This window comes from Virgisporangium aurantiacum, assembly GCF_016863635.1.
Classification (GTDB): domain Bacteria; phylum Actinomycetota; class Actinomycetes; order Mycobacteriales; family Micromonosporaceae; genus Virgisporangium; species Virgisporangium aurantiacum.
In genome coordinates, this window is record NZ_BOPG01000088.1 from 1 (window position 1) to 46,650 (window position 46,650).

The following is a 46,650-nucleotide window of genomic DNA, read 5'->3' on the forward strand; positions in this document are numbered from 1 at the left end:
TGCCGGTACGCGGGAACCGGGTGGCCGCTAGTCGTTCGTAGACGCTAGTGACGACATCCAGCGACTTTCCCTGCTCGCCGTCCGGGACGATGATCACCTGTGGCTGGCCCAGGGCGTGCCGCACCTCCGCGAAACGGTCGAGCAACGGCTGGCTGGTCAGCAGCGCCACCGGCGTTCCCGCCGGACGGATCGCGCTCCAATACTCACTATTCGCGAGCAGTCCGATACCGTTGTCGAGTTTGCATGCCCGGCCAGCCGTGTTGATGATGGTCGTTTCAGCGACGCGGTGCTGGCTTCCAATGACCACCACAGGTCCACCCTCCGTGTTACGGCCAATTTCGGAACTCCGGTGCGGTGCTAACGAACCCAGGACTTGCGCGATTGTTCGTCACTCTAGGCGGTGGCTTCCTCATGTTCCAGTGATGGACGCACGTTGCGCGCCGCGTGGAAGGGAAGACCTTCAGCGCCGTCCAGAAGCACCCGTAGCGACCTGAAGGGGACGAAACGAAGATCCGCGACCAGACGCTGTGTACGACGGTTTAGCGGCACCGGCACTCCGGCAAGCCTGCCGAGCAAGACCACCTCACCGTTGAGGAAGTCCACCTCACTGGTCGTTCCGCGGGCAAAGCTCTGCCATGTCGAGAAACGGCTGGGGACATGTCCGGGAACCGGCAGGATTTCTAATTGGACTCCACGGTAGTCGAGAGCGCAATGCGGTGTCAGCGGGATCTCGGCGGCATGAAGGGCAGCGATCGCTTCCTCGCGCAAGAGCATCTTTGCTCGGCCACGAAGATCCTCAGGGCCGCTAAGAAGGTCGAGGGCATTCGCAACGCTCCCCAACAATTTCGCCGCTTTGTGGCGCCGCTCGTCCATCACTGAAAACGCCTCAAACCCAGCATTTCCGAGGTCTCGCGCGATACTGTCTTGGACGTCGTCACGGCCGCCCGGATGGCGACCGAGCCAGATGACCCCAGCGACTGGCGGAAGCGACGGAGAAACAACCTCGCCAGGTGTGAGGAAGCTGGCCGCGACCGCGATCGTGGCGCCGTAGACGTTGTCGAAGCGCCGCAACGCCGTGCCCTCGGCGGCGAGCCCGTTCTGGAAGGTCACCATGGGCAGATCGGCACCGACACCGACCGGCTCGCTGGCGCAGTGAACTGGTTTCCAGGCCCACTCCGCCAGGACGGGCTCGACGTCCTGCGTCTTGACGGTCAGGAACAGCACATCCGACGGCGACAGTTCTACCTCACTCGCCGTCTCTGCCACCGTCATGCCGATCGTGCGCACGCCGTCGGGCCGCCGGACAACGAGCCCTCGGCTACGGATCAGGCGAGCGTGCTCGCCTCGAGCCACCAGCACGACATCATGGCCGGTCTCCACGAGATGGGCGGCCACCACTCCCCCAACCGCCCCGGCCCCGATCACCACATAACGACGAGGGCTATCAGGTTGAAAGCTCATGAAGCGAATCTACGAGGACGAAGCCGCAAAGCGGATTGACTGAAGTTGACTCGAAAACGGGCGTGTATTGATCAACGTTCTGCTGAAACGCCTCGTCGAGGTTTGGATTGGTTACCACAGCAAAATCCGGCCGACGACGAGGGCCACGCCGTTGATGCGCCTTGCGTCCTGCGCACGTGTATACCAACGTGTCAGACAAGCGGTGCCACCAGCTCCTGGACTGCACCGGCAGTGGCAGGTCGCTACCCGTCCGGAGCAACGCCCGACCACGACGCGACCGGCGCCGCCGGGTCGCCAGTTGTTCTACGGTCCGGCGAGGCGACCGCCGCCAGCACCGTCACCACGACGAGCGCGGCGGCGAGGCGGCGAGCGTCTCCGCCCCCGGGTCGCCGGCGATCCTGCGCACGAGTACCGGCTGAGCCCCGGACCGGGCGAGCTCATCTTCGGCTACGCGAACCTCACCGAACGCGCCATCGCCGACGGGATCGATGCCCTCGCCGACGCGGTCGCGGAGATCCGTACCCGCCTTCCCGGCCGGTGAGCCTCATCGGCGGACCCACCGGCCGGGGCCGGTCAGGCGAGCGCCGCGGCCCTGAGAATCGGGACGCACCGCGCGACGATCCTGACCCGGTCGGCGTCCGTGCCGTTGCCACCCGGCACGTGTAGGTGCCCGGCGGGCACCGTCGACGGCAGGGTGGCACGGAGCTTGGTGACGCGGTAGGCGATCTCGTTGGACAGGAAACCGCCGCCACCGCCCCACACCGACGTGGATCCGGACGTGGGCCCGGTGTCGCTCCTCACCGGAGCCTGGCCCGCTCCGCGGATCTCCCAGACGCTCCGGTCCACGGCGGTGAAGGCACGTTGTCGATCACGTCGACCTTCAGGCTGCTGGCGGTGAACTGCGGACCGGCCGCGATGACCAGCGGCGGCTCCGGGGCGTCGAGCGTGCCGGGCGGGTCACTGCCCTCGTTGTCCGGGAAATCCGGCCCGGTCGACCGGTTGCGGCCGTTGAAGACCTCCAACTCGAAGTCGCCACGGGTGTTGTTGACGCCCTCGCTGACCCAGGCAACAAGGGACGTCGACACGTCCGGTGGAGTCAGGCCGCTCGCAAGGTGGCTCTTTTTGTGTCCGCCGGCGTTGGCTGTCGTCGACGGTTTAACGGGTCATGATGGTGGCCTCGTTCCGAGGACCCTCAGGCCGGGTCCACACGTTGTGTACGTGTATCCCGATGATCGGGTGCCATCGTCGGCTGGATCAGGCACGTCTCACGGGCCTACCGGCTGGTGGCGTCGATCGAGCCAGTACGCCATCACATGGCAGAGCCAGCCAATATCTACCGGCTTGGTCAGATAGTCCGTCGCACCGGCTCTTAGGCTGCGATCGCGATCCTCCGGCAGTGCCCGGGCCGTGAAAAATATGATCGGCAGGTCGGCGAAGTCCCCACGGCGCCGGATCTCCCGTGTCGCTTGGTATCCGTCCATCTCCGGCATCATGGCGTCCATCAGAACGAGCTCGATGTCGGCGTACTCGGTCAACAGTCTCACGCCTGCAGCGCCGTTGTCGGCGTACATAAGGATCATGCCGAGCGATTCGAGGACGTTGACCAGAGCGTATACGTTACGGACATCGTCATCGACGACGAGGATCGTGACACCGGCGAGCCGTTCCGCGACCGTGGGGTCCACGCCCAGTCGCCAGCGTGGGTCGTAGGGCACGTCAGCGGCAGGTGCGCCGTCGGTGTGTGCCGTGTGTTCGTCACCCAGGACCGGTGCAGCCGTCACGTCCCGTCTTGGCTCAGTTCCGGTCGGACTGACTTCACCCGGGCTGTCGTGCCCGGTCCAATCGGTCGAGGCGTCGGGCAGATGGAGGGTGAAGGCCGAGCCGCTATCCACCGCGTCGGCGGTGACTGTGCCGCCGAGCACGGCGGCCAGCGCGCGCCCGAACGCCACCGCGGCGACGTTGGCCTGCGGGCTCATTGCGCTGGCAACCGTGACGGTGAACACGCGGTCCGCGTCCGTCAGCGTTGGGATGTCGAGGTGCGAGCCGGCTTGTGCAACGCCGACCCGTACGGTGACCGTGCCAGCGGTGGTCGCCGAGATCGCGCTGGATATCAGGTTGTTCAGAATGAGGCGCAGCACGTGTGGGTCAGCAACCACGTGTTGCGGCGCGTTCTGCGCCAGCTCCATAGCGATCGCCGTTCCCTTGGCCTCGGCCATCGGAAGAAATCTCCGCGTGGTGTCGACTCGGACGTCCGCCCACGCGATCTGGCGATGTTGAAGGTTCACTTGACCCACCACGATCCTCAGCAGATCCGTGAGGTCGTCGACCATTGCCAGCGCGTCCATCGCCGCGGATCGGATGACTCGGGCGAACTCGGCCTGTTTGGCGGTGAGACGACCGTCGCCGTCGTCCGCGAGCAGCCGTGCCAACAGGGAGATCGAGAGCAGCGGCGTACGCACGTCCGATAGTGCGTCTTCGGAGATACCCGTCCAATTCCAACCGTCCGGGGACGGGGCCGGCTTGTCTTTTGTGGCTGCGCCGGCAGGAACGGCCGGCCCCACCGGGGACGGGGCCGGCTTGTCTGTTGTGGCTGCGCGGGCAGGAACGGCCGGCCCCACGTAGGTCTCCGGCAGAAATAGGGTGAACGTCGATCCGCGTCCGGGCGTGGATGCCACTGTGATGGTTCCGCCAAGTAGCGCGGCGAGGTCACGGCTGATCGACAGGCCGAGTCCTGTGCCGCCGTACTTGCGGCTGGTCGTGCCATCAGCCTGTCGAAACGCGTCGAACACCAGCGACAGTTTGTCTTCAGCGATTCCGATCCCGGTGTCGGTCACGGCGAAAGCCAGAACCCGGCTGGAGTTGACGAGCGACGGCGCATCGAAGTGGGCACCCGCTGGCGCGAGGCCGATCTTCAAACCAACGGCACCGGTACCGGTGAATTTGACGGCATTCGCCATGAGGTTGCGCAGCACCTGCTGCACCCGTTGCGTGTCCGTCACGATCACCTGTGGTACATCCGCATCCACCGTAACCGAGAAGTTCAGCGCCTTCAGTTCGGACTGTGGCCTGAACGCTTGCTCTACGTACGCGCTGAGGTCAGCCAGCGAAGCCTCGCTGGGCTGCACGTCCATCCGGCCGGCAGCGATCTTTGACAGATCCAGGATGTCGTCGATCAGCGCGAGCAGATCCGAACCCGCGTTGTGGATGGTGCGAGCGAACTCGACGTGCTTGTCGGCCAACTTGTCCAACGGTTCGGCCAGTAGCCGCGACAGGAGCAGCATCGAGTTCAGCGGTGTACGCAGCTCATGACTCGTGTTAGCGAGGAATTCGTCCTTGTACCTGGATGCAAGGATCAGCTGCTGGGTCTGTTGCTCCAGCGCGCGGTTGGCCTTCTGCAGGCGATCGGTGAGCTCTCGCGCCTCTCGTAGGGCGACCTCGGACTGCAGCCGTGCGGCCTCCAGTTCGTCGATGCGGTTCTGCACTGCGGATCTGCTTCGGGCGATGAGCTGGATGACTGTTCCGGGCACGTCGGCACCCCGCTCGCCGAGCCACCGCTGGGCCTCCTCGACCCTGGTGTCGGAGAGTAGGTCGCCGTCCGCAGCTCGTTCCTCCATCGTTGCCAGCCAACGCTGGAACTCGGCATCCTCATCGACCCAGTCGCCGAACCGACGCCACCCGCGGATCAGCGCTTCATGTGCGAGCTCGGCCGTGCCAGGGCCATCGGGACCGAGTACGACGAGTCGGTAGTCCGGGCGGGCCAGCTGCTCGGCGATAGCCCAATCCGGTCCGATGTGCTCTTTGCGCGCGACGACCCGTACGGCGGCCGCCGCGCCACTGCGGCTTCGAACCATGCTCAGCAGGACCCGGCGCACCCGGGACGGATCGGTTCGCTCAGTGAGATCGCTGAAGACTCGCTCCGCGTGTCGATTCAGAGCGCCCGCAACTCCACCGAGAGAATGGTAGCTGTCAAAGCTCAGGCGTCGCTCGTCCTGCAGCGCCCACAGCTCCGTGAGTGTGAACTCCAACAGCGGCAGCCCACCATGGCCCTGGCTGGCGTTGCGAGCGATGGTCTCGGCGAGACCGGCGGCGTACGACACACCGCTGAGGGTGGCCGGCTCCACGATCACCCGGGTCATGGCGAGTGTGTCGAGGGGAGACAGGTTGAGCTGTCGATCCTGCAAGCGCGGGCCGACACCGGCCAGCTCCAGTAGACCGGGCAGGAAGTCCACCCGCAGGGTGCATATCAACCGCACATCGCTGTCACCGGTCTCGGCCGAATCGGGGAGGATCTTGTCGAGGAAGGCCTGGTGCTCGTCAGCGACGTCGAGCAGCAGCGCTTCCTCCAACTGGTCCGCCGCGAACGCAACCCGGCGGCCCAGCAGCACCGCGAGCTGTGTACCGACGCGCCATAGTCCGTCTGTACGGAGTCGATCAGCCATCTCCGACAGATCCCGCAGAGAGTACCCGCCGTTCGGCCGTTCCAGCTCCAGGACCGCTCTGGCCAACGAGTCGAACGGGCTCGGACCCGGACGAAACGACGCGACCGCCCAGCCGTCGGCGCGCAGGGTCGGCACCAGACCGGCACCGACGAGTGACGACTTGCCGACTCCGGAGGCGCCGACAACCGCGACCAGCGGATGCCGGTTGGTCATGCGACGCAACCGGTGGACCTCCTCCTCGCGGCCGACAAACAGCCCGGCTTCGGCATCAGCCGGCGTGAACGCCTGCAGACCGCGATAGGGACACGGCGGTAACGTCGTCCGGGCAAGTACGTCCGGCCACGCTGCGGCCATGTGTGCCATCGGGACCGCGTAGGCATCTCTTGCCACGGCTGCCCGGCTGGCGACGGCGAGCATGCCGACGACCGCATCACCATGACCGTCGGCGACCACAGCGGGCGCTCCGCTGTAGCCAGGCTGTGCCCGCAGCGCGGACTCGGCGGCAACATCGAGCTGCAGCAACCCTCCACCGACGACGCCGCGGAACCGGCAGGTGCTCCAACCGCCGTTCTGAACGCGTGGCGGCTCGCCCGGATATCCGAAGACGTGGATCATGCCTTCGGGGACCCGCTCGTCAAGCATCCGGGCTGGACCGGCTCCCGGCGGAAGGATGTCACCACCGACGATGATCAGACCGGCGACGTCTCTGCCGGGCTGCGTTCCCACGGCGGGTGGATCCCACGCTACGATCTTGCAGCTGCGAAGCGGTGCACCTTCCGAATCGCCCAGCAAGGGAAAGTCGATCTGCACCCGGGCGGAATCCGATGGCGGCTCGCGGGCCGCCTTGTCTCGGCGTAGCGCCACGTTGACCACGTGGGCGCAGGTAACGACGTGGTGGTCACCGACTACGAAGCCCAGACCCGCTGGCGTGTCCGTGCCCGCTCCGCGGACACGGATCAGAAAACCTTCACGCTGCGTTGACGGCATCCGGCTCGGCTCGCTTCCACAGCAAGCGGATGGTGAAGTTCACCTCTGTTGTGCCTTTGGCGATGATGACTCCCGATTCGCCGCCGATCTTGAGGCCAAAGCCGATCTCCGCCTCCGACGGGCTCACATGACGCACCAGCTCGGTCACCTTGGCAAGGGCTGGCCGGACCTGCGACAGCGCCTGTTCGAGTGACATACGCGCCCGCGCCGTGGTGCCGTCACCACTGGCCAGCTCAAGATCAGAAGCAATGTTGTCGTCAACCTCGAAGACCGCAACCCCTTCCTGATCGTCCTCCACCGCCATCACCAAGAGCCGATCCAAAGCTGCTCCCTACTCCGATTGGTGCCCACGCCGTTCCTCGATGCGCCGGCGCCGGAAGCACAATGTACCCAAGACTGAGCCGACCGTGACGAGGCCCACGGTCCTGTCGGGAGTCGGCCCGCTGGCCGTTGGGATCCCGCCCAGCCATGGCGCGGCGGCACCAGGGAGGGATCTCAATGGCCGTGGATCGCGATGCAGATCACCGGCCACGGCAGCAGGCCGGCCGATGGCGCTGAGGCCAGGGCTCTATCACGTGTGCCCCGCGGGTCCTTCAACCGGGCCGCAGCGAGCCAATCGCGTCGATGCCATAGCTGGGACGGTACTGTAGCGACGTAGGGATTTCTCCCCGATCATTATGGTATTCGCCAGCTGGACTGATACCTATTTGGAGTTGGGCCGGAAATTCCCGGGTCGCCAAAGCCCGGTAGATAGCCCGACGCGTATCCATCCTGCCTCCTCCTGCTGGCCGATTGCTTGGTAGATGTCAATTGCCCGCTCCCAGTCCCGCCGTGCCGCCTCGGTCTGGCCGGCGCCATCCAAAGCCGCAGCCACAATCGTCAGGAAAACGCCTGTCCCATCCGGTCCCCGATATCGGTGCCGATCGCGATCGACTCGTTGCCATACCGGATCGCGTCGTCGAACCTACGCAGTTTGAGGCACGCCATGGCGAGCCGGCCGAGCGTAATGCCCTCGCCAAGGGGCAACCCGGCGTGCCGAAAGATTTCGATCGCCTGTCGTGCGTGATCAGCCGCGACAGCGGGATTTCCTCGCATCAGATCCACGAACGACAGCACCTCGAGGGCGTGACCCTCCGCCTTCCGGTCTCCGGTGTGACGGGCGAGGGCCGCCGCCTGGTTGAGATGGTCGATCGCCTCCTCCAGCCGGTCAACCCTGCAGTACACGGCTCCAAGGTCGGAGAGATGGAGAGCCTCCAGCCGGTCGAGGTCCGGAAAATGTCGACACCGCGTTCGAAGTAGGCCATCGCCTCGTCAAGCCGACCGCGATAATTCTCGACAGCGCCCAGATGGTGCAGCATGACCGCCTCTCCCAGGCGATTGCCCGCCTGGCGCGTGGCGGTCAGGCCGATGTTTGCCATCGTGCCGAATGCGTCGAATACCATGTACAGCTGAAAGAATGCACGCGTTGCCTCGACCATGCCCGCGGTCGTCGAGTGCTCGCCAAGTTGAGCGGCCTGACGCGTCGCCGCCACCAGATTTTCGATTTCGACCTCAAACCGGGCCAGTGCCTCGGTATGGGTCGAGAAGAGCTCACTGAACTTGGGAACCGGCGACGGTCGAGCGGTGAGGCGGCGAGGTCGGTTGAGGATCTGAGCGGCCTCACCAGCCGAATGGAGATACCACTCCAGCGATCGACGTTTCGCGGTGAGCCGGCTTCACTTGTCTCATCATGTTCGGCTTGTTCGGCAGCGTAGTCTCGGAGAAGGTCGTGGAACCGGTAGCGACCCGAAGCGGCTTCCCCCAGCAGGTGGGTGTTGGTTCAGCACTTCTAATATTCGCCTGGCCTTGGGGACCGACAAGCCGACGAGTACCACGCGTCCGAGCAGCACAACCGGCTCGCCGACGACGCGACCAAGCGCGCGGTCCTGCGCGCCCACCGATGTACGTGTTCGCCGTCACTTGGGATGACGTGCAGCGGTGGTGCGGCAACGACGTGAAGGCCGACCCGGTCTGGCCGCCGTACCAGGAGAACGCCAAACGCGCCGGGCGCCAGCTCTACCAGCAGATCGGCGGGACGGATCCCGACGACCTCAACACCTACGTCTGGACGAACCCGATCGACACCCTGCTGGCCTATCTTGCCAACCCCGACGCCGACGTGTGGCGCCGTCGCGCCGTCGGCGCTCTGGCCGGGATGCTGACGCGTCCGGCCACGAAGACAACGGCCGCCTCCCACAACGTCGGCGCCGCCATCTCCGCCGCGCTATACGGAGCAGCGTTGCCCACCGCCACCACTGGCGGCATCACCGTCGTACGCGCTCCCGACACCAACGGCTGCCCGCTGACCCTGATCGTCGACGCCCGTGATGCGCGGCAACCGACTTGGTCGGCACTCGCCGTCATCGACGACCGGCCCGAGTCGGTACGCGACGACGATCCAGACCACCAGCGGCGCTGGGCGGCCTGGCTGTACTGGGGCAACCTCGTCCAGTTCCTCGACGCCGCCGGCGGCGACGGTGCGCAACTGGCCCTGTCGACCGTGGACACGTTGGAACCGGCCGAACTGGCGGTCAGCGAGGGTACCGGTCTCGTCCTCGCTCGGCGGGCCCAAGACCTCGATGCCGAGACCGCAACCTGGCTCGGTCTCGTCCGCGAGGCAGAACCCGAACCCGAGGTCGCCGATACCGGCGTGGTGGACAAGAGCGAAGCCGACGAGCGGTGGAGCGAGGTGCTGTCGCTGCTGTTCCCCGGCGAATCCGCCCTTGAGTCACTGGTCCGGGCCATGATCGCCCACGGAATCCCGCTACCGGAACAGGGCTACGAACTCGGCGACGCCGGTTGGCAGGCAGAACTGGCATGGCCCAGCAGACGCATCGCCGTTCTCCTCGGCGATGCGTTCGACCAGGAAGCTGAAGACCGCGACCGGGCGTACGCTGCTGCGGGCTGGGACGCCCGCACCGCCCGGCAGTGGAGCATCGACGAACTCGTCGAAAAGATCACCGCATCCGCCGAGACCTCCGGAGCGAGCCGCTGATGACTGGGCAGGGCGCAACGCTGCGCATCCTGGAACGTGCCGACAAAGAGATCATGAAGCTCTCCCGTTCGGACCGCGGTGCGGTCTGGGAGTTCGTCTCCAAGTTCCGCACCAACCGGCACAACCCCGGGCTGCAGTTCAAGCAGCTCAAGGGCGACCCGCGGCTGTACTCGGCGCGCGTGGGCACGAGCCACCGGGCGTTGCTGCTACACGCCGGCGACAGCGACTACCTGCTCGTGTCGGTCAAGCACCGCAAGGACGTCTACGAGGACCTCGACCGCTACGAATACCAGATCAACCGGGTCACCGGCGGCATCGAAGTCTTCGACCTCACCCCGGTCGGCGACAGCATCGTCGGCCGCCTCCTCGGCACCGGCGACAAACCCGTCGAACACGTCAGCCAGCCAGCCCTGTTCGCGAAGGTCACCGACGAGGACCTGCTCAACCTCGGCGTCGCCGAGCCACTCCTCCCGGCGATCCGACGGACACGCACCGAGGACGAACTTCAGGCGTTCATGGACGAGGTACCACAGCTCACCGCCGAGGTGCTGCTGCAGATCTACAGCGGTGCCACAGTGGACGACGTACGCCAACAGGTCACCGCACCCGTCGTCGCCGAGGACAAGGTAGACCCCGACGACTACCTGACCGCCGTCAACCGACCCGCCACCCCGGTCACCACCGACGACGAAGCCCTCCAGGCCATGCTCGACGAACCGTTTGCCAGGTGGCAGGTCTACCTGCATCCCACCCAGCGCAAACTGGTCGAGCGGGCGTACAGCGGACCGACCCGGGTCAGCGGCGGCCCCGGCACAGGCAAGACAATCGTCGCCCTGCACCGCGTCGCCCACCTGGTCAACAAACTCCCCGCCGGCACCGACCGGCCGATCCTGCTGACCACCTTCAACCGCAACCTCGCCGCAGACCTGCGGGCACGGCTACTAACCCTCGGCGGCGAACAGGTCGCATCCCGCGTCGACATCGTCACCATCGACAAACTCGCCGCCCTAGTCGTTCGCGAGGCCGGCCTCGGTGCAGGGCGCCGACACATCGACGACAACCGCGCCGCCCAGGAATGGCGCGACATGCTGTTCGAACTCGATCTGCCGCAATGGGACCCCGAATTCCTCAACGCCGAATGGGGACAGGTCATCCTCGGCCAGGTACTCACCTCCCGCGTCGACTACTTCCAGGCCCGCCGCGTCGGCCGCGGCCGGACACTGACCCGCGCCGACCGCGACCAGATATGGCAACTTGCCGAACGGTTCACCCTCCGCCTGGAGGAGAAGGGCGTGTGGACCTGGCGTCAGATCGCCGCCGCCGCTGCCCGCGCCGAAATGGACCGCGGCGAGCAACGCACATCGGCTGGGACCAACGGACACCGGTACCGTCATGTCGTCGTCGACGAGGCGCAGGACTTCAACCCCGCCCACTGGAAGATGCTGCGCGCAATGGTCGCACCGGCAAGCGACGACATGTTCATCGTCGGCGACACGCACCAACGCATCTACGACAACTACGCATCGCTGGGAAGCCTCGGCATCAACATCCGAGGCCGGTCCTCACGCCTGACCCGCTGCTACCGCACCACTTGCCAGATCCTGGTCGTCGGACTCGAACTCCTCACCGGCGAAACCTACGACGACCTCGACGGCGGCGAAGACACTTTGGCCGGGTACCGGTCCCTGCTGCGAGGTCCGTACGCCGGCAGCACGACTTCCACGTACCCTCGGTCGCCGAGACCATGATGCGGCGCGTCGGCGGGGCCGCCCTCGCTGGGCCGGGTCGGACAGTGTCCGGCAAGCCGATGACAGGAGGCGGCATGGGCGGGGACGCGCTGTACACGGTGCTGTGGTCCGAACGCGTCGTGCGGTGGCCCAAGCTCAGCGACGACCGGCCGGCGGCGCAGTGGCTCACCGAGCAGCTCACGGCGGGCGGCCTGCCGATCGGCGGCGATCCGGCCGGCGGGTCCGTCGCGACCACGTGGTTCGGGCTGCCGGCCACGGCCCGGGTCCTCGACGAGGACCTTGCGGACCCCTGGCTGGACTACCTGGTCTACCGGGTGCTGGTGATCGAGGTCGACAAGGCCACCGCGCTGGCCCGCGCGAAGACCGCGAAGGAAGGGCGGCAGTTCCAGTGGCGGGCCGCCATGGCGCTCCGTGACCTGTGTGACACCCTCGACCCGCCGCTGGCGTTCGTCCGCCGCGACCCGGTCGACGACATCGCGACGTTTGTCAAAGACCTGTGGCCGGCGTTGATCCGCCGTGGGAATGCCGTGGAGCTCTCGACGCTCGACTTTCCGCTGTGGTACGTGCAGAACCGGTTCGCCGACGAGATTCCGCCGGTGCTCGGAATGAAGAACCTCTCGCGCGTGCTGCCGTCCCAGCGCGGCGTGTTCATGCTGACCGGCCAGCTCATCGACGACTGGATGTTGGGCTCGATCGACGACTGGATGCCCATCATCGACGACACCTACTACGACCCGTAACGGCAGCAGCCGTCCGGGCACTATCGTGCTCCGTCCACTCCAAATCTGCTGGAGCGGACGGAACACTCGCGTTGGGGAGATCGGGACCTAACCTCCCACGGTTTGCCCCGGTCTCGACCCCACAGCGCGGCCAAGGACCCGACGGACACCGACAGCGCCACCTGCCACCCTGAAAAGATCAATCCCACTGCGACGGCTAGGTGTCGCAACCCTCTCATCGGAATTGATCCACTCCTGGTCAATGCGCACCCCTCGAATCAGCTTCGCTGAGAACTGGCATGACGACTCGGGACGGATGCTGGCGTGTCGAGGTGGGCGGCACCGGCGCAGTCGTCGTCTGGTACCAGCTCATCGGCCCCGACATCGACCGGTGGCTACCGTCCACGCCGGCGCTCGTCTCCGAACTTGAACAACACGCCGTCCATCTGGCTGACCTAGGCGAAGCAGACCCCTCGGCACGATGACATGCACGGCCGCCTAAAAGGCTGGCGACACGCTGACCCCGGCGCCCTCTTCTGCGCTGAGTCAGTGGATCGCGCTCACGCGCCTAGTGCATCAATCGCCGCCGTGATGATCGATCTAGCAGCGGGCCCGTACACCGCGATTTCCGCCAGCTCGGCGTATACCTGTGCGTACATCTCGATCTCGCGGGGTTGAGTGATAGTGAGGTGACCCGAGACCAGCTCGACGGCCACCTGCACATCGTCGAATATCCAGAAGCCTTCTACGGTCCAGGCTGCGTCCCGGTCGGGTCGCGCCGGAACGATGCCAAGGCTGACGGTCGGGAGCGCCGCAGTCACGATGAGATGGGCAAGTTGGGCGGCCATGACCTCGATGCCGCCGATGCCGCTGCGAAGGGCGGACTCCTCGATCAGTACAGCAAAGCGGTGGTCGCCTTCATGCAGGTAGCGCTGCCGGTCCATGCGGACGGCCACCGCTTCGCTGATGTCGTCTGGCAGGCTGCGCCTGCGGCCAATCGCGGTCAGGATCGCGGTGGTGTAGGCCGGGGTCTGGATGATTCCGGGCACAAGGGCCGGGGAGTAGACGCGGAAACTGCGGGTCCGCTCGTACAGCGGGCGGCGTGACTCCTGGGCCTGGCGAAGGCCGGTGCGCTCCATGCGTCGCCACTCGATCCACATGCCCTCGACGGCCCGGAGGGACGCGATGAGGTCGGATGCCTGGTTGCGGGCGTTGCAATGGACGCACCAAGCTTGGATGTCTTCGGCCGACGGAGATGTTGTTCCGTGCTCGATTCGCGAGATCTTCGCTGGATGGCGTCCCATCAGTTGGCCAAGGGCACGGGCGGTGAGACCGGCGTCGAGGCGAATCTCCCGAAGCCGCCCGCCGAGGGCTTGACGGGCGGCTTGTGCGCTGGAGGAAGGGCTGGACACTGTTGATGGGTTTCAGTCGAGCCGGTACTGGTTATGGGGTGTGGCCCGTTCCCAGATGGCGGCGAAGGCGGTGGCGAGGCGGTGCGCCAGTGCGGAGTCGTCGCGTCTTTCCTCGTTGACCCAGTCGCCGTTGCCATCGAAGTGGTTGAAAACGACCACTGAGTCGTCGAACGCCCAGAAGTCGCAGCCCGGTACAAGCAGGTCGGCGGCTCGGCGGCGGGACAACCACCGCACCTGTTCGCCTGCGGCGAGGTTGAGGCCTGGCGTGAGGTCATGCTCGAAGCGGATGTAGTCAGTTACGGGCTCGGCTACGATCCGCGCCCGGTGCACCGAGACCCCCCGTGCCGTCGTGGCAGAGATCAGGTCGAACCAGGTGCGGTAGCGCTCGGCCGGATCGAACCGCCGGCCTTCACGCCAATCCCGCCAACTCGGATCTTCTGGCGTGTAGCTGTCGCGCAACTCAAGATGGATCGCTGACCGCGTGGCCGCGCGAAACAGCTCGTACGTTGCCGGTTCAGTCACCCGCTCACCTCGCGCAGGAATGGCGCCATCCGCCGCGGGATCTTCAGCACCGTCTCGTGGTCGGGAATCGGGCCTGTCGCTCGGATCTCGCTTAGGGTTGCCTCGTCGGTGATGCGCCAGCCCTGTATGACTATGCAGTCGTCCTCCTCATCGACCCAGATTGTGGGCGACCCGGTGTCCGGGGTGTTCGGATCGACACCGATAAATCGCAGGGCCATAACCGTCTCCTTCACATGATGGTCGGTTGGTCGATCTTCAGCTAGGAACCGCAACAATCGCAACATGCGTGCGCGAAGTTGCGCGATGCGTTGTCCATGATGCTAGGCGATGGGATCGGGCCGTCGGCCGCAAGCCCTGGGGAGGGAGCGGGAGAAGGAACATTCCAGATCTTGGCTAGTACACGATTCCCAAGTGCGCAACGGCACGCCCGTCTGGCGCAATCTCGCGCAACACCGTGTTCGATTCAAGTCTCTTGCGCAACCTGTTGCACGTCTGTTGAGGGCATCGACTGCCGGCAAATAGCGTCACTTACACGCGGTGCTCGTCCCGTTGCGCTGGCCGGACGCTATCTGGCTGAGTCGTTGTGGCGGGCGCCACGTCCCAATCGACGCTTGGAGGTCCGGATGCGCGGGTTGGCAGCGAGGCAGCCAACGGCGGCGGAGGGCAGACTACGAGCGCGGGTGGCGCGATGAGCAGCGGACCGGAGGCGGGAAGCCCCAAAGGTGAAGACTGGATAGCCGTCTTGGAACTGCTAGATCGTCTGTATCCCGATCAGGCATGGAAGCCCAAGCGACGGCGCCAGCCGCTGACGCCGACCACGGAACGGCCGGTCCCGAATGAGAACTGACCCGTACGGTCCGCCGAAGCTCGACATGTCGGTCCCGCACCCGGCCCGCCGGTACAACTACTGGCTTGGCGGCAAGGACAACTACGCCGCCGACCGGAAGTCCGGCGACGCGATCGCCGAGGCGTACCCTTCGGTTGCGTCGGCTGCGATCGCGAATCGCGAGTTCCTGAAGCGGGCCACCGGATTCCTCGCCGCCGAGTGCGGTGTTCGGCAGTTCCTTGACATCGGGACCGGCCTTCCGACCGCCGACAACACACACGAGGTTGCGCAAAGCATCGCGCCGGAGTCGCGGATCGTGTACGTCGACAACGACCCACTCGTGATGGTTCACGCCCGCGCGTTGCTCACGAGCAGCCCGGAAGGCAAGACCGCCTACATCGAGAATGACCTGCGGAACCCGAAGGCCATCCTGACGAGCCCGGAACTGTTCGCCACGCTGGACCTGAGCCAGCCGGTTGCGGTGATGCTGGTCGCGATCCTGCACTTCCTCAGCGACGACGAACAGCCCCAGGAAATCGTCCGCGAGCTGATGGATGCCATGCCTGTTGGTAGCTACCTCGCGATGAGTCATGCAACCTACGACCCCCTCGACGCGCCCACGAGAGCCCGGCTGAGAAGGATTGTCCGCCGCAACAAGGATGACCCGTTCCGAGACCGCCGCCGTCGCCACGTTGCCGCTCTACTAGCCGGCTTGGATCTGGTCGAGCCCGGCCTGGTGCCGGTTGCTGATTGGCGTCCCGATCCGGACAGCGTGCCGGTTGCGTTTGCAGACGCGGCTGTCTACGCGGCGTTGGCCCGCAAGACCTGACGATCTGACGCACTCCGACGCCGGAGCCCAGCGATGGGCGGGCCCGGTCGATGAGTGCTGCCCGCCGAACGATTCGGTCGGGCTCGACCCCTCTTCGCATTGGAGTGAGATGTCTCAGAGCACATATGCGCTCGACAACGACCAGAAGGGTGCTGGAACGACGCTGAGCTGGTTGGCGCAGGTCATCGACCCGCATAGCTGGGGGGTCGTTGAGCCCTTGATCCCGGTCGGCGGACGCTATCTGGAACTCGGCGCCGGTACGGGGTCGATCGCCAAGCGGGCAGCCGACAAGGTCGGCGCAGCAGGGCTGGCCGTCGCCACCGACATCAACACCAAACACATCCAGCCGCACGAGTTCCTCAACGTTGTCACGCACGACCTGCAAACCGACCCCATCTCCGACCTCGACCCGGAGCTGTGGAATGCCATCCGCGCGAGGTGTCTGTTTGCCCACCTCGGCAAGCGCGACACGCTCGTCGCACCGCTCGCGGACGCGTTGAAGCCGGGCGGCCACCTGGTCATCGAGGACTGGGGTGCAACTGGGGGCGGCTTTGTTCTGCGCTCGCCGTACAAGCGGACCGAGGTGCTGTTTCAGCAATACCAGGCCGCGCTGATGGCATACCTGCGCAGTGCCGGCAACGACGGGACCTGGATCCAGCGTGCCCACAAACTCATGGTCGAAGCCGGCCTTGAGGTCACCACCTTCACGAGCGCGAAGAGCTGGAACGGCAGGAGTCCGGGCTGCAAGCTCCCGATCAGCATGTCGATCCAGATCGAAGAACACCTCGTCGAGCACGGCATGGGCCGCGACGACATCTACGAACTCCGTGATCACCTCAACGACCCCGACGTCGTGCTCATGGGCAATCTGACCTGGTCGTTCGTCGGTCGCAAGCCGGTCGAGGGCTGAGCGATGCCGTGCTCTGTTAAGCCCCCCATCCTCACGCGGCGCGGAGTTCTCGCCGCTGGCGCGGCTGGCGCGGTCACCACCCTGGTTGGCTGCGGGGCAGACAAGCCCCGTCCGAGGACTGGGGGGAAGGTCGACACGGTCACCTACGTGACCGGGTTCAACATCACCGGGCAGGACTCGTTCATCTTCGTCGCGATCGAGCAGGGCTGGTTCCGCGAGGCCAGCATCGAGGTCAAGGTCGTGGCCGGCGCCGGAACCCAGAAGAACCTGACCGCGTTGACGTCCGGCGCCGCACAGTTCGCCGTCATCGACGTGACCGGCGGCATCATCGAAACGATGCAGGGCAGCCGCCCGAAGTTCAAACTATTCGCCGCGCTCTACCAGCAGAGCGTGTCGTGCATCGTCGCCTTTCCCGGGACGAACATTCGGCAGCCGACCGACCTCGCCGGGAAGACCATCGGCGGCACACAGGGAGGCGTCAACGTCAGCCTGTTCCCCGGCTACGCCCGCAACGCCGGCCTCGACGCCAGCGCGGTGAAGTGGCAGTGGCTGGAGCCGGCGGGGGTACGGCCCGCCTTCCTCGCTGGCAAGGTCGACGCGTCGACGGAGATCGTGATCGGCCTGCCCGCGGTCGAGGCCGCAGCACGACAGGCCGGCAGACTCGGCCCGGGACAGTCGCTGACCGTCCTGCCCTACTCCGACGTCCTGCGGGACTTGTTCGGCAACGCCTTGGGCGCAACAGACAAGTTGGTCGCGGACAACCCGGAGTTGGTGATCTGCTTCCGCGACGCGGCACTGCGGGGGATGGCGTGGACGATCGATCACCCGGCCGAGGCTGGCCAGATCATGGCCAAGCACAACAAGGCATACAAGCCCGACGTCGCGGAGGCGGAGGTACGGCAGACCATCTCCTATGTCCGGGGTGGCGAGGAGCGCATCGGCTTCATCGACAAGACCCGGATGACGAGATCGATCGCGCTGATTCAGGGCCTCGGCCTCGTCCAGCCCGGTGTAACCGCTGAGCAGATCGTCGACTTCAACCTCGCCCCGGGGAGGTGACGACCATGAGCCACACCATGAGCCACACCATGAGCCACACCAGGCGTCAGGCGTGGTGACTGCCGCCCGGATGGGGCTACTTTCGGTCATGCCGGTGTACGTCTGCTACGTGATCACAGAAGTAGTGCGGATGTTCGCGTGGATGCAAGGTCGGCCGGTCCCCCCGCTGACGCGTCACATCATCGCGGAGGTTCGGCCGTTCTTCCTTGGCCTGGTGGTGTCCCGGCTCGCCCTGGGCGCCCTCCTACCCGGACCGTTTGACCTGTACCTGCTTCTCAGCGCCGGTGCCGGCTGTCCTTCTGGTGGCTGGTCCGGCTGATCCGCACCGACGATCACGACGACCGATGGAAACGCCGACGTCGCCGCATCGCCGAACGACTGGGCACGTCCGTACACGGCTGACCGTCGCCCCGATGACCGGCGGGCAGAGCTTCCCCCTGAGCAGGTCGACCGGGCCGTGACCTGCTCGCCGGCCCGCCCTGGTCCCCAGAACTCCCAGGGCGGGCCGGCACCACGAGAAGGGCAATCCCTCAGCAGTGACCACCGACGCCTACGTGCAAAGCCCACCGAGCGACCAAATCTTGTCCGTGTCCCGCGCTGCGGAGTATTTGCGCGTGACTGCCACCGCACGACCGCCAGGACTCAACGTCGAGGGCATCGCCCGGCTTACTCGGCGGAACAAGATGTCGACCTACCACTACACCCGCACCATGCAGTACGAAGGCCTGCTTCAACGGTGGGAACCCGGCACCTACACCCCTGGCTTAGCCATCATCGATCTCGCCTGGTACCTGTCGAGGCAGCTCACCGCGATGAACAAGCTCATGTCGGCCGAGGAAATCGCGAACGCGATGCATAGACCCATCCGGGAGATCCTGCCGTACCTGGCCGTGGCCGCCGACATCAACCGCTTCTCGGCCCCAGGAACCGGCGGTTCGGCTGCCAGCAAGACGGTCGAGACGACCGTTCCTAGACAGTGAGCAACACAAGGACATGGGCCCCTTGACAATCCCGTGCCAGGCGCAAATGCCGAACCCATCGGGGTGCCGAGCGCCGGCCCGCACCTCGAAGCCGACTATGGAGGACGACACCCCGCAATGTCCGAGTACGTGCGCACCATCGACGGCCGGCTACAGACCGCGGTCCACCACTACCTCCACCCCGACCTGCCCCGACGGGTCACCATCATCGGCACGCACCACTTCGGCGTACCCGCCTACTGGACTGACATCCGGGCCCGCATCGACCGGTTGGTGGCAGGGGGTGCGGTCGTCCACTGCGAAGGCTCCATGCTGGTGCCTGACGCGTCGGACGTCACCGAGGATGAGCGGCGCCTCCTGACCGAGCTACGTCGTTGCCGCGTGTTGGAGCAGCAGCGGGTGAGTCAGGTGTTTGGCTGGGTCCACCAACGCGATGGCCTCGGCTATCCGCCCCATTGGCAGGTCATCGACCTGTCCCACCTGGAGATTCTGCGGCGCCTCGGGCCGGACATGATCGGCAAGTTCATCGGGCCTCTGCGCAGGATGGTCGACTGGCCCGATGATGACCGCTGTGGACCTGCCCGATACCGGTTCCTGATCGCGGTGCGGGTACGGATCACCGGCAACGACCGGGCCATCACCCGACGCGGCCCCGCCGACACGGTCCTTGTCGACGACCGCCAGCGGCTCGCGCTGGACGCCGTGGCCGGCACCGGCCGCGACACTGTCCTGGTCTGGGGCGCATCCCACCTGGCCGGTCTCGGCACGGCCCTGCGCAGCAGGGGTTTTGTCCGCTGCGGCGACACCGAATGGCACACCGTGCTCGACCTGCCCCCGATCTGGCCGGCGTTCCGGCAACTCCTCCCTGGCGGCTCCACCCGCAGCCGAAAGGGTCGTGGCGCGGAATGACGGAGGTGAAGGATGTGGGCGGCGTGAATGTCCCGGCGCGACCAACGGCACCGACAGCACGGACGGCACGGTTGGCCGGCGCGACGGACGCGGGGCCGGCGGCGGCCGGAGTTTGGCCGGGCGCGGAAGGTAACGAGCGAGGTGCGACGACCGTCGACTCTCCGACTGCCGTGCCGATGCTCAGGGCGAGACGCGCGCTCGCGTTCCTCCTGGTGATGGCCCTCGCCCTCGGCGCAGCCGCCGCGTTCGTTGCGCTGCACGTCGATCCGCCGTACGTCGATCCGCCGCACGTCGGCCCCCACCACGTCGGTTCGCATCGCGTGGAGGTGTCCCGCATCGGCCCATACAGCTTCGCAGTGACGGCGAGGCGACCGGCGGGTGCGGCAGCGGGGCGGGACTGCCCGGCCGGGTGGTTGTGTCTGTATGCCGGACCGGACTTCGGTTATCCACGGGCGCACCTGCGCCCGTGCGGGTCCGTGGAACTTGCCCCGTACGGCTGGTCACACCGGGTCCGGTCGGTGCACAGCAACCTGACCGACCCCGCCGATCTGGCGCCGCCGTTCGACAAGGTGTGGTTCTACATGCACCCCGCCCCGGGTGAGGCGGTCAGCATCCGGCACCTCCTCGCCTCCGTCGACGGTATCTGGACCAGCATCTCCGACAGTTCGTACCTTCCGTTCGCCGAGTACCTGCGCTACGACTGCGAACGCCGGAAACGCCTTCAGCCCCCTGTCGGCGCGGTCAGGGGGCCGGTGTGAAGCCCGACCGTTGCCCGACCGAGGGACGCGACGTCGCCCGGCCGCATCCGTTGGTGGTCGTGACGGGGTGGACGGCGTCGGGGAAGTCCACCCTCGCCGCACGCTTTGCCGACAACGGCCTTGGCCGGGTGACGGGCTCATCGGTCCTGCTGACCTTGTTGGGGGACAGCGGACGAGCCAAGGCGAGTCGGCTGCGGTCCTGGCTATCTGATCCTCCACCACACCCCGCGGCGGGCCCGGCGTTTGGTCCGACAGCGCGGGCGCGGCGTGGTGGGACGGCTGACCGCCTCGCCGACCTGGCCGTGCTGCGGGTGGCGGCCGGACGGTCGGGCGGCTATGTGGTGGATTCGGCGGGATCGGTACCGCTGCTGTTGTCGCCGTTCAACGACGCCTTGCTCATTCGGTTGGAGGCGACAGCGACGGTTCGCGCGGCTCGGATCCGGCACCTGCTCGGCGGCCGGGTGACGGCCGAGGACGGGATGCGGATCGTCGAGCGCAAAGACGCCGCCACGGCCGCCGCCAGCCACGCGTCGTGGGGTCTGGACCTGCGTGATCCGATTCATCGTCGCCGCTACGACCTGGTACTGGCCTGCCCCGACGTGGACGTGTGCGCCGACCCGCAGCGATGCATCACCGTCACGTACCAGATAGCGGATGCGGCGTTTCGCGTCTACAGCCGCTATCTCACCGAAGCCGGCGACGACGCCGGCAACAAGGCTGACAACAAGGCTGACAGCAAGGCTGGCTATGAGGCCGACCAAATCGCGACTAATCGAGCCGCGACCAGGCGAGCCGCGGCCAATCGAGCTGCGACCAACCGAGCCGTAGCCGATCTCGGCGCGGTCGTGGCCGAATGCCAACCGTGGATCAGCGGCATCTCACCGTTGCTGACCTCGCCATTGCTGACTTCGCCCGGCGAGGTTTCGGCGCACCGGTGGCGGGACCGGCTGGCCATCACCGAACGCGCCACCCTCGACCGGCCCGGACCACCACACGAAAGGGCCAGGCAGAACGTTCCCGATCAGGCAGATCGAAATCAGAGAACGCTGCACGGGATGGGAGGACCATGCTGACCGTGGCCGACATCGTGGCGAACCTCGGGTTCGTCCTTGCCATCGATCACTGCGCTCGGGGATGTCTGCACTGCCCCGCCTTCGGCGACCGGACCCCGGTCCAGCGCGCGCCGTTGGCGGACCTGGCGCGGCGGGTCGCGAGTGTGGCCGCCGCCCGCCGGTCCCTCACACCGCACGACGCCCCGACCGTCGACCATCCCATTGACCGTCCGGTTGGAACCCGGGTTGGGCGCCTGATCGACCGCAGGGTGGTGCACTGCTGGCGGATCAGCGATCCGCTGGACTACGCCACCCGGCTGCCGTCGGGTGGGGTCGCGACGTGCGTGGACGTGGCCCGGCTCTGGCGCGAACACCTGGGACAGGGCCTGTATGTGGTGACCAACGGCAGCGAAGGCGCCCCGGCGGCCGGTCGGGCGTTGGCTGATCTGGTCGCCGCCCCGGATCTTGTGTCGCAGATGAAACTGACGGTCACGCATGCCGACCGGTCCTGGGACTCTCCCCGGTACGTCGCCGACATGGCGCGGGATGTGGCGGTGCTGGCTCCGCTGTGGGACCTGCGGGCGACCCGCGCCGAAGACGAGAACGGCCGCCGGTTCCGGATCAACGTCAAGACGACCGCCGCCCGGCGGGCCGAGGTCCGCACACTCGTCGTCGCTGTGCTGGTCCGGGCAGGCCTGTCCCGTTCGGCCGCGCAGGCTGCCTGCGACGACGGCAGCATGGTGCGGTTCAAGCCGATCTATGACCTCGGCAACGCGACCGGAGCACCGTCCCCCGTCGACGGCGCGGTCAACATCGGCACCGGCGGCCAGCGGTACAAGCCCACGACCACCACCCGAAAGCGAATCCAGTACGGCATCCGGCCCGACGGGCGGCTGTTCGTCGTGGACATGTTCGCCTTCACCGAACACGATCTCGGCACCCCCGACACGCCGGTGTTCTGGCCGACCGAGGCCGACCTGGACATGGTGCTGTCCACTGATCCGACAGCCGGTCAGACAGCCGGCCTGCCGGTCGGACCGGCCACCGATCCACACGCGGATCCGGAGGCCTACGCCCATGCGTGATCACCCGGCGGCGGCACGCACCTCCCCGCCTGTGATTGAGTCGCCGTCGCGATGGTGGCGCGTTGACCCGCCGATGTGGGAGCGGCTGTGGCCGACGCTGCTCGGTACCGACCGGCCCGACCCGGCCGCCGTCGCGCGCATCCTTGTCGGCGACGTCTACCAGCCGGACAGTTTCACCGTCGCCGAGCGGCTGGCCGGGCCGGCGTGGCTCGACCCGGCAGAACGCGACGGCGAGGCCTGGCTGGCCGGTCTCGTCGCCCGGCGGCTGCCACCGGCGGCCCGAACGCTGGTCGACGGCCACGGTCAGCTCGGTGACCTGGCGGCGCACGTCCTCGGCGAGGTCCGGCGCGTGCTCGACTACCGCCACGGTGACGCACCAGTCGCCGAGTCGTTGTGGAACCAGGAGGTGCCCTACCTGGTGGACCGCGTCATCGGCTGGTGCCTGTTCGGCGACGCGAACGTCTCCAACGACATCGCCAAGGGGTTCAACCGGGACGGGCTGAGGTTCCTCACCCGGTTCCTCCACCGAGTCGGGCACCGGCTCGACCGGCTCGACTCCGCCCAACTGTTCCGCATGGCCGTCGCCGCCGGGCTGCTCGGACTCGACCGCAAGGGCGGCCCGGCACCATTCCGGCCCATCTTCCTTCCACGCGGCAACCCCACGACCGAGAGGTACCAGTCGCAACTCACCTGGATTTGGAACGCAATACGTAACCACGCCGACGCCATCGAACCCGTCGACCATCTCGACGCCCTCCTCGACATGGCGGCGACCGGCCCGGTCCGGATGGTGTGGTGGCTCGACGACCTCATCGAGACCGGATTCGACCTGATCACGATCCAGCAACTCATGACCGTCAACCCCCGATTGCACGTCACGGTCGTGCCCAAGAACGGCCGCTACGACAACGACGCCAGCACATCCGACGTCGTGCGGCTGCTGACGCTGGCCCCGTTCGCCCAACTCGGCACCGAGATCGGCGACGGCCGGCTCGTGGTCAGCGACCGCGGGCCACGCATGGCCACCGCCAACCCGACCAAACTCCACCCCTGGCTCATCGAGGCCATCCGCTCGTGCGACGTGATGGTGTGCAAAGGCGGCCGGATCCACGAAATGTTCGCCGGAAACGTCAACACGCCGATGTTCACCGCCTACGTCGCGGTCCGCCCGTTCACCGAATCCCAATGCGGCCTCGACGCCACAGACGCGCCGCTGGTCATCTTCGGCGCCGAGGTCGGCGAGTGGCCGTGGTGGGGATTCCACGGCCGCGCCGACCGCCGAATCACCCTCGCCTCCGAACGCACCATCCCAGCATGTCACACCACCGTGGCCGAACACGACCACCGCAAGCGGACCGCCGACCCCCTCGCCCTCGGCGACGACCTGGCCCACCTCGTCGGCATCTGGCCCCACGTCGCCGCCCGATACGGCCACGCCGCCCGCGCCGAACTACGACTCGTCCACGACCGGCTCCGACCCCACACCCCTGTCCTTCCCCCCGCTACCCGGCACCTGCTGCCGGCCGCCGCCGAGATCATCGGCAGCGGCCGGCACACCCATGGAACAGACACCGATGGAGAGCCAGCGCATGTCCGATGAACCCACGACCACCAGCGACACGAACACTGGCGACACGTTCACCCACCTCGTCGAACTCGTCGCTGCGCTGGACCGGCGGTTCCCGAGCCACAACGGGCCATTCGAGCGGGTCTCCCGGTTGGCCGAAGAAGCCGGCGAACTCGCCGCCGCCGTCAACCACGCCGAAGGCATGGGCGTCAAGAACGACAAACACGGCACACCCGACCTGACCAACCTCGTCAAGGAAGTCGAAGACGTGCTCCGCTCGGCGATCGGCATCGCGCACCACTACGGCGTCATCGACCCGCTCCGCGCCTCGATCGCCGAACACCACGCCCGATACCGGGCCAACGGGTACATCCCTTCCCAATGACTGCCGCTCGGAGCCTCATCGTGGTGCGGCACGGTCGCGCCCGCTGCAACGACACCGGCAGCATCGCCGGACCAACCTGCGCCGGCCTCACCGACACTGGCCGCACGCAGGCAACCGCGACCGCGCACCGTCTCGCCGGTGACAACGTGACGGAAGTCCACGCCAGCACCACCCCGCGTGCGCTGGAAACGGCACACCGGATCGCCGCCGTTCTGGACCTGCCGGTCATCCGTCAGCCAGGACTACGGGTGCCCGACCCCGGGGCAGCCGAAGGACTCCGCTGGCCGGATGCTCGGCGCCGATGGCCACCCGACCCGCTCAACCCCACCCGCCCGACCGCACCCGATAGCGAACCCTGGCTCGCCTACCTCGGCCGGGCCACCGCGACCCTCGCCGAGCTGGTCGACGCAAACGACTCCGGCACGCTGCTAATCGTCGGCCACAGCGAAACCCTGACCGCACTCATGCACCTGCTCCTCGGCGTCGCCACCCTCGACCGACTCAAGATCGACCTCGACCACTGCGCCATCACCCGCTGGCAGACCACCACGGAATGGCCCGGCATCCGACATCTACAGCAGCGGTGGACGCTGCTCCACCACAACGACACCAGCCACATCATGACGCAACCAACTACCGCCGATTGATCTCCTGTCGGTTCGCTCACTCGGTCGCAGAAGATGCGTCGCCGTCGAGCACATGCCCGCTGACAGTCCGCATGCGGGCCGCCGCCCCCTCATCAACATCAGAAAGACACCTTTCGATGACCATCGACCTCAAAATCTCCCTGTTCAACTTCCGCAACGGCGGACTACGCCCGAACAGCGGCTACGACTTCCGACCGCTGACCGAGACGTACGCACCGGCACCAGCACCAGACCTCATCGCCCTCTGCGAAGCCAAATTCTGGTTCGCGCGTGGACGCACGCCGTTCCTGACAGCGGTACAAACGCTCAGCGCGGCCACCGGGCGGACCTACGTCGGGGAGTTGTTTAGCGGAGCCCTGGCCACCGCGCTGGTGTACGACCCGAACGTATTCGACCTCGAAGCCGGCGAAGAGGTCGACTTCGCCGACAAACAGAACCTCGCCCGGCTCCGACACCGCAACGACGACAGCCCGCTGCAGATCCTCGTCGAACACTGGCCGTTCTGGGACGGCCACGCCCGGGTGGCCCGAGCGAAACTGCTCGCCACCTACGGCCCCAGCAACATTCCCACGATCATCGCCGGGGACCTCAACTCCACCGCGTCCGGACCACACCTGCCCACCGCCGACTGGCCCCGGCTCCCGGCAACGGTCCGCGACCACAAAGCCCAGCAGGACCCAGACGGCAGCTGGCACCCCGACACCCGCGCCGTCGACCGGCTCATCGGCCGCTGGAACACCACCACCGACAGCCGGGCCGATGGAGCCGGCTTCCACCACGTCGCCGAACTCGACCCCGACGCCCCCAACCCGCTTCCGCCCACCGTCAACGCCGGCGGCTCCGGCCTACACATCGACTACATCCTCATCAACGACGCCTGCCAACACGCCTGGCCCGTCAAGCCAGGCAGCTACAACATCCACATCCCCGACCCCGCCCGCCCAACGCCTTCCGATCACCGCCGCGTCGACGTCACCCTTCGACGAGCAACGCCCTGATCCGACAGGCTGTCGGCCGGTCAGGTGATGCCGCCGGCACCACCCCCACCTGACGACGCGCCCTGGCCGCCCGCGACAAGGGCAACGGCCTCATCGACGCATACGCAGCCGCGTCACAGCTCGGCGCGACCACCGCGACACGCTGACGGCGCCGAGTCCCGACGCACCAATGGCGCTGCCGCACACGCGACCGCACCATGACGACCCAGTGACAGCGACCTGCACATGGCCATTCAGAGACGCAGCGCTGAACCGACGCCCCAGCGGGCCGCTTCACCTCACCACCCGCGCCGGGGGCGTCGTGGGACTACACCTTTTGCGCCACTCCGCAGAAGACGCCGAGGTCAACCGGTTCGTCGTCCGGATCCGGCCGCCACCGTGGTGTCGAGACCACCCCTGGCTCCACCAACTGCAGGCCGTCGAGGAAACGGGCAATCTGCTCGGGACTGCGCAGCGTGTACGGGTCGCCGGCCTCGCCGCGCACCTCCGCTGCCTCAACGCCGGCCTGGTTGGTGTTCGCGCCGTCGTTCACCACCACGTAGCTGCCCGGAGAGAGCGCGTCGACCAGCCGTTTGACGATCGCGGACGCCTCATTTGTGTCCGCCACATTGCCCAAGATCCCCAGCAGCAAACGCCTTCTGCTCGTCGTACTTCTGCCCAGTTTGTAGGCAGTGGTGCAGTATTCCGATCAGACGGTTGAACAGGTTACGTTGAGCGGCGGTGTGCCGTTCGTTGGTCTGGCGGCGGCGGTCGTAGTGGGCGCGGGCGCCGGGTGAGGCGTTGAGCGCGCAGAACGCCCAGACGTATCCGACAGCGGCGAGGCGCTGGTTCTTGACCCTGCGGGTCATCACATGGCGGCTCTTGCCGGAGGCTCGAGTTACCGGGGCTGCGCCGGAGTAGGCCTTCAGCGATCTTGCGTCGGCGAAGCGGGACCGGTCGTCGCCGATCTCAGCCAGGATTCGGGCGCCGGTCAACGCGGCCAGGCCGGGCAGGCTGGTGATGATCGCGGCGTCGGGGACATCCACGAAGCATTCCTATGGGGGTCATTAGCGGTTTGCGTGGCGCCGGTCGTTAGGGATGCCGTAGGCGCCGATCTGCCAGGTGCGGCGGATCCACCAGCAGGCGAGGGAGACGATCCAGATGGTGGCGAGTGTTTTGGCGGTGTTGTAGCTGGCGATGAGCATCATGATGACGGTCAGTGGGATGGCTGAGATGATCTGGGTACGGCGTCGTTCGGCGATGAGGTAAGCGGTTGCTAGGCCGAGGAGTAGTCCGCTGCATCGGAAGATTGCCGACTGCCAGGTCGCCATGAAGTCCGGTGGGTAGGTCTTGTTGGCGGCCAGGGTGATGGCGGCCATGGCGATGGTGGCGAGAACGATGGGTGGGTGGGGCACGGTCAGGGCCAGCCCCCATCCGATCTCTGGTTCGGGCGCGCCGCGGAAAATGAGGTACGCCGCGATGGCGACGATGGCTGCCATCGGTATGGCGGCGACCAGTGTCGACTGGATCAGTCGCAGGACAAAGGGACCATTGTGGTAGGCCGCGCCGATGCCTGCGTAGAGGGCGGCGACAGCGACTCCGATTCCGGCTCCGGATAGGAGTCCGGCAGCTACGGGCAGGCCGGCGGGTGGTTGGCGCCCGGCAGGTATCTGGTCGGGTCTCAGGACTGGGCCGTAGTTAGCGCCGACGGCGGCGCTGGCGATGACAGCGAGGACGGCTGCCATAGCGAGTTGGCCGTCGTTGATTCCCAAATACCGGTCGGCGTCGGGCGCCCAGGTCGAATTCTCGACGTATCCGGACATGACGGCGTGGAAGGCCAGCAGCATCGATGCGAGCGCTGGGATGAGCGGTGCGAAGAGTTGCGACCAAGACGGGACTGCCGTTGTCGGCTTCGGTCCTGTGGGTGCCATGGTGGAGCGGATGTTGGCCAGGATGCCCTGTGGCTGGCTGGCGTTTGGAGCGGGTGAGGGTTCGTAGCGGCCGGCGTTGGTCGCGGCGCACGCGGCGGCGAGCGCGGGGCCAGGTAACGCGTGGGTTGCTAGGCCGGTCCCGGCTTGGATCCGGTCGGCGGTTCCGGGGATGGCGGCGGTTCCGCCGATCAGGAGGAGCCCGCAGCCGGTCTCAGCGGGTACCTCCGCGGCCTGGACCGCCTGGCAGATCAACTTCGTCGCGGTGTCGATGACCGGCGCGGCGGCGGCTTGGACCTGGGCCGAGGTGATGACCATCATCGCGCCGGTCGCCGGCACACCGCTCTGTGGCACGCCACCCGGTGACATGCCGGGTGTGTTGCTGTCCACCGGTGCTGGTATCAGCACCGCCGGCGTGCTGGCGGTGGCCTCTTTCGCCGCTCGCACCGTCATGCGGACCGCCCATGCAGCTGCGACCGGCCGGGCCCTGGAAGTTCTGGCCGTACGGTGCGGGTTCGAATCCGAGATCTCGTCCACGGGAGTGGGGTCGTGCCAGGCATCTGTTGGGGTGGCGCCTGCCGGCATCTGGGCAGAAGCACCTGATGGGGTCGGCGAATCGACGCCAGAGCTGGCTGTTGAGTTTGCCTCCGGTGGCGCCCCCGGGGCTGTTGACGCGGTGGCTGTTGACGCGGTGGCTGTTGACGCGGTGGCCAACTGGATGGCGAGGACTTCGTCGATGCGGTCGCCGCCGGCATCCCCGTCAATTTCGGCGAGCACCTCGTAGCCGGTGACCGTGCGCCGCACGACGCTGGCTGCGGCACGCGCACCGAGGTCGCATACCACGATCCAGCGGGCCACCGGCACATCGATAGCCTGTCCGTGGGCGGCGACAGCTTCGGCTGCGGGCCTGAGAACCGGTTCGCGGACTCCGGCGTATTGGGCGGCTTCGCGCAGCAGCGCCCGCCGCGGCGGTCCCCACCCGGGCGGAACCACCAGCACGACTTCGGGCAGCGGCCCGCCGCACCGCCGCTCGGTCTCGTCGAGTACCCGTCGCACGACGGCACCGACCAGATGCACGCCGGGGACCGTCCCGTCGCCGAGGGGGACGGCGGCGGTGCTGATTCGGCCGGCCGGGTCGGGCAGGTAGCCGGCCGGATCGGCCATCGCTGCTGCCAGCGCTTGCGCACCGGTCAGCACCGGGCCGGTGCCGCGGCGGTACACCCCGCTGCGCAGCCACGGCTGCCCGTCAAAGGTCAGCGGCTGCCAGAGCCCGTCGGTGCGGCATACCACCGCCACCGTGGTCGCCGATCCCACATCGATACCGACCCGCGTCCACGCAGCGTTCACCGCAGTCATTGCTGTTACGCCTCCGATATCTCACGCCACAGGCTTGGGACCGGATGGCCCGGGCCCGCCACCTCCGCCAGATCCGCCAGGTCCGTCAACGAACAGCGGCCCGTTACCGCTGCATTCTGCGCTGGTCCGTACGCATTCTGCGCTGTACCGTGTCGCCTTCGTTGACCGCTTTCGCTCCGCTGGCTACCGAAAGGGCGCTCAGGCCGTCGGTCACCCGGGCGGCAAGGTCGCACGCGTGGTTCAGGTTGTCGCCCCCCGGGTTTGCCCTGTCCACCGAGGGCGCCTCGGCCGACGCCGATCCTGGGTCAGCGACTGCGGCTACGGCGATCCAGGCAGCGGCGACGCCGCCGCACAGACACGCGGCGGCGGTGACAAGGGCAACGACGAGGACCAGTAGCGCCACCACGGTGGATCCCCGCTCGGCATAGAGAATTCCTGCCGCGGTGACCGGTAGCGGTGCCGCGGCGAGCAGGACCACAGCGACAAACCACCAGCGACCTCGACGAATCCATACCGACATCCCGCCTCCCCGCACACTCGGTCCCTGGACGCACCGATGCCTGCCTCCAGCGCAGCCCCTGAGCGTGTTCTGCCTTGCTGGATCGACGCTGTCCCCTACTCCCGCGGCGTGGTCACTCTCGCGCGGAGCTGGACGCGCCTGGCGTCGAGCCCTTTCGGCCGCATCACCCTGGCTCACAATAACGGGGCAGGCGACGCACAGATTGTCCGTTCTTTCGATGACTGCAAACCAAGGTCGACCCAACCTTGCGGGTTCAACCGGTGACCACCAGCCATTGACCATGGTACGAATGATGATCGTGGATATGTACTGGTCGCGGGTCGCGGTCGGTATCGGCGCGTACCGGGCGGTGGCCGTCGCTGCCCGCGTCGACGGGTCCTGGCAACCGGTCTCCCTTGACGGGCAGCCGTGGCTGCCCGCCGGTGTCTACCAATCCGGGGACGGCCAGGTCCTGACCGGGGCGAAGGCACAGCAGGCGGCCGCCACCGACCCGGCCAGCTACATACCCGATCCGATCCGGCGGATCGGCGCCGCCGCGATTCCCCTCGGCGGCCGACCGACACCCGGCGTCCGTCTGGTCGCCGCCGTTCTACGGCGCGTTCTCGACGAAACGCAGCAGCTATACGCGCGACCGCTGCCTGAGGTGATCGTGGTCGTCCCGCCCGGGTGGGGACCACCCCGACGGGCGCTCCTGCGACGGGCCGCCCACGACGCTGCTCGACAGGTCGGGCTCGAGGAGCCCGGCCTGATCTCGGCCGCCGAAGCTGTTACCGCCCGCGGAGAGGGCATTGATGTGCCGGTGGCGCGCTGGGCCGTGGTGTGTGATCTCGGCACCCGTGCCACCGTCACCGTGATCAGTCGAAACGCCACGGGCTACGAGATTCTGGCCGAGCTCGACGCCGACGCCGGCGGTGACCGAATCGACACGGTTCTCGCCACCCAGCTCACTTCCGAGCTCGGGAGCCACCCGCAAAGTCATCCCCAGGCGGATCCCAAGGCCACGAGTGGGCCCGCATCCCAAGCCAGCACGTCTCACGACCGCGTCGTCACCAACCGGCCCGTCGACAACCGGTCCGTCGATCACAGCGCCGCTGAGCCGCTGTCCGACCCGCTCGCCGTGGACCTCGTTGCAGACGTCGTTGCAGACGTCGTTGCAGACGTCGTTGCAGACGTCGTCGTGGACGTCGCAACCCCTACGCATGACGCTCCTGTGCTTGACGCCACCGTGCAGGGCGCCCCGGTGTCGGGGGCCGCCGGGGGCACGCATGATATCGGATCGGCGTCGGCGGCAGACTTGACGGCGGTGCGGGCGGCGAAAGAAGCCGTCTGGGCCGCCGGGCCGGTGCTGCTCCCAGGATCCGGTGGTCGGCCGGCGGTCCTGGTCACCGTCGAGCAGGTGCAGTCCGCCGCTGGGCACGTACTCCCAGCGGCGGTGTCGCTTGTCACGCACGCGATCCGGGCTGCGAACGTTCCGCCGGAGACCGGCACCGGTCTCATCCTGGTCGGCGGCACCGCCTGCATTCCCGGCATCGGTGACCTGTTCGCCACCGGCTCCGGGCTCCCAGTCCACGCCGTGGCCAATCCCGGACTGGCCACGGTCCGCGCCGCAGCGCTCGCTGCCGACGCACCAACCGGCAATGCCAAGCGGGCGACGAGTCGACGCCGACCGCTGCAACAGGACCGCGATCCCTCAACCGCGCCAGTGACCACGACAGCCCGGGTGACCCGGGCCGCACCCGCGGCGCAGCAGGTGCAGGCGGCTGTGGCCACGTGGCCACGGCGCACCGCAGCGCGGCTTGCGGCCTTGCGGCTGTGGCTGGGCCCGGTCCTGCTTGCCACAGCCTCCGTGGCCCTGTTTGCCCAGGCTCTGCGGCCCGCCTGGGATTTCGTCGCGATCACCACGCTACGACCAGTGATCATGAATGCGGGCGCACTGCTGATGGCCGCGGTCTGCGCCGTCATCGCGGCGGCGGCAACCGCAGCGGTGTTTGGGCCGAACCTGGTTCTTACCCCGGCCGCTGCCGCATCCGGCGTGAAGGCCGCCCTCGAACGGCGTGCCGTGGTTGCCGCGCTTCGTGCTGCGGCTGCGTTCGGCGCCGGCATCGCCGCCACCTACGGCATCGTCGCCGCCATCACCTACGACTCCGCCACCTATGCCGTGTGGTTCTTCCCCCTCGTGGTGGGCTGGACACTGGGCCCGGCTCTGCCTGTCGCTGCCGGGATCGCCGCATCCGCAACCGCGATCAGACGCGGAGCGCCGACACCAGCCGCCGGTTGGACCGTTGCCCTGACCATGCCCTACCGGTCCGCCGCTCTCGCCCCTGTCGGCATGATGACCATGGGTTGGGCCATGTCCAACCCATACCCCGACGAACCGAGACTGTCTGCGCTGATTCTGAAATGCGGGGCGGTCGCCATCGGCGTTGCCACCGCCTGCCTCTTCGCCGACCGGTTCATCCTGCAGGCCCTCGCCGCCGTCCCCATCACCGGCGCCTGCCTGTTCATCGGAACCTTCGCCAAGAACACCCTCTCCGGAGCCCTCGCCGTCGTGTGGGTCGCCGCCGTCCTCGTCTGGTGGACACGCCGCGCCTGGCAGCTCAACATGAGCCGTCCCGCCGACAGCTCCACCCACACCACATTCGCGCACCACTGGTCCAGTTCACGGCGACCGCCATGACAACCGCCACGACAACCGCCGTGCCGACAACCACGGGGCCGACAACCGCCGTGCCGACAACCGCCGTGCCCACACCTGCGGCCACGGGTACCCGTCGGTGAGGGCGTTACGAGCGGTTGGATCCGCCATCCTCTCAATAGTCTTCGCTGTCGTCCCGGCTGTGGTTCTGCTGGTGGGGCCGCCGATCGCGCTCGTGTACTTCTTCGGCCAACCCTGGCCCGACAGGTTCCCGGATCGCTACGAGGTCAATCGATGGATCGACGAGCCGCTCAACGACACGTCGATGCTCATCATCCTGGAAGCGATCCTGTGGGCGGCCTGGGCACTCCTCGCGATCACCATCACCATCGACACGGTTCGCCTGATACGGCGCCTGCTCTCCGGGGCCCTTGCCAACGTCCGCCGACACCCGTGGTGGTACCTGCGTCGACGATGGTTGTCCGGTGACATGCCACGCCCTCGAGCCCCGGTCAAGGCCGTCGCAAGCGCGGTGGCTGTCGTGGTTCCCACCGCCGCAGCAACCACGATCACCGCCGCACCACCCGCGACAGGCGCCGCCACCCCAGCCCTTCCCCTCGGCATCCCCGCCGACAGTCCCGCCGACAGTCCCGCCAACACGGGCGGCAGCGAGGACAACGGTGAGGCCAGACCGGGCGACGCTGCAGCAGCCGTACCGGCGCGGCCACAACCACGAGGGATACACCAATCAGGGCCACACCGATCAGGGCCAGAACGATCGCCGCCTCTGCAAACGCCGACGGACGGATCGAGTCACGATCACACCCGATCTCCGTACCAGTCAGCAGGGTGGTGGCTGCCCGACGGCAGTTGGATCACCATTCCCATCGCGCTGGCGATCGTCGCGGTGTGGCGGACGCTGGCAGCCATCGCCGACGACCCTGTTACCCCACGCACCGTCGCCGCGGTCCTGCGCCGCACCGCACGCCGCACCGCACGCCGCACCGCGTACGACAGCGGCCAGAGGGCTGCTCCCCGCCAGCGAACAGACGCACTGCCGCCTGAGACAGCCACAGCTGATCAGTGGGACGCGCTCATCGCTCCGACGCCGCCCATGCGGGCGACGGTCGGAATCGTCGAAGTGATGTTGCCAGCTGGTGGCGTCGGCCTGGTCGGTCCCGGCGCCGCTGATGCCACCCGTGGACTACTGATTGCCACACTGCTCGCCCAGCCGGGCATCGTGCGAATATTCACCACCGCCGCAGACTGGGAGCTGCTGGCTGGAATAACGCCGCCACCGCCCGAGGTAACGGTCGCGGCAGATCTGTCCAGCACACTCACCCACCTGGAACGTCACATCCTCGCCGCGACAGACCGCCACCCTTACACCGGCACCGGCACCGGGCCGGCCGGTTCGCCCTCGTCGCTCGGCAACCGCAGCAGCGACAACAGAGACGCAGACGGAGACGGCGAGATGCCCGGCCCGCTGCTACTCATCGCCGCTGCTCCCCCGGCATCAGATACCGCCCGCGCAAGCATCGCTCTGCGCCACGGCCAACAGGCTGGAGCCAGAGCAATTCTGATCGGGTCATGGCCCCACGCCGCCACCTGGCACATCGACCACACCGGACGAGTTGTCCCAGCTCCACACATCCCCCATGATCCGGATCAGTCACATCGGGCCCGACCGCCGACCGTCGAACAGACCGGAACCGCCACAGCAGCCGATAAACGCCGGGTAACCGTCCTCACCGCCACGGCATGCGCGGACATCCTGACCACCCTGCAAGCCAGCAGCGACCACTACCACCGCCATCCGGCACCCACCGGCCCAGCCGGCGTCCCCGCTGCTGACATGATCGACGTCCGGGCGGATCAGTCGCCGAACGCGCACACCGGCACCAGGGACCGGCTCGTCATCCGACGCGACCTCGACGGTGCCGCGCACCCACATGTCGTCCCACCACCGCTGTCCCTGCACGTCATCGGACCTGCACAATTGACAACCGCGACCCGGATGTCGCTCAAACTGCCGCGAAAGGCAGCCATGGACATCCTCGTCCTCCTCGCCATCCATGCCAAGGGTCTGCACCGCGACAGCATTCTGGAGGCCATCTGGCCGGACATACGTCGCGCGTCCGCTGTCGCCCGGCTCCACACCACCGTCAGCAGCCTGCGTGCCGCCACCACGGCCATCACCGCCGCACCGGTCATCGTCCGCACTGAAGCCCGGTACCAGCTCAACCCGGCAGCGGTCGACGTCGACCTGTGGCACCTGCGCCGCCATGCCACCAACGCCCGGCGCAGCCCTGCAATCCAGGCCGACGCCCATTGGCGGGCGATACTCAGCCTCGCCACCCCCGACCACGCGGCACGGGCCTCGGCGACGCCGAACACCGGCCGGAACCCCGATTCCACCCCCGCCATCAGACAAGGCCGACCTGCCGACTCGGCAGCCGGATTTGTCCCGTCGCTGGCCGCAGGAATGGCCTGGCCGTGGTTGCATCCTCACCGCCGATCGCTGCGCACGACCGTCGCCGAGGCCCTGTCCCATGTCCTCAACGACCGGGACCCGACCAAACCTCTGCCCTCCACGACACGCGGGCCGGAAACACCCGGCAGTGCCGCCGCGGGTTGAAGCCGACCGTCGCCGGATCACCGACAGAATTGATCATCCCGATCGGCCCGGTGGCCGAGCGACCGACCGAGCCGTGGTATAGGTGTCGCGACTACCGGGCTGCCCGAGAAACGGCATCGATGGCGAACCCGCCAGGCCCGCGAGCCTGGCGATCATGTACCGAGGACTTCCTGTGTTCGTTGGCCGAACCTGTCGTCGGTCTCCTCCCGCCCGCTCGATCCAGCCCTCCCATGCGCAGGCTCCCGGATCCCACATGAATGTGCGACAACCCGATAGTTGATCATGATCGCGTGCCGGTTGTCGTTGAGTGTCGATGATCGCGCGATGCGCCGACCTCGACTGCGCCTTGGTCTGCACGCCCGAGTCTTCACGGTCGTGTTCGGACTTCGAACGAGCTCTGACACTTCTTACACCACCTGTCGCGCATATCGGCAGGTCAGGCGAATTTGTCAGTCACTGTTAGCGGCTTGGCGCGCCTTGTCATAGCCGCCGCTGCCGCGGGTGCCGATAGCGTCGCGATGTCCGATCCGCCCGGCCTGTGAGGGTGCGACCACGCGGGCCGGGCAGCGACAGGCGTATCCGCGAAATCGCCCCGGTTCCCTGCACCACCAGAACCGAGGCTCGATGTCGTGCACTCCGAGGAGGATTGGTGGCTCATGCGGCCCTCCACGCGAATGATCACCCGGAATGTTGCTGGGCTCCTGATCGGGGTGTGGCAGATGCTGTGGGCGGTGCTGATCCTGGCCGGCCTGCCGGTCGCGCTGGTCCAGACGACCGGTTGGCCGTGGCCCGATCACCTCCCAACCGCCGTCGAGGTTGACCAGTTCATCGACCATCCGATGACACCCGGTGTTCTCGTGACCATCGCCGCGGGAGCGCTGTGGATCGTCTGGGCCGTCGCCGCCTGGTCGGCCATCGCCCGCATCACGCCGGCAACCCGCTCAGCAGCGTCACGGATAACCGGATGGGTGACCCACGCTGCGGCGTGGTGGGGGCCGGCAGAGCCGGGTGTCCCGTTCGACCGGGGGCTGCCGCTGCGGGTTCCGACGGCTGCTGAAGGAGTGTCAGCCGTCGTGCTAGGCACCGTGGCTGTTTCGGCGACCGCAACGCCGGTAGCTGCCGCGATCGATGCAGTCGCCGTGCCGGCACCGCCCGGTGACGGCCGGCCGATCATCGACGCCGCATCGGCCATCCCACTGTCTGTCACCGCGTCGACCAGCGGCACCGTTCTACTCGCCAACGGCTCGCGTCCCGCCAGGTTTGCCGGTCCCGGCTCCGCCACGGACGCGACGAGCGTCAACGAACCGCCACCGGCGGCCTTCCGGACCAGCGACAGCGCGTCGACACAGCCGGACCCGCATGTTCCGGCGATTGTGTACCAGGTCGCCGACGGTGACTGGCTCGGCGCTATCGCCGACCGATACCTGGGCGACTTCGATCGCTACCCGGAGATCGCCGCTCTCAACCGGCACCTCATCCCCGACGACGCCGGTCCCGACGGTCCTGATCTCATCCATCCCGGCGAGCGGTTCCAACTCCCGACCGACGCCCACGATCGGGGATCACGCCCCCACGCCACCGGACCGGTCGTCGCCGGCAAGACGTCTCCCCCGCCGACGGGGCAACCCCCACCGGCCACGGACGGGCCTGTCTCGCCGCCAGCGTCGGCTCCACCCACGCCCGCGCCCTCATCCTCTGTGCCGCCGGCCTCCGGCCTGCCCCACTCGACATCGCCGACGGCCACCCAGCCCACCGGCCCGTCCGCCGCATCGACACCCACCCACCCAGGCTCACCTTCGGCTGCGCAGACCGCGCCACCGCCAACCGCCAGATGCGACCCCACCATGTCACCGAACATGACGTCCACCCGGACGTTCGGAGCTCCACCCGCCGGTGAGCCCGATCCGGACGGGGTTGTGCCCGATCCGTCGCACGACTGCCACCCGGCAGCCGCGACACCGGATGCAGCGCCAGCAGGCACTCCGACATCTGACGACGGTCTGCAGGTCCCGGGCGGCTGGATCACCCTTCCGCTGGCCGCGGCACTAGTCGCGGTCGCCACGCTGGTGTGGCGGCGCCGCCAACAGCACAGACGGCCACCGTCGCGGCCAGCCGACCACCAGGCCAACCCCACCGCGACAGGTCGCCGACGGCCAAGCGACAGCGGCAAGCCAGCACACCGACGCCCAGTGGCGGCGGTCAGCCAGCCCGGAACGGGGCAGGATGGTCGACGGCGAAACCGGCCCGATCGCGCCGGATCCATGCGTCCCCGCGTCGACGCTGCCCCGCCCGAACGTGCCGAGTCCGAGCCGGCTCCGTCCGAGCCGGCCAGTCCTGATCCGGATCGGGATCAGGACGGCGGTGAACCTGAAAGCGCCGTCGTGACCGCGGGCAGCTCGACGCCACTGCCTCTCCCGACCGCCGGTCCCGCGGACGCGCTCCCGCCGGTGCTGCGACACCTTCGAACAGCGGTACCACCGCAGCCTGCGGTCGCCGTTCCACCGACTGTTGCCGAGTACAACGGCACGCCCCATCGCCGGATGCCGCAGCCGCCGATCGGACCGTCCGGCACCGACCTCGCCGGATTCACCGCCCTCCTCGACGCCTCCGGCCTCGGCGTGACCGGTCCCGGCGCGAAGGACGCGATGCGCGCATTGGCCATCGCGGCCCTGTCGACCGGCGGCCCGCACGATCCGGACGCAGAGGGCATCATCCTCACCACGACCGCCGTCGCGGCCACCCTGTCCGGCCCCGACCCGGCCGGCTCGGTCCCGCACCGCACCCTGCCCACAGCCGCTACGACGCCAGCAGCTGCTGCGGCACTCACGGAGGACGACGGAGAAGTTGACGGGTTCGTTGACGCTGCCTGGAGTCGAAGTTCCCGGCTGCGCGTGTATTCCGCCGACATTCAGGCCATCGCCGCCGCCGAGGAAATAATCATCGAACGGCGGCGGCTGCTCGACGAGTACGACAGCACCGATCCGGCCACCCTGCACAACACGCAGGCGTTACACCCACCGATGCCGCCGGTCCTCCTCCTGATCCACTCCCCGGCAACCCCCCACCGGGCCCGCCTGCACGCCACCCTGCGATTGGGACACCCGCTGCTGGTCAACGCCATCCTCCTCGGCACCTGGTCGGGCGGCCCCACCATCGCCGTCAGCAGCGACGGCCACGTCACCGGTGGCCAGCGTGGCCGACACCGGGTGGCCACCCTGGACCTCGCCACCGCACGCGACCTCCTTCCCGTCATCCTGGAATCCCACGACCCCGAGGTAGCCGGACTCGAACCCTCCGACCCCGAACCCTCCGACCCCGAACCCTCCGACCCCGAGTCCCCCGACCCGTTACCCGTCGGTCCGCCACCAGACCGGGTAGCGGCGAACACCGTGCACGCGGCTGCAGTTGACCGGTCCGATGGCCAACCGGACACTGCCACCGACCCGGCGGGATCCGCGGAGAAACCCGTCGCGCACCCAGGCGAGGACACCTCCCGCGATGAGGTACCAGGAGGCACCGCGTCCAACACCGGCGTTGTCGGGGAAGCCGATGCGGGCGAGTCGACGAGCAGCAGTGCAGACCACCAGAGAAACTCAGAACAGGGCGAATCAAACGAGGGCGGATCAAACGAGGGCGGATCAGAACAGGGCGGCCTGTGCCGCGGGTCGGAACGCAGCACCTCGCGTGGTGATGACACCGGTCGTGTCGCCGACGAATCGGCTCGACCGCGGACCGATCCGACTGCCACGGCACCGCCACCCGGCCGCGACCACGTCCTGAGTCCCGGCACGGCATCCGATGAAGATGACGATGACGATGCTGCCGTTCCGCGGCCGGATGCCTCCGGACCGGTACAGGGCCGCCGCGGGTCTACACGCAATGGACCGCTGGTGCGAATCCAGGTGTTGGGATCTCCGATGGTCGGTTCATCACCCGACACCGACGCGCGAGGAATGCGCCGTTACGCCCGGGAACTTCTCGTCTATCTCGCGCTGCACCGTGGCGGTGCAGATCTCCCCCAGATCATGGAGGCCTTCTGGCCCGAGGCCACGATTCGCCGGGCGAGCCAACGGCTGTCCACCGAGGTCGCTGACCTGCGCCGCCACATCCGCATCGCCCACGGCGACCGTACCGTCCAGCCGGTCATCAACAGCGGTGGCCGCTACCAGCTCAACCCGAAGGTCGTCACGGTCGACCTGTGGGAATTCGCCACCGCGACCGAGGCCGCCACCGCGGCCACCACCCGGGCCGAGCGCGTCACCGCCCTCGGCAGAGCCGTCGCCGCCCATACCGGTCTCCTCGGCGCCGGTATCGACAGCGAATGGATAGAGCCGTACCGCGAGCACCATCGAGTCACGGCCGTCGCCGCCCACCTGCGACTGGCACACGATCTCGTCAGCATCGGCACCAGCACCAGCGCCGGCACCGATGTCGGCCGAGCGGCATCGATCGCTGAAGTAGCGGTCTCACTCGATCCCTACAGCGACGACACCACCCGACGAGCCATGCGCATCGCCGCCCGCAGCGGCCGTCCCGACACCGTCGACGAGCTTCTTTCCCGGCTCCGCAACGCCCTCCATGAAATCGGCGAACAGCCATCCCCCGACACGGTCGCGCTTGCCGCCGCCCTTCGCCGACCAACGGACCAGACCGATTCAGCCACAGACGGCCCAGGTCCAGGCACCGGTCCAGGCACCGGCTCAAGCACCGAGTCAGGAACAGGTGGAGCCGCGGATGAGAGCCAGGGTTGGGGCTCGCGATGACTGCCAACCGTGCGGCCGTACGAGACCGGTACCCCTCGACCACCGGCACAACCACCGGTACGGATCGACTCACTCGACTGCGATGGGGTGTGCGGGCTGCGCTCGCCCTTGGCCTAGCCGTGTCGATCATCGCCAATGTTCTCCACGCCGCCGACCACCCGATCAGTCAGGCCATTGCCGCGTGGCCACCCGTCGCGCTGCTGGTCGCCGTCGAACTCGTCTCGCGGGTGCCGATCCACCGTCGTGTCCTCGCCGCCATCCGTATCACCGCGACCATCGCCATTGCCGTCATCGCCGCATACATCTCCTACCACCACATGGCCGGTGTCGCGGCCCGCTATGGAGAGACCGACACCGCGGCCAAACTGCTGCCGATCAGCGTCGACGGAGTTGTTGTCGTGGCCAGCATCTGCCTGATCGAACTCACCAGCCGCATCGCCGGCTCTCACCGCCCGATCGGCCACCAGGCCGACCAACCGCCGCTCGACGAAGTTCGCGAAGGGACCGCCCGACTCCCGGAAGGCGAACCTCCGCAGGACGATGCAGACCACGATCACGAGTCGCGTGACCAGGCCGACGTGGCGCCGGTCCTGGCCACGGGAGACCGGCCCATCTGTGACCATCCTCGGAGTCCCGTCCGGGCAGACGCCGCCAGCCGGCACACGGATGCCCGCCCCACCGACAGGAGCGGCACCGGCACGGGTGAGCGCGCGGCAATCCGCGCACCCGCCCAACCCGATATGACATCGGCGACCGAAACCAAGACCCAATCCGCCGAGCCCCGACGGCGATCCGCCCCGTCTCAAACCGTATCGACCAGACCGGCACGAGCTCGAGCAACACCTCCAAACTCCGCGGACCGAACGCCGGCGGCCCCCGGAGCGACCAGCGCCATCACTACCAGAACCGTGTCGCCCACAGCCGGGTCGTTCACGGCCGGGTCATTCACGGCCGGGTCGCCCACAGCCGCGTCGCCCACGCCCGGGTCGCCTGCAGCCGCCTCGACGCGCGGGACACCGACCGGCCCGGCGACCCCGCCGGCGGGCCCGGGATCGGCGGAATACGAGCCAGTCTCTGCCGACGACGCCGTCATGTATCGGACCTGGCTCGAGGCTGTCGCCACCGGTCGAACGCCGACCGGTGTTGAACTCGCCCGGGCCGCTGGCCGCTCCAACGACCGCAGCGGCCATGGACGACGGGCCATCCGCCGCTACCGCGACGCCCACACCGTGCCGTCGTCAGGCGCGTCCTCAATCAGTGTTGGCCGGATGACACGTCGGCGGCAGTTCGACCGAACCTAGTGGGGCACATACCTGTTGCATGAACCGAATGGGGTCGACGGCGCTCTCTGCCGAATGATTTCCTCCGAGATGCACCTCGAAGTGCAGGTGTGGACCCGATGAATTTCCCGAGGTGCCCACAATACCGATGACCTGACCGACCGCCACTGACTGTCCTAGTTGGACATACGGGTGGACCAGCATGTGGCAGTAGCGGGTCACGACCTCACCCGCATGCAGAATGTCGACGTACCAACCGCATCCGCGGATCTGCGGTGATCCATCCACGTCGCAGCCGTGACTGGCCGGCACGACGTTGCACCGCACGACGGTGACCGTGCCCGCGGCAGCGGCCCGGATTGGAGTTCCACGGCCGGCGCCGAGGTCGACGCCGTGGTGCGTGGGTCGTTCCGCGGTGTGGAACCCGGAGACGACCCGAGCGAGCACCGGCTGGATCCACGGGCCGGCGGGGGCGCCGCAGTTGAACAGCGGCGTACCGGACGCTCCGGCCTGGCCTGACACCGCGTTGACCAACACGGTGGCGTCCGGTTCGTGCGTGGCGTACGCATCCGGGTATGCGCTGTGCTGCACGGCCTGTGCTGCCTCGGTCAACGGCATTTGCAGCCACCCGGGCACGGTGAGCAGTTTTTCGAAGAACTTCCGGGCCGCGTACACCGGGTCGCGGAGTTGCTCGCCTGTCCCCCAGCCTTGGCTGGGTCGCTGCTGGAATAGGCCGACAGAATCGTCCGGCCCGGCGGCGGTGTTGTGCAGGTCGGATTCCTGGATCGCGGTGGCCACCGCGATGACCGAGCCACGCCCCGGTACGCCCATCTGGGCGCCGACGACGGCGATCGTGGCGGCGTGGCCGACCTGCTCGGGGTCGAACCGGCCGACCGACGGCCAGCCACCGGGCGGCGCCGACATCGTGCCGGCTCCGCTGGGCAGTGGCCTGGTGCAGCTGGATCCTCCGCCGCCGAGCAGCAGCACGCCACCGGCGGCGCAGGCAATGACCAGGCCGATGATGGTGGCGATGACGGCGCCCAATGCCTTGCGGGTCATCGCGGCACCGCCCCGCGGACAGTCGGGTGGGTGTGCATGGAACCTCCAGATAGAAAAAGGGGCACGTTTGTGCGCGCTGCCGAGGCAGCGGAAGGGCCTGGAAACGACAAAAGGGCGCGCCTGTGCGTGCCGAATCGCGGCGACAGGGTTCGGCGGTTGGGGAAATGCGGCCCGGCCGGCTATGGGCGGCGGTGCTGTCTAGTCGGTGACGACGGTGGCCGGGCAGAGCCAGCCGAAGCAGCCATCGATGACCACCGAGAGGTGTGCATCCCCACGGGCCCATCCCCGGCACCGGGGGTGACGACAAGGACGACACGGCACTGCCGAGGACCGCGGCGGTGGTCAGGATGTTCGCCAGCCGGTACACCGCAACGTCGATCAGTGCGAGCGCCGCCCCGATCAGCACGAGCGCCACCCCGATCAGCGCCCAGCGCGTGTTGCTAGCCGCAACCCCGACGATGCGTGCGCCGCTGGCACTTGCCACCAGGGCGGCGACGACTTCCACCGCAGCCACGGCGGCGACCGGCTGGGCACAGGTTGGGCAGCGGCCGGCGGGCAGTCCGATCGTGGCCAGACCGCGCAACGCCACCGCCACGACCAGGGCGGCCTCCACCCCTAGTAGGCCCTGGATCGGTTACGGCCGGACCCGCCGCCGACGATCGCATGTCGCACCGCTGCACGCGGCGGGTAGCTGGCCGAATCACTCCAGTACTCACTTCAGTACTGGAGGACCCGACACCGACCAGCCTGTGACCGGGCATCGCCGGCTGACGGCTGACGTCGGTAGATGTACAGTCTGGCGATTCTGGCGCCGAGGTCACCATGATGCGTAACGCGGAAGGAATCTTGATCGGCCAACGGGGACTACTGCGACCCGGTGCGACGCGGCGGGCTATCCGGCGCCAACGCCGAGGAGCCTGTTGTCGGGCGGTGGTGGTTGCTGGCGGCAGCGAGCTCGGCGAGACGTACGGCGGGTGGGGTGGTCGAGTTGAGCAGGCCGGCCTCGCCGGCTCGACGTACGAACTGAATCTGTCGCCGGCTGAAGCCGTGCCGCTTGGCGATCTCTCCAAGGTCGGCCGGGTTGTCTTCCAGGTCGGCCCACACGCGAAGCCAACGCTGGTAGGCGGCAGGGTCGACGGGGATTCGACGCATGATGTCGACCGGCAAAGCAGTGACCTGCCCGGACCGCGTCGCGTCGATCAGCTCGGCGACGGTTTGAGCTGCGTGGCGGGCGCGCAGAGCGGCGGCGACGTGCAGCGACCCGTCCGGGCACAGCTGGTGGTAGGCCGCGGTCGCGTTGTCGACGGTGTCGATGCCCAGCAGCAGGGCGGTGCGGTATGCGCCGTAGGTGTCGCGTGGCGCGCCGAGACCGGGGATCCAGCGCCGCCATCCGAAGGCGGGCAGGCGTCGGCTGCGGCGGCCGGTGTCGCGTTGGTACCAGCGCCGGAATCGGCCGAGGACCGCCTCCAGCAGCGCCGGGCCGGCCACGGACATCAACGGGAAGAACCAGACGGCGTCCGGGGCCGCATCGGGTACGGTGCTGTGCCGGTAGTTGGCGAACGCGCTGCCGAACGCGAAGCACCACACCAGCACCCCGAACACTCCGGCGGGTTCGCCACGCCAGGCGCAGTAGACGGTCAGCAGCACACACACCCCGGCCGCGGCGTCCAACGCCACGACGACCAGCACCGACCACCGACGCGGCAACCCGAGGCCGGTGGGTGCGGCGGCCCAGTCGATGAGGTCCTGGCTGGACAGCGCAGTCGGGGTGCACACCACCGCCGCGAGCAGCACGCCGACGACAACCAGCAGGATGCCCATGGCGATCCGGGCCGCCCGGGAGTGCGTGGACAGCGGCGACGCCGAAGCTGGGTCGGCCACCGCGGCGGCAGCAGGACCGGCCGTAGGGCCGGCGGGGGCGGTCATGGCCGCCTTCCCGAGCCGGTCATGGGCCGGCAGGACGGTCCGTTGTGAACAGGTCCGACGATGAACACCGGGATTCTCCATTCGGGTGCACGCGTGTGCCGGCACCCGGAAGGCGCCGGCACACGCACTACGCGTGGATGCGTCGACGCCTGCCCGCACCGGGAGGGCATGCGGATCAGGCAGGGAGAACGGGTTAGGCGGGCTGGCACGCCGACTGGTTCGTCGGATGTGGACGGCCCTGGTGGTTGCGGGATCAATGTCCGGGTAGTGCCCGGGTGGTGCGGCTATCAGATGGCGGCGCGGAAGCGTTGCGGCCGGTCCTGGGTCCGCACCGCGAGTCCATCCCGGACCAGCTGCTTGCAGATGTTGATGATCGCGCCGCGAGATCCCGGCCGGCCCAGCACCCGGGCCACCTCGGCGGGGCTGAAGTCCAGCCCTGGATGGGCACGCAGGTGCGCCAGGACCATGGCGCGTAGCTGTCCGGCGGGCAGCGGAGGCTGCCGCAGTACGCGGGCGACGCCGAGCGGCCCGCGCCATGTCACGGCGAACCGGCGGCGCCGGCTCATCATGTTCCCGCTCCCGGCCGATGCGCCGGCCGGGAGATGAGGTGGTCCCGCCAACGACCGATCCACAGCCGCCACCACTGCCCCACGCCGACGACGGTGCGGTCCGGCTCGGCGATCACGGCCGCCCGAGGGTCCACGATGATGGCCTTCGGTGCGGTGGCATGGCGCGACGCCGCCGGACGGGACTGCTGTTGTCGGGCCGCCGTCACCGATGCCTCAGGCCGGCGAGCATCCGGGTGCACAGCGTCGCCAGCGAGCCCTGCCCGGTGGACGCAGGCGACTCGCCGCGTTCCAGGCCACGCGCGATCGCCGACTCGGAGCGGACCGTTCCGGCCAGCGGCACGCCGAGGGCCCGGGAGATCTCCCGCGCCGAGAGCCCACCTGGCGCCGGCGTACGGACCACCAGCGACATCGACCCGGTGTGCTGCAACGCCTGCGCCGCCACTCGCGCCGCGGCGGCGCAGGCCCGCAGTTCGGCCGGCACCACGAGCAGGGTGTGGTCGACGGCGGTGAGCGCGGCCACCGTGGCGTCGTCGAAACGGCGCGGCAGGTCGACCACGACGAGATCCCAGCCATTTCTGGCCGCGGTCAGCGCGGCCCTCATCGCCTCGACCGGCACGGTCGGGTCGTCGTTGCGGCCGCAGGACAGGACGGCCAGCTCGCCCAGCTGCGGCAGTGTCTCGGCCAATGCCGGGATGCTCACCGCTGCGGGCGTGTGCGTCAGGTCCGACCAGCGAAGCCCGGGCATGCCCTCCAAGCCGAACACCAGGTCGAGTCCACCACCGAACGGGTCACCGTCGATCACGAGCGTGCGCCGACCCAACCGGACGGCGGTGACGGCGAGGCCGCACGCCAGGACCGTGGCGCCGGCTCCGCCACGCCCGCCGAGCACAGCCACGAGCGTGCCGCGAGTCTCGGCAGGGACCGGCGTCGGCGTCTGGGGACGCTGGCTCGCGAGCAGGCTGTCAGGTATCGCGGCGGCCAGCGTCGACAGCCGGTCGGCCAGCCACGGTGCCCCGGCGGGCAGCATCGCGATGTGCTCGGCGCCGAGCCGCTCGGCGGCCGCGAACGGCGGGTCGTATTCGTCCCCGCGTTGTGCGCCAACGACGATCACCCCAGGGCGTCTGGGCAGCCGGGCCCGCACGCAGGCCTCGGCGAGGTCGACGCCGACCAGCACGACGGGTGCCGACCCGAACCGGTCGCGGGCGGTGACGGGGTCAGGTGCCACGTCGATGTCAGCAGCACAGCGGTGAGCGAGGTCGAGTACCTCGTCGAGCAGATGCGGGTCGGCGGTGACGAGCAACGGGCGGGTCTGGCGGAGATCATCCGCCGACAGGTCGCGCACCGGCGCCGGGGATTGTGGGGTGGTCGGGTGGCGGCCGAACTGGTCGGCCTCGAGGTTTGGGTCAGGGGATTTCATGTCTGGTCGCTCCTCGTTGTTGCGGTGAAGGTGTCCGGGATGTGGTGGGCAGACCTGTACCGACCAAGCCATGCCGGTGTGCATCACGCAGCTCCTTGCAGGAAACGGGAAATGCCACCCCGGTTTCGGGATGGCGTGCAGGGCAGTGGCGGTGTGGGCCGGCGCGTAGGTGCCCGGTCGGTGGGCGCCCGGTCGGTGGGCGCCCGGTCGGTGGGCGCCCGGTCGGTGGGCGCCCGGTCGGTGGGCGCCCGGT

The 46,650-nt window shown here is 68.1% G+C and carries 38 protein-coding genes and 1 pseudogene; 20 read left to right on the plus strand and 19 right to left on the minus strand.

The features are described 5' to 3' along the window. Positions 1-310, minus strand: a 310-nt coding sequence (locus Vau01_RS52855; protein ID WP_373320456.1) for a hypothetical protein, incomplete at its 3' end; no start/stop codon positions are given. Between the two features lie 83 nt (positions 311-393). Further along, positions 394-1,461 carry a ketopantoate reductase family protein gene (locus Vau01_RS52860; RefSeq protein ID WP_204009126.1) on the minus strand — a complete coding sequence of 356 codons (1,068 nt, stop codon included), beginning with the start codon at positions 1,459-1,461 and terminating at the stop codon, positions 394-396. A 202-nt stretch (positions 1,462-1,663) separates the two neighbouring features. Here Vau01_RS52860 and Vau01_RS52865 point away from each other — a divergent pair, with 202 nt between their 5' ends. Beyond that, entirely contained in the window at positions 1,664-2,002 is a 339-nt protein-coding gene (locus Vau01_RS52865; protein ID WP_204009185.1) for a hypothetical protein, read from the plus strand. A gap of 32 nt (positions 2,003-2,034) precedes the next feature. Here the strand turns inward: Vau01_RS52865 and Vau01_RS52870 are convergent, their stop codons facing one another. From Vau01_RS52870 to Vau01_RS52890, 5 genes are all read right to left on the minus strand, one after another. Then, the gene (locus Vau01_RS52870) at positions 2,035-2,262 is read right to left on the minus strand and encodes a PA0049 C-terminal domain-containing protein (RefSeq protein ID WP_204009128.1); all 228 of its coding nucleotides are present in this window, start codon (positions 2,260-2,262) and stop codon (positions 2,035-2,037) included. Next, positions 2,259-2,546, minus strand: a complete 288-nt coding sequence (locus tag Vau01_RS52875) for a hypothetical protein (protein WP_204009129.1) — start codon at positions 2,544-2,546, stop codon at positions 2,259-2,261. The genes Vau01_RS52870 and Vau01_RS52875 overlap by 4 nt, the downstream gene beginning before the upstream one ends. Positions 2,547-2,726: 180 nt before the next feature. After that, entirely contained in the window at positions 2,727-6,887 is a 4,161-nt protein-coding gene (locus Vau01_RS52880; protein WP_204009130.1) for an nSTAND1 domain-containing NTPase, read from the minus strand. Then, entirely contained in the window at positions 6,868-7,209 is a 342-nt protein-coding gene (locus tag Vau01_RS52885; RefSeq protein ID WP_204009131.1) for a CU044_2847 family protein, read from the minus strand. Before Vau01_RS52885 ends, Vau01_RS52880 begins: the two co-directional genes overlap by 20 nt. A 557-nt stretch (positions 7,210-7,766) precedes the next feature. Further along, positions 7,767-8,144 (minus strand): tetratricopeptide repeat protein, encoded by a 378-nt coding sequence (locus Vau01_RS52890; RefSeq protein ID WP_275424045.1) that lies wholly within the window; start codon positions 8,142-8,144, stop codon positions 7,767-7,769. A 688-nt stretch (positions 8,145-8,832) separates the two neighbouring features. Here Vau01_RS52890 and Vau01_RS52895 point away from each other — a divergent pair. The 3 genes from Vau01_RS52895 to Vau01_RS52905 all read left to right on the plus strand — a co-directional run bounded on the left by Vau01_RS52895 (position 8,833) and on the right by Vau01_RS52905 (position 12,409). Beyond that, a complete protein-coding gene (locus Vau01_RS52895) occupies positions 8,833-9,921 on the plus strand; it encodes a hypothetical protein (protein WP_204009133.1) in 1,089 nt (362 codons plus the stop codon). Further along, positions 9,921-11,669, plus strand: coding sequence for a UvrD-helicase domain-containing protein (locus Vau01_RS52900; protein ID WP_204009134.1), 1,749 nt, complete (start codon positions 9,921-9,923; stop codon positions 11,667-11,669). The genes Vau01_RS52895 and Vau01_RS52900 overlap by 1 nt, the downstream gene beginning before the upstream one ends. 74 nt (positions 11,670-11,743) lie before the next feature. Further along, complete coding sequence (locus tag Vau01_RS52905; protein ID WP_204009135.1) at positions 11,744-12,409, plus strand: hypothetical protein; 666 nt, start codon at positions 11,744-11,746, stop codon at positions 12,407-12,409. Positions 12,410-12,948: 539 nt separating this feature from the next. On the opposite strand, the gene Vau01_RS52910 is transcribed toward Vau01_RS52905, so the two are convergent. Genes Vau01_RS52910 through Vau01_RS52920 form a run of 3 tightly spaced genes read right to left on the minus strand, consistent with a single transcriptional unit; the run spans position 12,949 to position 14,540 of the window. Beyond that, positions 12,949-13,800, minus strand: a complete 852-nt coding sequence (locus tag Vau01_RS52910; RefSeq protein WP_204009136.1) for a helix-turn-helix domain-containing protein — start codon at positions 13,798-13,800, stop codon at positions 12,949-12,951. Positions 13,801-13,812: 12 nt separating this feature from the next. Then, complete coding sequence (locus tag Vau01_RS52915) at positions 13,813-14,322, minus strand: DUF6879 family protein (RefSeq protein WP_239152704.1); 510 nt, start codon at positions 14,320-14,322, stop codon at positions 13,813-13,815. Continuing rightward, positions 14,319-14,540, minus strand: coding sequence for a hypothetical protein (locus Vau01_RS52920; RefSeq protein ID WP_204009138.1), 222 nt, complete (start codon positions 14,538-14,540; stop codon positions 14,319-14,321). The genes Vau01_RS52915 and Vau01_RS52920 overlap by 4 nt, the downstream gene beginning before the upstream one ends. Before the next feature lie 654 nt (positions 14,541-15,194). On the opposite strand from Vau01_RS52920, the gene Vau01_RS52925 reads away from it, so the two are divergent. The 12 genes from Vau01_RS52925 (at position 15,195) to Vau01_RS52980 (ending at position 26,327) form a co-directional block, all read left to right on the plus strand. After that, positions 15,195-15,977 carry an SAM-dependent methyltransferase gene (locus tag Vau01_RS52925; RefSeq protein ID WP_239152706.1) on the plus strand — a complete coding sequence of 261 codons (783 nt, stop codon included), beginning with the start codon at positions 15,195-15,197 and terminating at the stop codon, positions 15,975-15,977. A 172-nt stretch (positions 15,978-16,149) separates the two neighbouring features. Beyond that, positions 16,150-16,887 (plus strand): methyltransferase domain-containing protein, encoded by a 738-nt coding sequence (locus tag Vau01_RS52930; protein WP_204009140.1) that lies wholly within the window; start codon positions 16,150-16,152, stop codon positions 16,885-16,887. A gap of 147 nt (positions 16,888-17,034) precedes the next feature. After that, a complete protein-coding gene (locus tag Vau01_RS52935) occupies positions 17,035-17,946 on the plus strand; it encodes an ABC transporter substrate-binding protein (RefSeq protein ID WP_204009141.1) in 912 nt (303 codons plus the stop codon). Between the two features lie 614 nt (positions 17,947-18,560). Then, positions 18,561-18,926, plus strand: a complete 366-nt coding sequence (locus Vau01_RS52940; RefSeq protein ID WP_204009142.1) for an IclR family transcriptional regulator — start codon at positions 18,561-18,563, stop codon at positions 18,924-18,926. Positions 18,927-19,043: 117 nt separating this feature from the next. Next, complete coding sequence (locus tag Vau01_RS52945; RefSeq protein ID WP_204009143.1) at positions 19,044-19,835, plus strand: hypothetical protein; 792 nt, start codon at positions 19,044-19,046, stop codon at positions 19,833-19,835. Between the two features lie 176 nt (positions 19,836-20,011). Next, positions 20,012-20,593, plus strand: coding sequence for a peptidase inhibitor family I36 protein (locus tag Vau01_RS52950; RefSeq protein ID WP_204009144.1), 582 nt, complete (start codon positions 20,012-20,014; stop codon positions 20,591-20,593). Beyond that, positions 20,590-21,666: a hypothetical protein gene (locus Vau01_RS52955; protein ID WP_204009146.1), complete on the plus strand. Its 1,077-nt coding sequence runs from the start codon at positions 20,590-20,592 to the stop codon at positions 21,664-21,666. Before Vau01_RS52950 ends, Vau01_RS52955 begins: the two co-directional genes overlap by 4 nt. 2 nt (positions 21,667-21,668) lie before the next feature. Beyond that, positions 21,669-22,730 carry a hypothetical protein gene (locus Vau01_RS52960; protein WP_204009148.1) on the plus strand — a complete coding sequence of 354 codons (1,062 nt, stop codon included), beginning with the start codon at positions 21,669-21,671 and terminating at the stop codon, positions 22,728-22,730. Between the two features lie 73 nt (positions 22,731-22,803). Continuing rightward, on the plus strand, positions 22,804-24,330 hold the full coding sequence (locus Vau01_RS52965; protein ID WP_204009149.1) for an ARMT1-like domain-containing protein: 1,527 nt from the start codon (positions 22,804-22,806) through the stop codon (positions 24,328-24,330). Next, positions 24,320-24,682 (plus strand): hypothetical protein, encoded by a 363-nt coding sequence (locus Vau01_RS52970; RefSeq protein ID WP_204009151.1) that lies wholly within the window; start codon positions 24,320-24,322, stop codon positions 24,680-24,682. The genes Vau01_RS52965 and Vau01_RS52970 overlap by 11 nt, the downstream gene beginning before the upstream one ends. Further along, the gene (locus Vau01_RS52975; protein ID WP_204009153.1) at positions 24,679-25,329 is read left to right on the plus strand and encodes a histidine phosphatase family protein; all 651 of its coding nucleotides are present in this window, start codon (positions 24,679-24,681) and stop codon (positions 25,327-25,329) included. The genes Vau01_RS52970 and Vau01_RS52975 overlap by 4 nt, the downstream gene beginning before the upstream one ends. Positions 25,330-25,445: 116 nt before the next feature. Next, positions 25,446-26,327 carry a hypothetical protein gene (locus tag Vau01_RS52980; protein WP_204009155.1) on the plus strand — a complete coding sequence of 294 codons (882 nt, stop codon included), beginning with the start codon at positions 25,446-25,448 and terminating at the stop codon, positions 26,325-26,327. A gap of 307 nt (positions 26,328-26,634) precedes the next feature. Here Vau01_RS52980 and Vau01_RS52985 read toward each other — a convergent pair whose 3' ends face one another. The 4 genes and pseudogenes from Vau01_RS52985 to Vau01_RS53000 form a co-directional block, all read right to left on the minus strand. Then, positions 26,635-26,934, minus strand: a complete 300-nt coding sequence (locus Vau01_RS52985) for an SAM-dependent methyltransferase (RefSeq protein WP_204009157.1) — start codon at positions 26,932-26,934, stop codon at positions 26,635-26,637. Beyond that, positions 26,918-27,325: pseudogene (locus Vau01_RS52990) on the minus strand (transposase); the annotation flags it as partial. The pseudogene Vau01_RS52990 and the gene Vau01_RS52985, both read right to left, overlap by 17 nt. 48 nt (positions 27,326-27,373) lie before the next feature. Further along, positions 27,374-29,590 (minus strand): Hsp70 family protein, encoded by a 2,217-nt coding sequence (locus tag Vau01_RS52995; RefSeq protein ID WP_204009160.1) that lies wholly within the window; start codon positions 29,588-29,590, stop codon positions 27,374-27,376. Positions 29,591-29,693: 103 nt separating this feature from the next. After that, a complete protein-coding gene (locus Vau01_RS53000) occupies positions 29,694-30,110 on the minus strand; it encodes a hypothetical protein (protein WP_204009162.1) in 417 nt (138 codons plus the stop codon). 289 nt (positions 30,111-30,399) lie between these two features. On the opposite strand from Vau01_RS53000, the gene Vau01_RS53005 reads away from it, so the two are divergent. After that, positions 30,400-32,787 carry an acetate and sugar kinases/Hsc70/actin family protein gene (locus Vau01_RS53005; RefSeq protein WP_204009164.1) on the plus strand — a complete coding sequence of 796 codons (2,388 nt, stop codon included), beginning with the start codon at positions 30,400-30,402 and terminating at the stop codon, positions 32,785-32,787. A 160-nt stretch (positions 32,788-32,947) separates the two neighbouring features. Beyond that, a complete protein-coding gene (locus tag Vau01_RS53010) occupies positions 32,948-35,383 on the plus strand; it encodes an AfsR/SARP family transcriptional regulator (RefSeq protein WP_204009166.1) in 2,436 nt (811 codons plus the stop codon). 449 nt (positions 35,384-35,832) lie between these two features. Here the strand turns inward: Vau01_RS53010 and Vau01_RS53015 are convergent, their stop codons facing one another. Then, positions 35,833-36,219 (minus strand): hypothetical protein, encoded by a 387-nt coding sequence (locus Vau01_RS53015; RefSeq protein WP_204009168.1) that lies wholly within the window; start codon positions 36,217-36,219, stop codon positions 35,833-35,835. Between the two features lie 2,184 nt (positions 36,220-38,403). Between Vau01_RS53015 and Vau01_RS53020 the strand changes: the two genes are divergently transcribed. Beyond that, positions 38,404-40,146 carry an AfsR/SARP family transcriptional regulator gene (locus Vau01_RS53020; RefSeq protein WP_204009171.1) on the plus strand — a complete coding sequence of 581 codons (1,743 nt, stop codon included), beginning with the start codon at positions 38,404-38,406 and terminating at the stop codon, positions 40,144-40,146. A gap of 317 nt (positions 40,147-40,463) precedes the next feature. Beyond that, entirely contained in the window at positions 40,464-41,447 is a 984-nt protein-coding gene (locus Vau01_RS65105) for a hypothetical protein (protein ID WP_308440526.1), read from the plus strand. On the opposite strand, the gene Vau01_RS53030 is transcribed toward Vau01_RS65105, so the two are convergent. The 4 genes from Vau01_RS53030 to ssd all read right to left on the minus strand — a co-directional run bounded on the left by Vau01_RS53030 (position 41,397) and on the right by ssd (position 46,397). Continuing rightward, the gene (locus tag Vau01_RS53030; RefSeq protein WP_204009175.1) at positions 41,397-42,485 is read right to left on the minus strand and encodes a M23 family metallopeptidase; all 1,089 of its coding nucleotides are present in this window, start codon (positions 42,483-42,485) and stop codon (positions 41,397-41,399) included. The genes Vau01_RS65105 and Vau01_RS53030 overlap by 51 nt on opposite strands. Positions 42,486-43,349: 864 nt before the next feature. Further along, the gene (locus Vau01_RS53035) at positions 43,350-44,411 is read right to left on the minus strand and encodes a DUF2637 domain-containing protein (protein WP_204009177.1); all 1,062 of its coding nucleotides are present in this window, start codon (positions 44,409-44,411) and stop codon (positions 43,350-43,352) included. A gap of 287 nt (positions 44,412-44,698) precedes the next feature. Next, a complete protein-coding gene (locus tag Vau01_RS53040; protein WP_204009179.1) occupies positions 44,699-44,980 on the minus strand; it encodes a helix-turn-helix domain-containing protein in 282 nt (93 codons plus the stop codon). Positions 44,981-45,182: 202 nt separating this feature from the next. Next, a complete protein-coding gene (ssd, locus tag Vau01_RS53045) occupies positions 45,183-46,397 on the minus strand; it encodes a septum site-determining protein Ssd (protein ID WP_204009181.1) in 1,215 nt (404 codons plus the stop codon). Between the last annotated feature and the right edge of the window lie 253 nt (positions 46,398-46,650).

Excerpts from the sequence above, each read along its gene's own strand:
- Vau01_RS52965 (WP_204009149.1), top strand. The coding sequence starts at position 22,804 with ATGTGGGAGCGGCTGTGGCCGACGCTGCTCGGTACCGACCGGCCCGAC.
- Vau01_RS52925 (WP_239152706.1), top strand. The coding sequence starts at position 15,195 with ATGTCGGTCCCGCACCCGGCCCGCCGGTACAACTACTGGCTTGGCGGC.
- Vau01_RS52980 (WP_204009155.1), top strand. The coding sequence starts at position 25,446 with ATGACCATCGACCTCAAAATCTCCCTGTTCAACTTCCGCAACGGCGGA.
- ssd (WP_204009181.1), bottom strand. The coding sequence starts at position 46,397 with ATGAAATCCCCTGACCCAAACCTCGAGGCCGACCAGTTCGGCCGCCAC.
- Vau01_RS53015 (WP_204009168.1), bottom strand. The coding sequence starts at position 36,219 with ATGGTCGATGAACTGGTCAACCTCGACGGCGGTTGGGAGGTGATCGGG.
- Vau01_RS53005 (WP_204009164.1), top strand. The coding sequence starts at position 30,400 with ATGATGATCGTGGATATGTACTGGTCGCGGGTCGCGGTCGGTATCGGC.
- Vau01_RS52860 (WP_204009126.1), bottom strand. The coding sequence starts at position 1,461 with ATGAGCTTTCAACCTGATAGCCCTCGTCGTTATGTGGTGATCGGGGCC.
- Vau01_RS53035 (WP_204009177.1), bottom strand. The coding sequence starts at position 44,411 with ATGACCGCCCCCGCCGGCCCTACGGCCGGTCCTGCTGCCGCCGCGGTG.
- Vau01_RS52945 (WP_204009143.1), top strand. The coding sequence starts at position 19,044 with ATGTCCGAGTACGTGCGCACCATCGACGGCCGGCTACAGACCGCGGTC.
- Vau01_RS53040 (WP_204009179.1), bottom strand. The coding sequence starts at position 44,980 with ATGATGAGCCGGCGCCGCCGGTTCGCCGTGACATGGCGCGGGCCGCTC.
- Vau01_RS53000 (WP_204009162.1), bottom strand. The coding sequence starts at position 30,110 with ATGTCGGTATGGATTCGTCGAGGTCGCTGGTGGTTTGTCGCTGTGGTC.
- Vau01_RS52950 (WP_204009144.1), top strand. The coding sequence starts at position 20,012 with ATGCTCAGGGCGAGACGCGCGCTCGCGTTCCTCCTGGTGATGGCCCTC.
- Vau01_RS52970 (WP_204009151.1), top strand. The coding sequence starts at position 24,320 with ATGTCCGATGAACCCACGACCACCAGCGACACGAACACTGGCGACACG.
- Vau01_RS52905 (WP_204009135.1), top strand. The coding sequence starts at position 11,744 with ATGGGCGGGGACGCGCTGTACACGGTGCTGTGGTCCGAACGCGTCGTG.
- Vau01_RS52995 (WP_204009160.1), bottom strand. The coding sequence starts at position 29,590 with ATGACTGCGGTGAACGCTGCGTGGACGCGGGTCGGTATCGATGTGGGA.
- Vau01_RS53030 (WP_204009175.1), bottom strand. The coding sequence starts at position 42,485 with ATGACCCGCAAGGCATTGGGCGCCGTCATCGCCACCATCATCGGCCTG.
- Vau01_RS52900 (WP_204009134.1), top strand. The coding sequence starts at position 9,921 with ATGACTGGGCAGGGCGCAACGCTGCGCATCCTGGAACGTGCCGACAAA.
- Vau01_RS52920 (WP_204009138.1), bottom strand. The coding sequence starts at position 14,540 with ATGGCCCTGCGATTTATCGGTGTCGATCCGAACACCCCGGACACCGGG.
- Vau01_RS53020 (WP_204009171.1), top strand. The coding sequence starts at position 38,404 with ATGCCGCCGGTCCTCCTCCTGATCCACTCCCCGGCAACCCCCCACCGG.
- Vau01_RS52880 (WP_204009130.1), bottom strand. The coding sequence starts at position 6,887 with ATGCCGTCAACGCAGCGTGAAGGTTTTCTGATCCGTGTCCGCGGAGCG.
- Vau01_RS65105 (WP_308440526.1), top strand. The coding sequence starts at position 40,464 with ATGGCCGGTGTCGCGGCCCGCTATGGAGAGACCGACACCGCGGCCAAA.
- Vau01_RS52975 (WP_204009153.1), top strand. The coding sequence starts at position 24,679 with ATGACTGCCGCTCGGAGCCTCATCGTGGTGCGGCACGGTCGCGCCCGC.